Raw genomic sequence first — 55,881 nt, forward strand, 5'->3', positions numbered from 1 at the left:
TGCCTGTCTGAGTTGCTCTGCCGGTGAGTCCATGCCACGAAGATACCAAAACACGAACACAAATGTGAGCGTTTGTCACTACTTGTGGATAACTTATTCGAAGATTCATTCACGGGCCTCGACAGGCGCGACCAACAGCGGGTGATGACAAGAGGAGGGGCCCGCATCCGATGGATGCGGGCCCCTCCTGAAAAACCTCGGAGGACTAGTCCTCGACGGAGGTGGCTGCTGCGGGCTCGTCTTCGGCGACCCAGAGCTCGTCGTCTGCGCGGAACGTCTGCCAGACGGCGTAGGCGACTCCGAGAGCGGCTGCGAGGCCGACACCGATGGCGATGTAGCTGCCGGCGCTGAGGCCCTTCTTCTCGATGACGACGGGCTTCTGGAACCGCACCCGGTTGATCGCGGCGCGCACGCGCGCGTCACGCGCGACGTCGCCGACGCTCATCACGGTGCCGATCGCGGTGCCCAGGCCCGGGAGGACCTTTTCGACGACCTGATGGCGCACGCCCTCTGCCAGTTCCTGCGTGGCGTGCACGCTGGGGCGGAGGATGTTCTCGTAGCTCTCGCGCACCCGCGGAACAACTTCCTCGCGGGTGAGCACCCCGGCCTGGCGGCCGGCCTCGCGCGCAATCGCGTTTGCGCGCTCAAGCACTTCCTGCTGGTGGTTCCACAATTCGTCTGCGCTCTTGCGCAGCCGTGTCAGTTCCTTGCGGCGCTTGCGTGACAGGCTCATCTGGACCCTCCATCGATGTCATGTGGCTAACTCCCTCCATCTTGCCACGCAATCGACTGGGAGGGCTCTGGGTATCCCCTGTTGGGCAGTCAGATTGCGCCAATCCTGCTGTGCAAGAATTGTCTTCATGTCAAAGCACACTGCCGTCGCCACGCTCAATACCACCCTCGGGCCGATCAAGGTCAACCTCTTCGGCAATCACGCGCCGAAGACCGTCAAGAACTTCGTCGGTCTCGCGACCGGCGAGATCGAGTGGAAGCACCCCTCCACCGGTCAGGTTTCGAAGGCTCCCCTCTATGACGGGACCGTCTTCCACCGCATCATCAAGGACTTCATGATCCAGGCCGGCGACCCGCTCGGCCAGGGCACCGGCGGACCGGGCTACCAGTTCGACGATGAAATCAGCCCCGACCTCGACTTCACCCAGCCCTACGTGCTCGCCATGGCGAACGCGGGCATCCAGGGTGGTCGTGGTACCAATGGTTCGCAGTTCTTCATCACCGTCGTTCCGACCACCTGGCTCCAGGGCAAGCACACCATCTTCGGCGCAGTCGAAGACGAGGCCTCCCGCGCGATCGTCGAGAAGCTGGCCACGGTTCCCACCGACGGCCGTGACCGTCCCCTCACCGAGGTTGTCATCGAGAGCGTCACCGTCGAGCAGGTTTAGGCTCCATCACCCATGAGTGACCTGCCCGGTGCCGCCGCTAATTCCTGCTATCGGCATCCGGGCAGGCAGAGCTTCGTGCTCTGCCAACGCTGCGGCCGAACCATCTGCCCCGAATGTCAGACCCAGGCGGCGGTCGGCGTCATCTGCCCCGAATGCATGAAGGAGCAGCGAAAGAACGCCCCCCGCACCAAACCGGCCGTGCTGACCCGGCTCGGCGGAGCGGGCAGCCCCACCGTCACGTACGGCATCATCGGAGTCACGTTCGCCGTCTACGTGCTTCAGTTCCTGCTTGGTGACCGGGTCACGAGCTTCCTGCTCTACGCCGGCGCCTACTCCTACCCGGCCAATTTCGAGCCGTGGCGGATGCTCACCACCGCCCTTGTGCACGGCTCGATCCTGCACGTGGCCCTCAACATGTACACGCTGTGGATCTTCGGCCAGATCCTCGAGGGAATGCTCGGCCGTGGGCGCTACTTCGCTCTATACATCCTCAGCGGCCTGGCCGGCTCCCTGGGCGTGCTCTTCCTGGCCGACCCGGGCATACCGGTGGTTGGAGCCTCCGGGGCCATCTTCGGCCTGATGGGGGCGTTCCTCGTGATTCAGCGCCGACTGGGCGGCAATTCGACCCAGCTGCTGGTCCTGGTCGGCATCAACCTCGTAATCGGCTTCATCCCCGGGCTGGGCATCGCCTGGCAGGCGCATGTCGGCGGTTTGATCGGCGGAGCCGTCATCGGCTTGATCTACGTGCAGACCCGGCGGATCAGGGACCAGCGGCTGCAAACCACGCTGATCGTCGCCTTCGGAGCCCTGCTCGTGGCCCTCAGCTTCGCCAAATTCCTGGCCTAGGTGCCGATTCCGAAGTTATCCACAGGTGTTTCCACATGGGGATAATTACACCGGTGTAATTGCCACCCCTGAAGGGGGTGGTCAGCGCCAGCGGGTCGTCATCAGGAAGCCGACGAAGGCGACCCCGAAGCCGACCAGAATGTTCCACGAACCGAGCGAGGCGACCGGAAGGGTGCCCTGGCTCACGTAGAACACGATGATCCAGGCCAGCCCGATCAGCATGAAGCCGAACATGACCGGTTTGAACCATACGGCGTTGGGAGCTTCCTCGCCAGAGCGAACGACCTCGGTGCGGGCGGGCTTGGTGCGGGGATTCGTGCGTGCCATGCCTGCGATTCTAGCCTGTATGCCCGATTCCGCCTGCAGGCGGTCCGTCGGCGGCCTGCCGCGCGCCGATTAGAATCGAGACCATGCGCGACCGAGCCGATCTGCCCGCCACGGAGGAGACCCGCCGCGGGCGCCGGCGCCCCCGCCCGCGCGGCCGGACCGGCGTCGCCGGGGTCCTCGGGGAGTTGCTCATCACGGCGGGCGTCCTGGTGCTTCTGTTCCTCGGCTGGCAGCTGTGGTGGAACGACGCCGTCATGGCCGGGTCGCAATCAAGCGCCGCGGCGGAGATCAGCCGCACCTGGATCGAACAGGATCGCCTCGCCCGGGGCCACACGGCCGTGCCGACGCCGGAGCCGACCGGCTACGGCGTTCCGGTGGTGGCAGCGGCGCCGGGACCCGCTGATGCCTTCGCCGTGCTCTACGTCCCGCGTTTCGGCGCCGACTACCACCGTTCGATCGCCGAGGGGATCGGGCTGGACGTGCTCAACAGTCCGCAGCTCGGAATCGGGCACTACCCGGGCACCCAGATGCCCGGTGAGGTGGGCAACTTCGCCGTCGCCGCGCACCGGAGCGCCAACGGCGGCGGCATGCACCTGATCCATCAGTTGCAGCTCGGCGATCCCATCTATGTGCAGACCAGCGACGGTTTCTACACCTACCGATTCCGCGACCTCGAATACGTCTCCCCGGCCACCGTCGAGGTTCTCGACCCTGTGCCGCACCGCCCGGAGGCGCCCGCCGTGGACCGCATCATCACTCTGACGAGCTGCAACCCGTTCTACTCCACCGCCGAGCGCATCATCGCCTACGGCGTGTTCGAGTCCTGGCAGCCCACCTCGGCCGGCGCACCGGCCGAACTCGCCACCATCATCGCCGCCCAGGCACAGGGTTAGGAGACACCGTGTACGCAGCGCTCTGGCGGGTTCTCCCCGGTCCGGTCTGGCTTCGCATCCTGTTCGTGCTCGTCCTGCTGGCCGGCGTGCTCGTCATTCTTTCCACCTGGGTGTTCCCGTGGGTGGACTCGATCGTCAACAACCAGGAAGCCACGGTGGGAAGCCCATGACCCGCATACTCGTCATCGACAACTACGACAGTTTTGTCTACACCCTCAACGGGTACCTGCTGGAGTTGGGAGCCGAGACGGTGGTCCTGCGCAACGACGCGTTCGCGGGTGCGGACGCCGCCTCCCGGATCGCCGAATTCGACGGTGTGCTGCTGTCGCCAGGCCCGGGCAAGCCGGCGGACGCCGGAGTTTCGATCCCGATCGTGCGGGCGGCGCTGGAGTCCGGACTGCCCCTGTTCGGCGTCTGCCTCGGCCACCAGGCCATCGCGGAGGCCTTCGGTGCCACCGTGACCAACGCCGACGAGCTGATGCACGGTAAGACGAGCCTGATCACCCACGACGACAGCGCCTTCTACGAGGGCGTGCCCCAGCCGTTCACGGCCACCCGGTATCACTCTCTTGCCGTGGTCGACTCGACCGTACCGGACGACCTCGTCGTGTCGTCACGCACCCAGGGCGGCGTGATCATGGGACTCCGGCACGTCTCCGCGCCCATCCTCGGCGTACAGTTCCACCCGGAGTCGGTGCTGACCGAGGGTGGCTACCGGATGCTCGGCAACTGGCTGGCACTGGCCGGCCTGCCGGAGGCCAGGGAGACCGCGAAGGGTCTCACGCCCATGCTCAAGCTGAACTGACCGCTCAGCCGGTGGCCGGCCTGATGCGGAGGTCCGTTCAGCCGGAGCAGTAGGTCAGCGCAACCTCGGACTTCTGCGGAACGTCGCCGGGCGGCAAGGACTGCTTGGTCACGGGCGATCCAGGCTTCGAGGGGCAGCCGGGATCCGGGGTGGGCATCGGCACCAGCTGGACCTCCGCGCCGCCGAGCAGGTCGCTGGCTGCAACCAGGGACTGATCCACCAGGTCGGGCAGGGTGACGAGTCCGCTCGACACGATGAAGTTGACGGTGACGCCGGTCTTCTCCGCGCTCAGGGCCGGCGGGTCGGTGCTGAGAACCAGGTTCGCGCCGATGCTCGGGGAGTTCTCCTGGGTGACCGAACCTGGAACCAGGCCGAGGGCGGTGATGGCCGCCTGGGCATCCGCGATCGGCATGTTGGCGACATCCGGCACTTCGACCGGCTGGGCGCCCGTGGAGACGTAGACCTTGATCACGTCGGTCGGCTGGGCGATGGTGCCCGCCGGCGGGTCGGTGCGAGTGACCCGGTCCTTGGGGACCGTGGCGCTGGGCTCCTGGGCCATCGTCGCCGCGAGGTCGAGGTCGAGCAACTCGTTCTGGGCCTTGTCGTAGGTCTGCCCGGTGAGCGAGGGCACCTTGCGCGAGTTGTCGGGCAGGTCGCTGCTGGGAGTGAGGCTGAACGCCCAGATCATGACCGAGATGACGATGACGATGACGCTCAGGATGCCGGCCCACACCCAGATGACCGGGGGGCGGCGCTGGGTGCGCACCATGGTCTCGTCCTCGGAGAGCTGCTTGAGAGCGAGCTCGGAGCCGGACGCTGACGTCGGCGGCGCCCCGAACAGTCCGGCCCCGGACTCATCGAGGGTGCGGCGCACGGGAATCTGGCCGGAGCCGGCGGTCTCGACGTCGTTGCGGAATTCCACCGCGCTCTGGTACCGGGCGAACCGGTCCTTGGCCAGGGCGTGGAGCACGACCGTGTCGAGCGCCGGCGACACCTTGGCGTTGATCGAGCTGGGCTTGACCGGAGTTTCGCTCACGTGCTGGTACGCGACGGCGACGGGGCTGTCACCGCGGAACGGAGCGCGCCCGGCGAGCATCTCGAAGAGGACAACGCCGGTGGAGTACAGGTCGGTGCGGGCATCCACCGACTCTCCCTTGGCCTGCTCGGGAGAGAAATACGATGCGGTTCCGAGGATGGCGGTCGTCTGCGCGACCGTCGTCGACGAGTCGGAGATGGCGCGGGCGATGCCGAAGTCCATCACCTTGACCTGCCCGGTCTTGGTGATCATGATGTTGCCTGGCTTGATGTCGCGGTGCACGACGCCGGCCCGGTGGGAGTACTCGAGTGCGGTCAGGACACCGTCGATGATGCGAACGGCCTCCGCCGGGGCGAGCGGACCCTCGCGGATGATGTCCTTGAGCAGGCGGCCGTCGACGTATTCCATGACGATGAACGGGATCTGCGTTTCGCTGCCGCTCGAGTCGACGACCGTTTCTTCGCCGGCGTCGAAGACGCGCACGATGGTCGGGTGCGCCATCCGGGCGGCGGCCTGCGCCTCCTGGCGGAAACGGGTGCGGAACGCCGGGTCGGCGGCCAGCGACGATTTGAGCAGCTTGACGGCCACGGTGCGGCCGAGCCGGGAGTCGGTGCCGATGTGGACATCGGCCATGCCGCCACGCCCGATGAGTGCGCCCACGCGGTATCGACCAGCGAGCAGACGGCCTTCATCAGTCAAAGCATTACTCCCAGTTCGCGGACACAGATCCCAGCTACTTTACCGGAACACTCCCGGCACCGATGACGGCACCGATTACGGCACCGCGGTGACGGTGACGGCGGTCGACGACGGGGAGTACGGCGACGGGGTCCCTCCGCAGAGGTACCGGAACTTGACCGTGAACGTTCCGGATTCCGGACCGGTGGTCACTGTCGCCGTGGTCGCGTCCGGCCCGACGGCGGCGGGCGAGACGGCACCCTGGCCCTCCGCCAGCACTTCGTAGCCGGACAGGGCCTGCCCGCTCGGGCAGGACTGCGCGGTCCAGGTGACGGTCACGGGCTTGTTCTGAGCCGTGGCCGCTGGGGTTGCCGTGGGCGCCGTGGTGGGGGCGTCCGGGGTCACGGCGGGCGCATAGACCTTGACCGTGATCTTCTCGCCCTTGCGCACCGGCCCGGTGGGGTTCACCGAGTAGACGGTGTCTGCGACCTCTTCGGGCTTGGTGGAGGCGTTGCCCGTCTGCACATCCACGACGAAGCCCAGCCCGGCGAGCTTGTCGCGGGCCTCCGTGCTCGTCAGCCCGGCGTAGTCGGCCAGGGTCACCTCGACCGTGTTACTGGTCGGGGTGGGCGTTGGAGTGGGCGTGGGCGTGGCGGTTGCCTTGGGCGTCGCCTTCGGCGTCGAGGACGCCGAGGTGGTCGCCGCGGGGGTGGCGCCCTGCTGGGTGAAGAGGGCGATCAGGGTTCCGGTGAGCACGATGGCGAGCAGGGCGATCAATGCGATCAGCGGCCAGGTCCACGGGCTGCGCTTTTTCGTGGCTGCCGCGGCGGCGGCCGCTGTCGAGGCGCGCGTGGCCGGAGTCCCGGTGGGCAGCACCGTCGTCGCGGCCATGGCGCCGGCACCGGGCATGAGCATCGTCGCGGCGGTCGGTGTGACCCCGTTCATGATGGCGGGCACGGATGCCGCCGCTGCGGCGATGTCCCCGCGGCGCAGGGCTGCCGCGGCGCGGGAGAGGTGCGCGGCCGAGGCCGGGCGGTCGGCGGGGTTCTTGGCCAGGCAGGAGATGACCAGGTTGCGCACCGGTTCTGACACCGTCTCGGGCAGGTCAGGCGCGGTCTCGTTGATCTGGGCCATCGCGATGGCGACCTGGGACTCGCCCGTGAACGGACGGCGGCCGGCGAGGCTCTCGTACGCGACGATTCCGAGTGAGTAGATGTCGGTGGTGGGCGAGGCGGAGCGGCCGCTCGCCTGTTCGGGCGAGAGGTACTGCACGGTGCCCATGACCTGGCCGGTCGCGGTGAGCGGGACCTGGTCGGCGATGCGGGCGATTCCGAAGTCGGTGATCTTGACCCGGCCGTCGGGAGTGATCAGCAGGTTGCCCGGCTTGATGTCGCGGTGCACCAGTCCGGCGGCGTGCGCGGCGTGCAGCGCGGCTGCGGTCTGGGAAACGATGTCGAGCACCTTGTCGGTGGGCAGGACATGTTCGCGTTCGAGGATGGTCGACAGCGCCTCGCCCGGAACCAGCTCCATGACGAGGAACGCGCTGCCGTCTTCTTCTCCGTAGTCGAAGACGTTGGCGATGCCCTCGTGGTTGACGAGGGCGGCGTGGCGGGCCTCGGCGCGGAAACGCTCGAGGAAGCCCGGGTCACCCAGGTATTCGTCCTTGAGGATCTTGATGGCGACGGTGCGGCCGATCACGAGGTCGACGGACTGCCACACCTCTCCCATACCGCCGATGGCGATCCGGGATTGCAGTTCGTATCGTCCCCCGAAGGTGAGCCCTGCTGTGGGTCTCATTTATTCAGCACCGCCTCTAGTACCTGCTTTGCAATTGGTGCGGCAAGGAGATTGCCGTACCCCGTCTGGCCAAGTCCCCCGCCATCCTCGACGAGAACGGAGATTGCATATTTCGGATCCTCCGCGGGGGCGAATCCGGTAAACCACAAGGTGTAAGGATCATCGGCGGCATTCTCTGCCGTACCCGTTTTACCTGCCACGTTGACCCCATCTATTCTTGCATTGCTGGCGGCACCGTCCTGGACCCCATTCACCATCATCTGGGTGATCGTCGCGGCCGTTTCCGCGCTCATCACCCGTTTCAGGGTTCGGGGTTCGAAGGACTGAAGCGGGCTCAGGTTCGGCGCAAGAATCTGGTCGATCAGGTTCGGGGCCATTTCCACGCCACCGTTGGCGATTGTGGCCGAAACCATGGCCATCTGCAGCGGAGTGGCGCGCACGCTGGTCTGCCCGAACGCCGACAAGGCCAGTTGGGCGTCATCGAGTTCGAGCGGGTAGGCACTCTGGGACACATTCAACGGAATCGAATAATCCGTGTTGAATCCGAACTTCTCGGCCGTGTCGCGGATGGCCTTGTCGCCGAGCTGGAGTCCCAGTTCAGCCATGGGAATGTTGCAGGACAGGCGCAGCGCCGTGGCGATGGTGACGGTGTCTCCGCCGCCGCAGGTTCCGCCGCCCGAGTTGATCACAATCGAACTCGACCCAGGCAGCTGGAAGGTGCCCGGATTCGGGAAGGTGCTCTCGGGCGTGAACTTGCCGGATTCGAGGGCGGCGGTCACGACGACGAGCTTGAAGACGGAACCGGGCGGGTTGAGCGCGTTGATCGCCCGGTCGATCAGGGGGTTGGACGTGTCGCTGACCAGCGACTCGTAGCTGTCGGTGACCTTCTGGTTGTCGTGCACGGTGAGCAGGTTCGGGTCGTACCCGGGCTTGGAGACCATGGCGAGGATGCGGCCGGTCTTCGGCTCTGTCACGACCACCGACCCGGTGAGGTCGCCCAGGGCATCCCAGGCGGCCTGTTGCAGGGCGGGGTCGATGGTGACCTCCACCGAGGCGCCCTTGGCGTTCTGGCCGGTGATGAGCGAGTTGATCTTGTCGAAGAACTGCGCGTTGGACGTGCCGCTGAGCTCGCCGTTGAGTGCGTGCTCCAGCCCCGTCGGCGAACCGTTGATCGGAATGAAGCCGGTGATCGGCGCGTAGAGCGGCCCGTTGCTGTAGGTGCGCTGGAACTTGTAGTCGTCGGCGACGGGCATCGACTGGGCGATCGGGTTGCCGGCCACGAGGATGGCCCCCCGTTCGACGGAATAGCTGTCGTAGAGCGTGCGGGTGTTGCGGGCGTCCGCGGTGAGGCTGTCGGCCTGGAAGACCTGGATGATGGTGGTCGAGGTGAGGAGGGCGACGAACATGAGCATCACGACGATGCTCACGCGCTTGAGTTCGCGATTCACTTAAATCACCAGCCTGGGTTGGTTGCGCAGAGTGTCGGACAGGCGCAGCAGCAGGGCGGCGATGATCCAGTTCGCCACAAGCGACGAACCACCTGCGGCGAGGAATGGTGTGGTGAGGCCGGTGAGGGGGATCACCCGGGTGACGCCGCCGATCACGATGAAGCACTGGAGGGCGACGACGAAGGAAAGACCGACCCCGAGCAGTTTGCCGAAGTCGTCGTTGCCGGCGAAGCCGATCCGGAAACCACGGGCGACGAAGAGCAGGTACAAGGCCAGGATGGCGAACAGTCCGGCCAGGCCGAGTTCCTCGCCGAGGCTGGCGATGATGTAGTCGCTCTGCGGCACCGGCGTGATGTCCGGACGGCCCTGGCCGAGCCCGGTTCCGATCAGGCCGCCCTTGGCGAGGCCGAAGAGGCCCTGGACCAGCTGGTAGCTGCCGCCGTTGGCTCCGTAGACATCCGGGTTGAGCGCGTCCAGCCAGTTGGTGAACCGGCCGTTGACGTATTCGAGGGTCTGGCTGGCGATCACGGCGCCGCCGAGGAACAGCGTCATGCCGAGGAGCACCCAGCTGAGCCGGCCGGTCGCGAGGTACAGCATGACCAGGAACAGGCCGAAGTAGAGCAGCGCGGTACCGAGGTCGCGCTGGAAGATGATGACCGACATCGACAGCGCCCAGACCACCAGGATGGGGCCGAGGTCGCGCAGGCGCGGGAATCGCATGCCGAGGAATCGCTTGCCGACCATCGACAGGCTGTCGCGGTTACGCACGAGGTAGCCGGCGAAGAACACGGCGAGGGCGATCTTGGCGATCTCGCCCGGCTGGAAGGTGGCGAACGAGCCGATCCCGATCCAGACCCGGGCGCCGCTGACCTCCCGGCCCAGGCCCGGCACCAGTGGAAGGAGCAGGAGGACGACGGCGATGAAACCGGCGACGTAGGTGTAACGGAACAGCACCCGGTGGTTGCGGATGATGAGCAGGACGGCGATCGCACAGGCGATGGCGAGGGCGCTCCACACCGTCTGGCGCACGGCGGAGCTGTCCCAGCCGGCGTCGCCGTTGGCGATGTCGATGCGGTAGATCATGGCGATGCCGATGCCGTTGAGCAGGGAGGCGATCGGCAGGATGAACGGGTCGGCGTCGCGGGCGACGAGACGCAGCACCACGTGCATGCACAGCACGAGCACGGACAGGCCCGCACCGAGCAGCACGAGGGTGGTGTCGACGTGACCGAGGGCGCCGAGCTGCACGAGCACCACGGCGGCCGCGTTGATTCCGCAGGCGATGAGCAGCAGGAACAACTCGAGGTTGCGCAGCTTCTGCGGGAGATGGAGACGGCGCACACGGACCGGTTTGGCGCCCTGCGGGCGCTGGGCGGCATCCGTCGCCGTGCCGCGGCTATTTGAGGGTGGCATCATGGAGCCGTTCGACGATGAGTTTCGCGTCTTCCAGGGAGGTCGCGCTGATGGTTTGCTGCACCTGCTGGCGGTCGAACACCCGCAGCTCGGACACTTTCAGGCTGGTGTCCTCGTAGACCGACGACAGTGCGATCGGGCCGAGATCCTGCTGCACACCCTGGAAGATGGCGACGTTGCTGCCTTCCACCCCGACGAAGTAGCGAGTCTGGGTCCACTGGTAGCCGAGGAATGCGGCGCCGACGATGCCCATGACAAGCAGGATGATGCCCATCAGCCAGGTGATCTTGCGCCGGCGGGCGCGGCGCTCGTCTTCCTCGATCAGCTCGGAAAGGTAGTCCTGCGAGTCAGGTTCGAAGTGGGTCTCCCGCACCGGGTGCAGGCGCAGGCTGGACATCCGCAGGGCGCGGCTGCGGCTCGGCTCCTCCCCGAAGGCGAGGGGGGCGGCAGCGGAGCCGACCACGGTGGGAACGTCGACGCGCTCGTCGGGGGCGCCGATGTCGACGACGACGATGGTGACGTTGTCCGGCGCCCCGCCGTCAAGGCTCTCCTTGACCAGGCGGTCCGCCACGCCCTGGGCGTCGAGGTCGGTGGAGAGGGCCGCGGCGATGGCGGTGTTCGAGACCACCCCGCTCAGCCCGTCGGAGCAGATCAGCCAGCGGTCGCCGGGGAGGGTGGCCAGGATCGACGTGTCGATTTCCGGCGACGACTCCACGTCGCCGAGCACCCTCATGAGCACGGACCGGCGCGGATGCACCATGGCCTCCTGCTCGGTGATGCGGCCGCTGTCGACGAGACGCTGCACGAAGGTGTGGTCGACGGTGATCTGGGAGAGCTCGCCGTCGCGGAGCAGGTAGATGCGGGAGTCGCCGATGTGGGCGATCGCGACCTCTCCCTCGAGCACGACGAGGGCGCTGACAGTGGTGCCCATGCCGGTGAGCTCGGTGTGCTCGAACACGGTCTCGGCCAACTGAGAGTTCGCGGCGATGAGGGCGGCCTGCAGGGCGAACTCGGCGTCCTGCGGGGTTCGGTAGGGCTGGTCGGCCTCGATGATGCGCTTGGTGGCGATCGCCGAGGCGACGTCGCCGCCGGCGTGCCCGCCCATTCCGTCGGCGACCATGAACAGCTGGCGGCCGGAATACCCGGAGTCCTGGTTGTTGGACCGAATCTTTCCAACGTGGGACGCGGCCGCGCTGTGACTGACTGTCGCCATGCAGCTACCGCCGAAGCTCGAAGCTGGTAGCGCCGATCTTGACGGGCGTGTCGAGGGGAACCGGTGTCGGCACGGCGAGGCGCGAGCCGTTCAGGAAGGTGCCGTTGGTCGAATCCAGGTCCTGGATCATCCACTCTTCGTTCCAGAGCATCAGCCGGGCGTGGTGGGTGGACGTGTAGTCGTCTCGGATGACAAGGCTCGAGTCTCCCGACCGGCCGATCGTGACCGAGTCGGAGGTGAGCGGGAACTCCGTGCCCGACTTCGGACCGGACGTGATGACCAGGCGGGTCGCGTTCTTCGCGGTGGCCCGTTCCGGTCCGGAACGTGCCGGGGGAGCGGCCGGACGGGCGGTCAGCTGCTCGGTCAGGGCCGTGGCAGAGGCGGCGGCCGGCGGCAGGGTGGCGGCGGGAACCGGGGTCGGCACGGCGGCCGCGAAAGCGAGGGGCGGGGCGGATGCCGCGGCATCCTGCTGCTGTTTGCGCACCCGCTGGCCGAACAGGTCGCTGCGCAGCGCGTAGACGATGCCGAAGATGAACAGCCACAGCACCAGCAGGAAGCCGAGGCGCAGCACAAGCAGCGTTAACTCGCTGACGCTCATGCGGAGGGCCCCCAGAATCCGCCCATGTCGTGGCGTTCGGCGGGCGATTCGTGGCGGCGGTCGGCAATGGGCTCGCCGGCGGCGGCCTGGGCGATGACCCGGAAGACGATGCGGGTGCGACCGATGGTGACGACCGAGTCCGGTTCGAGGATGGCCTGTTTGACGGGGGACCCGTTGAGCTGGGAGCCGTTGGTGGAGCCGAGGTCGCGCACCTGGGCGCGCGAGCCGTCCCAGAGGATCTCGACGTGGCGGCGGGAGGTGCCGGTGTCGTCGACGGTGATGTCGGCGTCGCTGCCGCGGCCGATGACGGTGTGGGACTTGGTGAGCGGGTAGCGCTTGCCATTCACGTCGACCACCGGGGTCCAGGTGACGCTGCCCTTGATCGTGCTGGAGTCGATCTGCACCATGCCCTCGCTGAGGCCGCGGTCGTCGGACAGGGCGATCGACACGCCGCCGGCGAACTGGTAGCGCTGTTCGCGACCGTGCTGCTGGACCAGCTCGGTGAGCTCGTCGATGAGGGTCGGGCCGAGGTTGGTCATGCGCTGGTAATCCGCGTGGCTCGTCCGAACGACGAAGCGATTGGGCGCGAGGATGCGATCGCGGGACACGACCGCTGCTTTTGTGTCGAGCTCGCGGCGCAGTGCGGAGGTGATCTCCACGGGCTGCAGCCCCGACCTGAAGGTCTTGGCGAATGCACCGTTGACGGCGCGCTCCAAGCCTTTTTCAAAGTTATCCAGAATGCCCACAGGTCTCCCGATCCGATCCTTTCGGCTATCTGCATGTTACTTGCCTGAAGTGTTAACTCGCCCGCCAGGCAATTGGGGGCACGGTTTGTCATCCTACGGGAGGGTGCCCAGATCACCCGTTTCTCCGATCGAGTCGGGCGTTTGGCCTGCCGGGTCGCTGTGGTGGCACGGGCTCAAACCGGCCCACACCGCCTCGAATGGCGCATGGCCCCCAGAAAGTGCTAATCTTCCTAAGTTCGCGCGAGTGGCGGAATTGGCAGACGCGCTGGCTTCAGGTGCCAGTGTTCGAAAGGACGTGGGGGTTCAAGTCCCCCCTCGCGCACAGCGGGTGTTTCAGGAAATCCAGGAATGGTTTTCATGAAATCCAAGCGAACAGGCCGGCTGGGCAGAAATGCTCAGCCGGCCTTCTGTTTTTAATGATTCTGGACGCGTTCGGCAGCCGTATCGGCGCTGAATGGTCGGGCTTCCGGGCGTTAAACGCCCAAGGTACTTGAAAGACTCCGGTGGCATGTGCCCAAGGCCGCCGATTACGCGCGACCTGGTTTCGGGTGAAACGAGGGACGCAACTGCCGGTTGCTTTGTCTGTCGGGCGTTAGGGAATCGATCCAGGCGCGGCGGCCTGTTTGCTGACGGGGTCATTTTGGACGCGATCTAAACTGACGAGGTGTCGTGTGACACAGGGGGCGGCAGAGAAATGAACTTTCACGGGCGAGGCTGCGACGCGGACGTAACGGATAGTGGACTAGCCATTCGGGCCACAAGCGGTGCGGAGCGATTAACACTTGGTGTATCCGTCCTGGTGATCGGGTTCCAGGATCTCGTTGGATTGGCATTCGCAGAGCCAACGATTCTGACTGTCGGGTCCATCCAATTTCAAACCAGCCTGGGCCGCGTAAGTGTCAGATTCCGTAATGACCAGTTGCAGGATGCGCGGGTGTTCTTCGATGCCGTGAGGAGACGTGCCCCGCAAGATGTGCGCAACACAGTGCACGGGAAGTACCAGGGCCACCGTCGGGAGGACCAGCCCTCAATGGCGAGGCCCGAGGAGGTGGAAGCACATGGTGGAGAAGAGTTGGACCTCGGGGAGACGAGCCTCCTCGAGGATCTCCGAAACGCACGCGGTGTTAGCGAGAAGTCCACAGCGCCGGTTGAAGCAGCGCAGGAAAGCGATGCGGTGCACGAGTTGTCAGAGGGTCAGAGGCGGCGGCTCCTCACTCAATTTCTGCAAGAACTGCACTCGTTGCAGTTCGCCACGGCAGCCAAGGAGAAGGCCACTGCGACCGTGTCCCTCGGGATTCTTCCCGAGAAGCAGCATGCGCACGGTCAGTTCGTTACTCCAAGCCGGCCAATCGTGGCCATTCCCCTTCGCATCAAGGGTTTGTTCGGGAGCGCAGAACTCGATGCGAACGACCTGACGCTTCGTGCCGGGCGCGACTTGCGAGTACTGCCATTGACGGCATTGAGCGGGGCTGTGTTCGAGCCGGCAGCGGGAATGCGCTCGGGATATCTCCGCGTTGATCTTGTTGCGAGCTGGGTGGCCCCGGCAAAGCCTGCGAAAGACATCAACACGATTCAATTCTCTGGTAGTGCCTCGAACATCGAATGGCAGTCCTTTGCGTTCAGGGTCAAGGCTGCGATTGCAGGGGCCGTTCCGAAGAGATCACTTGCGATTTTCTCTCATCATGCTGGCAGCGGATGGGTTGACTCCGCAGGGCTGCGGAAGCCTGATCCCTCCATCGCGATTGAGGAGGTTGCGGGGCGAACTCCGGGAAATCGGCTGACTACTTGGGCCGAGAGACTTCCGTCGAGGTTTTGCGGTCTGGAAATCAGTGGAGACACCATTAGCTATCGCGGTCAGGTTCAGACAATTCGCGGGGCACACGCGTTTGTGGACGCGGTTGGCGGCCTCGAACGTAGGATCTCGCCCACGCGCGTCGCGGCGGCCGTGATGTTAGGAATGGATGTCAGAATCTTTGGCGACAAGTCGAAGAAGACCGTTGACACTCGGGGACTGTGCATGACCGTAAACGGCGAGTTGTATTCCTGGGCAGTGGTCGTAGGTGCAAATCGAGGCATGGAAGCTAGGACTTTTGCCGCCAAAATCAACACGGCATCGAAGCACTGACCACCAGCATCGGGGCACCGTGGTCGACCTGCGATCACTGCCGGCGCTTGTCTACTTGTGGTGTGAGCGAGCGAAGCAGAGATGTTTTTTCCCTATCTCGACTCGATATCGTCGGCTAAAGACTCTGAGTGCAGCTTCAGAGTTGCAGCGCCTTAGCGAGTTTGCGTTACCTTCAGGAGTCCGGCGGGTCGGTCGGGATCCAACCCGTGCAGGGCAGCGAGCTCAAGGGCCAACAGTTGCAGCGGGATAATTTCCAGGAGCGGGATAAGCGCAGTGTCGAGGCCGGGGTAGTTGAGTGCGGAATACTCGTCAGGGCCGATGAAGAGGGGACTCCCATCTAGTCCTTCAACATCGCCGACGAGTGATTCTACTGATTCTCGGCCGCCGGGGCTTGAGGTGAGAAATATGACGGGGGTGCCTGCCACGATCTGGCCCAAGGGTCCATGCTTTGCATCGGCTGCGCTCCAACCGGAAGCCGCAATGCGGTTTGTCTCCATTAGTTTGAGAGCTCCCTCTTTCGCTGTCGACATTGAGTAGCCGCGCCCAACGATGAGTACTCGATCATGGCCAAGGATCGATGTTGCCAACGAGGCTACGAGGGGAATGCTCTCGTCCATCAGCGTCTTGGCGGCCTCTGCCGCAGCTTCTATTCGCTGGCAGATCGTGAGCCAGGTGATCCCAGACGACAGCATGATCGTGGCATAGAGAGCGAGCAGTTCTGCTGTGTACGTTTTCGTGGCGGCCACTGAGAGTTCTGGGCCAGCCGACAGAGCGACGTGCACATCGCTCAGCTTCGCCAACGAACTCGATTTGTCGTTTGTGAGTCCGATCACGGGAACGCCTGCGTGTTGTGTCGCCTGCACGGTCTCGAGGAGGTCAGGAGATTCCCCTGATTGAGATACGGCGAGCATCACAGAATTCGGAAATCTGAGCTGGGTTCCGAATGCAGTCACTGTGCTCGGTGTGGCGAGGAGGGCAGGGATTCCCAGCATGTTGTGGGCGAGGTATTGGCCGAACATTGCCGCGTGGTCGCTGGAGCCTCGGGCAGCGAAGATGAGGAGATCGGGACTCGTGAGAACTATGAGCTGGGCCGCGGCCGCGATCTGTTCGCGTTGTCTGGCGATGAGGTCGAGCCACCGGTCAGGCTGTTCTGCAATTTCGGAACGCATGTGGCTCCCCGCGGTCGTGTTCAGGGAACCGCTCATGAGGCGAGTCCTGTGATCATCGCGACCAGTTCATTGTGTGTTGTGTCGGCGATGCGCTTGACTGCTACCTGGGTTCCCCGGCGCAGAACCGCGACCCGGTCAGCGAGCCTGAACACTTGGTCCATGTTGTGGCTGACGATGAGGACGGCGGCCCCGCGGTCACGGAGTTTGGAGATGAGGGCTTCGACTTTGGCGGTCTCGGCAACCCCCAGGGCCGCGGTCGGTTCATCCATGAGTACCAGCCCACCAGCCCAATGAGTGGCTCGACAGATCGCGACGGCCTGGCGTTGCCCGCCTGACAAGTCGCTGAGAGTGGCTTTTGCGGAGGGGATGCGCACGTCGAGCGCGTCCACGAGTTCCTGCGTCACTCTGGCCATCTTCTTGCGATCAAGCACCTTGAGGGGTGACGTGGTGAGCTCCCGGCCGAGGAACATGTTCATGTAGACGGGCTGATCTTCGACCAGCGCCAAGTCCTGATAGACCACTTCGACGCCTTTAGCTCGCGCGTCCGAAGCGTCACGGAAATTGACGCGTTCGCCGTTGAGCCAGATCTCACCGTCGCTGGGCTGGTAGAGACCGGAGATGATCTTCACCAGGGTAGATTTCCCGGCGCCGTTGTCGCCGACCAGGGCCACGATTTCTCCGGCTCGCACCTCAAGGTCAAAGCGTTTGACGGCGACAACGCCGCCGAAGTTCTTGTGAATACTTACCAGGCGGAGAGCTGGTGAGTCTGATTGTGTGTGGGAGGCTGGCGTCGAAATCAAGGTGTCCATGGGAGTGTCCTGTTTTCTTGGTTGGCTCTGGAGAGGGATGGGGAGAGGGGCGCGGACCCGTCAGAAGACCAGATACCTTCAACGTGGGGGTGCCCGGTAGAGATTCCGGAGATTGCGGCGGTGAGCGCGCGTGAGACGAATACTTGTGGGCGGAAGCCGAAGATCACAGTGTCTCCGACGCTAACGCCGTGATTGTGGCTCAGGGGGATGGAGGCGTAGTAGTCAATTGATCCGGGGGCAGGCATGTCGACGCGGAGTTTGATCGCGTCGCTGGTGCTGGTCGCCGTCGGGGGGACGATGAGCGCCTCTGTTCGACTGTCGCCGAGCACAGGGTCGACGTAGAGACCTCCACCGAAGACGTAGGCCGATCCATTCCAGAGATGCGACACTTCACTCACGTAGGCGATCGCGGGCTCTTCGATGAGATCCTGAACAGCGTGCAACGGAGTGGTGCCGGTGAGTCCGTGTCCGGGTTCGACCTGGGTCGCCCCATCTGCCGCCAGACTCTCCAGGATCGACACTGAGGTCGTCCCAGGTGCATTGATCTCGATGTCGACGCGCCCGGCGGCAAGGAGACGATTCCTCGCTTCGGTGAGTGTTCGGCGATTCGGCGTTGCCTTCGCTGTGGCACTGACCGGATCGAAGAGAGTGGCGGGAAACGTCGTAAGGCCGGCGAATCGCACGCCCGGGATGGTGTCGATTCGTTTCGCCGCCGCGACAATGTCGTCGAGGGCGAATCCTCCCTCGTGCCCCGTGTAGAACTGATCTCCGACGTCGACGACACGGAGGAGTACGTCCTGGATTCGCCCTTGGTTGAGCGCGGCGGCTCCCGCCTCACGCGCTTTGGTCTCGTTGAACACGGTCCAGTAGAGCGGTTCCAACGATGCGGCCACGGCGGCCTGGTGGCGGGGAATCTGGACGAGATGGCCCAGATGGCCCACTCGTAACCCGCCGGTGGTCGCCGCAATGGCGCATTCGAGGTCGACACCGACGGCGTGGGTCAGGCCGGACTGGACGAGCGCCTGGGAGACATCCGGGTTTCGTCCGATTTGTTTGGTCATGGCAAACGCTCTGAGCCCAAGCCGAGTCGCTTCGTTCACGAACGCAGACGCGTTTTTCTTGACGGCATCGAGGTCGATCGCGTAAGTGTTCGTGGGTAAGTCGCCGAGGGCGTGGAGCATCGCGGCGGCGTCCAGAAGTGCCGCGTTTCGCCGTTGAAGCAGGCTGAGGAACATGTTCAGTTCTCCTAGCTCTTCTTGCCGCGAAGTGAGAACGACACCGCGATGAGGATGATGACGCCGCGCACGATCATCTGCTGAGAAACGTTGAGTCCGGCGAGGATGAGCCCGTTGTTGATCATGCTCATCAGGAGGCTGCCGATCAGCGCACCGACTACGGTTCCTTTCCCACCAAACAGGCTTGTTCCCCCGACGATGACTGCGGCGATCACCGTCATGAGGTCTGTCTCACCGAGTGTGTAGCGGGCGCCCTGCAACCGTCCTGCGTAGAGCAAGCCGGCGAGTGCTGCCATCGTGGCGCTGCCCATGAAGACCATCAGGCGAACTCGATTGACCCGAATCCCACTTACCCGGGCGGCGGACGGGTTGTTGCCGACAGCCAGAACGTGTGCGCCGTATCGTCTCTGTCGCAGTAAGTGCCAGCCCACCAGGGCTACCGTGGCAGTCCACCACAGCATGATGGGCAGGCCAAGGAAAGTTCCGCCGCCGAAGAGCCAGACGAAGGCACTGTCCGTCACCGGCACAGATTGCAGCTCGGTGATTTGACGTGCGAGTCCTGCAACCAACCCCATTGTCGCGAGAGTGACGAGGAAAGACGGAAGTCGGACCCAGGTCACGAAGATCCCATTGATGAGACCCACCACTGCGCCGATGGCTAGGCCTGCCGGAGCTGCGAGCCACCATTGGCCCGTTGATTGCAGGACGACCGCCGACGTCAGCGCTGAGAGGGCGACGACCGAGCCGATCGAGAGGTCGATTTCTCCGGTGCTCAGTACGAAGACCATCCCGATCGCCATGATCGTGATCGGTGTCGCCTGAATGATGATGTTGAACAGATTGGTTGTGGTGAGGAAATACTGAGTTTGCGTGCTGGCGAAGAAGACGAAGACAAGAATGAAGCCAATGTAGACGACGTAGTTGCTCCAGTTCACCCTCCGGATCCGGGCGGCGGGGGCGAGCCTTTCCGGTGTTGTGGTGCTCATCGTGGTTGTCCTTCCAGTGAGGGGAGTGCTGCGTCTAGTGCCAGTCGAACCGCACCGGCAATGGGAGCGCGGTGTCCAAGTTCGCTTGACCTGATATCGAGAGAGTGCGCGCCAAGGCGGGTTAGCCACGATTGGATGGGCGGAAGAAGATCGGCTCTGCTGCCAATGCCCCCGCCGAGGACGAAGACTTCAGGGTCGAGGACGGCTCGCACTGCAACGATGGCGGTAGCAAGCCACTTCGCCTCGTGGTCCACGGCGGCTACCGCATGTGGTTCGCCGTGAGCTGCTCTTGCGAATATCTCCTGGGCGGAGAGGGAGTGACCCGTCGAAGCGTGGTAGGTCTTGGCCAGTGCATCTCCTGCGACGGCCTCTTCTAAGGGGCCTCGCACATGATTCGACAGAACTAGCTCGTCTGAGCCAAATGGGAGGAAGCCGATTTCGCCGGCGGAGCTTCGGGCCCCGCGCACGAGCTGGCCATTGGCCACGATTCCCATACCGATTCCGGTTCCCACCGAGATGAAGACGAAGTTGGAGGTGTTCAGACCTACTCCGTGGTGGAGTTCCCCGATAGCTGCGACATTGACATCGTTTTCCAGGATCACCGGGTGTCCCAGGCGCCGGATCAGGCCTTGGGCGAACGGTTTGTTGTCAAGTGCGGTGAGATTGGGTGCAAGATCGAAGCTGCTGCCCGCCTGGTTGGGTACACCGGCTCCGCCGATACCCGTGGCAGCGACCTGGTCGAGCCGTGCGCCGATGGTTTCACATAGATCTGCGACGAGGTCCACGATTTGATCGACAAGGTCAATTCCATTCGTGTTGGTAAGGATCTTCTTGTCGGCGACGATATCGCCCGAGAGGGTTGCGATGCCCCCTCGGATTTTTGTTCCACCGAGGTCTATGCCGATGACGAAGATGTCATCGGGACGAGCCGTGAAGTCGTTATCCGGCATGATTCATCAGTTCTTCCGTGTCCCGGACGAAACTCGTTCGTCTAGGAGCCGTTCGTGTTTGGTGTTCTGGACGCGGGCGTGGGTGTGAGCGGGTCATGCTTCGCTCCGGGTGAGAAGGCGAAGCGGATTGTCCCGAAGCATGGCGTCGAGATCGGTCGAGCTCACTCCCATTTCCTGAGCCATCGGTACGAAAACAGCTCCCAGGTAGGCGTAGCCCCAATCGCCGTGCGTTTTGTCGTTGAGGTAGACCTCGGCGCCCGTAAGGTCTTGGGAGAGCAGGATCTGGTCCACATACCCTCGATCCACCAGCTCGCTCAGGCGCGTGGCACGGCTGCTATCGGCGCGGTAGTAGGCGCGCTTGGTGAACTCTCCCTCAGGCCGTGTTTTGGGGGGCGGTTCGAGGACAAAATCCCAGAACTGCTTGCCGATCGTGTCGAACGCGATGTTTGCTCCGCTGTCGAGAACCTTGAGGATGTAGTCCAGATCGGGCTGAATATCCATGTGGCCAATGACTACGCGGCTCAAGTCGGCGCCTTCGGTCTGCAGAATTGTGACCTGTTCCATGGCCATGGTGCCGTGGGTGGTGTGAGTGACAAGTGCTACTCCGGTCGCGTTGTGAGCCCGGGCCGCCGCGCGCAGGCACTTTTCTTCATGCGGAGTTATTTCGTTAAGACCGGTCGCTTGCTCGCCTAGAATCCCTGCCCGGATTGACGTTTGGCCGATCCCGTCGGTGACGTCACGTGTGAAACGCTCCGTCATCTCGACCAGGGTGCTTTCCACCGCCCAACCGGGACTGTACGGCTCAAGGTAGACGGAGGAACCAGCGATGATGTGCAAGTCGGAGCGTCGAGACACGTCCTGCAGGATCGTAAGATTCTCCCCCCAGGCTGAACGACCGACAACGCTATATGGGCTCAAATCGACAACCGTGTTAAAGCCGAGGGCTTTGATGCCGCTGAGCGCTGTCACCGCCCATGCCGCCTGGTCGTCGTAGTCAGACTTGGCTGCGGCGGCTGATGTTGGGTCAGAGTTGCGGCCGCCCGACAGCCACTGTCCATTTATAAGGGACGTGAGGTGTTCATGGTGCAGGATCTTTTCGATGGAGGCTGGGTCCACCGGTCCGAGCACGGTCTGAACGAACTCTGCCATATGTGGTGCGCTCCTTGATATTGGGATTCTGAAGAGATTACGGTTCTGGCCGGGGAAGCACGGAGGTCAACGTTGTCGGCCCTGCTGCCGGGCGCGGTGTTTGGGCGCGAGGTGGCGATGCCTGCGTGCCGGCCGCCTCATCGGAGGAGGCGGCCGGCTTCAGTTCGGGCCTAGCCGGTTACGCTTGCCGGCGGTTTCGTTCCGTAATCTTCTTTCCAACCGGCGTCGAGTGTGGATTTGGTAATAGTGCTGGGAGTAACAGCGATGAGCGGGGGTGCCGTCTTGTTGAGGGCGCCGTAGGCGGCCGCCGTGGCCAGACCTTTTCCGAGCGCCACGGAGCCGTTGCCGACGAGACCGACAATGTTGCCGTCGCGCATCATGTCCGCGGCGAGGGTTGCATCGAGGTCATTGGTCACAACCTTGATATCGGTGCGTCCTGCGTCACGAAGTGCGGCGAGAACCCCCTGTGCGGCGGTTGCCCAGGCAACGTAGATGCCCTTGATGTTTGGGTTGCGGGCGATCATGGCTGCGGCGATCGCCTGAGTGGCGGCTTCGTCAGTGAAGCCTTCTTCGGCGACGATCTTCTCGTCCGGGTATTCAAAGGCCGTCCAGTCTTTGAATGCCTTGTCGCGCTGATTCGTGAACCAGAAGTCGGCGTCGTGATACATGTATCCGATTTCGCCCTTGCCACCTAGCGCTTTGCCAAGCAACTCAGCATTGAACTTGCCCGCCTGCGTGAGAGAAACGGTGACTATAGACACGAAGTCCTTGCCGGCCTTGTAGCCTTTCGGCGGCGTTGTCATGATGACGAGTTTCGTGCCTTTGTCGAGGGCCGGCTGGAATGCCGCTGCCGCGGATGTCGGGTCGACGGCCGTGGTAACAATGATGTCGGGGTGGAGAGCGAGCACGGTTTCCAAGTTGTTCGCTTGGGTTGCTGCGTCGAAGTTGGCTTGCGTGCTCGCAACGACCTTGATGCCGAGCCGTTCGAACTCGGCGCGAGCTCCCCGTTCAACGGCAGTCACGAATTCCGACGTTGTGTGCCACACAAACGCAGCCGTGAACTTGCCGGCTGCAACCTTTGACTTATCGGAGTCGCTCAGCGCGAGTTCGTCGAGCGTTCCGGGAACCTCTCCGTTTGGACCGGTGAACGAGAGCGAGGGTTCTGCGGACGCAGCCTGTGACGGTTTGGCCCCGGTCGTGGCCTGACCTGCGGCGCTGCAGCCGGAGAGAAACAGTGCCGCGCACAATGCACCAGCGACGATCAGTCGCTTTCTGTCGCGGGATCGAGAGAATGAAGTGTTCATGGGCGTCATTGCCTTTCAACGTGTGGTGGGGAGGTCAGTAGTGCGGCTGGTGAGGAAACTTCCAGCAGGAAGTAGGACACACTTTACTTTCACCTTGCAACCAAAAGCAATACCTTTCCCAATAATTTTTCAGTTTCGCCTGGACCGCGGCCAGTCAGCCTCCGGATCGGGTAGGTTTCATCTCACGGTGCAGATAATTGTGAGGCAGGGGCATGGTCCAAGACACTAAAGAGATCAACCGGGCAACGGTGATAACGGAGCTCCTTCGGTCACGGCCGACGAGTCGTGGTCAGATTGCCCAGGTCACGGGCATCTCCGCCGCGACCGTGTCGCGGGCAGTGGATCAGCTCATCTCGGAGGGTCTCGTCCGCGAAGTGTCGGCGTTGGTCTCGGAAAGCCGGGGCAGACGGCCCGTGCTGCTGGATTTGGAGGCAGATACCGCGCATGTTGTGGGCGTGGATCTGGGGGCTTCCAATACTCGCTTTGCCATCGTTGACCTGCTGGGCAGCACGGTCGTCGAACGCGAGATACGAACGCCCGCCGACTTCTCCCCAGCCAAACTGGGGGAGTGGGTCGTCGCTGAAGTTCGAGAAGCTGCTGGCGATATGTGGAATCGAATCCAGTTCTCCAGTGTTGGGCTCCCGGGCGCCGTGAGTCAGGACGATGGTTCGGTGTCCAATGCGTCTAACCTCGCCCAAGTGGAAGACCGGCGTTTTCTCGATGCACTGGAATCAAGCTTCGGCATACCCGTCGAAATCGATAATGACGTCAACTACGCCCTTCTTGGGGAGCAACATTTTGGGGTCGCAAGCCAATATCCAACCGCCGCGATGCTCACACTCGGCGCCGGCCTAGGAGCAGGCCTGGCGATTGAAGGAACGATCCTTCATGGGCGGCGTGGGCTCGTTGGAGAATTCGGTCACCTACCCATCGGACCGCTGGGTACGCGGCTGGAACACCTGGTCACGGGCCCGGGAATCTTACGCAAAGCAGCAGAGGCGGGAGTCACCCTGGCGGACCCTGCGGAACTGTTCGTGTCCGATCCATCGAACGCGATCACCACGCTCCGGGGCAACTTCGACCACGCTCTGCTCATCGTCCTGACCGCAATCACTGTCAGCTGCGAACCCGAGATTATCGTTTTGGGCGGAGGAATAGCCAAGTCACTTGCATCCAGCCTCACCCGGTACGAGGATGCCTTGCGACAGAATCTTCACTCAAGCCCAAAGCTGGTTCTCCCCGGCCTGGGTGATATGTCTGGCGCTGTTGGCGCCGCGGTCTCGGGGCTACACCGGGCATACCGTGAGCTTGGAGTGTCACCCGATGCGCTGACTTCGTTGCCCGTGGTTACGCCTTCCCTGGTGACTCGAGATCAACCTGCAGTTATGAGTGCCGGGCTGGAATCTGTTCCCAGCTGAAGACCCTCGACGACCACGCGTTGGCCGGGTGGCATCCGCTCGACGACCTCGGCCTGTCGATTAGCGGCTCTGGGGCTCGCAGGCTGACTCAGCCTGCAACCGTCTTTCGAGGCGGATTGTGGATGAACCCGACCGTGTGCCGTTATCGTCCTCGACGAATGAGGCGTTGTACCGGCCCGTAATCTGCGGGTATTCCTTCGGCTCGCGCACCGCTGACCCAGCCTGCGCCGAGCGATCGCATGCAGATTATCGACCATGAACTTCGCCGCTGAGGCTGAGGCCAGGCTCAGCCGGGTACGCGGCTGCGAACTCGCCATCGACTGAAAGGTGACTGACATCGTCCAGCAGAATCCAGGGGAGAGCGGGCTGATGGTGGATCACGGCGGAACGGTGATCAGGGGAGCCCTATTATTTATGCAAATTCTGCAATAGATGCATTACTACTGGCGGGTGCGCTCGAGCAACCCGCGAGAGCCGCTGTCCTAGCCGTTCCGATAATAATGAGCCCCGTGACGAATTTGGTCATAGTTCCCCCTAGAACGAGTCGTGCGGCGGCAGACGGCTTCGCATGCATGCACGGGGTGTTCGACTTGCCTTAATCTGACCCTAGCGTGCGGCTAAGACGCGTGATGCGGGGCCGCAGTCTGAATGATTGCTTGACTTTTTCTATGAACCCCCAATGAGAGGCACATCCCAGTCCGAAACGCCAACGGACGGCGAGTCTGGGACACTCACTCTGCTAGTTTTCGGGCATGGCGGAAGCGTTTCCCCGGGGGAGGGGGTCTCTTGATGCGCCCGCGAGGATGGCTAATTTCAACGTCTGATTGGAATCGCCGGACCCCCAAGTTGTCACATACATCATCACGTCGACTCCTTGTTGAGGCGGCTTTGAAAGGTAATCATGAGCATTGATCCGCACACGACCGAATCCGCTCCAGTTTCACCGGAGCCCTCCATGCAGGACACAACCCAGACGCCCCCAGCGCCGCCGGCAAAGGTCAAGAAGCCGTTGAACGTCATCGGACTCATCGCCCTCATCACAGCGGCGCTCGGGTTCATCTTCGCCTGCATCCCCGGTGCACTCATCATCGGCTGGATACTCCTGCCGATCGCATTCGTGCTGGCTCTCGTTTCTCTGTTCCTCAAGGACAGGGCCAAATGGATGAGCATCACCGCCCTGATCGTCTCGATCGTGGGAACGATTGTCGGGGTCAGCGTGTTTCTTGCCGTCGTCGCGACGTCGGTCGACGACGCCTTCGGCAGCGGCACCACTACGGTCGTCAAACCGTCTGACGGCGCAGGTGTCGATGATGGAGCAGCGAAGGAAGAGCCGGCCGCCGAAGCAGGAACCCGCAAGAACCCTTACCCGATCGGCTCGGTCATCGAGTCCAAAGACTGGCGGGTCGTGATCAACTCCGTCACCCTCGCCGCTACAGACGCCGTTCTCGCTGGCAACCAGTTCAATGAGTCACCGACCGAGGGGTCGGAGTACATCCTTGTGAACTACTCCGTTACCTACATCGGCGCCGATCCTGACGGGGACATGCCCGCCTTCGTGACGGTCGAATATGTCACGGCAGATGGCACGACCGTCAACGGGCTTGACAAATTCGTCACCGCACCGGCGCCCATCGACACCATGAGTACGCTCTACACAGATGGCACCGCCACAGGCGATGTCGCCATTGAGGTTCCGACTGCCACCGCTGGCCAGGGTGTCCTCGCCGTCGTTCCGGGCCTGCTCACGGACAAGGTGTTCGTCGCCGTTCAGTAGTTCAGACAGGAAAGCGCGATTCACACCATGGTCCGCCGTCAAAGCCATGGGCGAATCCTTGGATTGCGTACCCTGCTGGAATGGAATCGCTCATAGCTTGGAATGGCCCTTTTCCAGAGCCGCCAGCTTCCGCGCCATGATTGGGCTGCAGCAATAAGCTGAAACACCCACAGCGGGTTGCTAAATAGGTTGAATCTATTTGCGAAACCCAGTCGGACGAGAAAGGCCCCCGGGAAACCGGGGGCCTTTCGTCATTCCCGGGGGAATGTGAAGGTGGATCGTTTCGCGCGAGGCCATCGGTGGCTTCTCAGATGATTGGAACTGCGGTCCCGCTCACCACGATGCCTCCTGTGCGGGGGATCTCGACCGTGAGAACGCTGGGCCGGCCGACATGCTCCCCGTGGTGCACGGCCACCGTGCCCGGCACGGTTATCGAATCGGTGGCACGGAGGTACCCGCCCAGTGAGGCCGCCGCCGATCCGGTTGCCGGGTCCTCGGTCAGGGTGCCGACGGGAAACAGATTCCGAGCCGCGAAGTCGGTCGGCGTGGTCGCGTGCAAGACGGAAACCGTGCCGCGCCAGCCCTGGGCATCCATCAGAGTGCGCATTGATCCTGGGTCGAACGTGAAGCAGTCGAAGGCGGCACGCTCGCGCAGGACGAGAATCGGATGCCAGTTGCCGGCAAACGCCGCCAGGAGCGGATAGCGCGGGTCCAGGTCGCCGCGTTCGAGCCCGAGCAGGGAGAACAATTCGCCTTCCACCTCGGGCGCGAGGGGCGCCACCTCCGGCTCGACGCTCGTGAACGCCGCGACGATCCCGTCGCCATCGGCCGAGGTCTCGATCGTGACGGGGCCGACGAGGGTCTCGAAGACGAACGTCCCCGTGCCTGCCCGCTCGGCGAGAGCGACCGCGGTGGCAATGGTGGCGTGACCGCAGAACGGCACCTCGGCGCCGGGGGAGAAGAAGCGGAGGCGGAGATGCCGCGAATCGCCGGCAATGTCCCGTTCGGTGACGAACGCGGTTTCGGCGTAACCGACCTCGGCAGCGATGCGCTGCATCGCCGGCGCGGCAAGCTTGCCGGCCTGCAGAACGATTCCCGCCGGATTGCCTCCGCCCGGTGTGGCGGCGAACGCGGCATACCGCAGCACGGCCGGTGGTGTCCCTAGCTCAGGCATAGCGGATCCACTCTCTCAGGAACACGGCGCAGCCTCTCCTGAGACGTGGCCGATTTGCAGGAAATTCTACCGTGCGCCCTTCCCTCAGTGACTCTGCCGACCACGATGGACCTCGAGAGTCCGCGCCGATAGGCTCCCTTGTGCCGGCCCCGATGGCGCGGACCATTCCTTCTGAAGGAGAACACCATGGGAATCATTACGCCGGGCTTCTTCGGCCGTGGACGCAAGGCTGCGGCCGGTCTGCCGCCGGGGCAGCACCTGACCGAGGATTTTCCTGTTCTGTCCGCGGGCCCCACCCCCAGAATCCGGGAGGACGACTGGGAATTCACCATCGCGACGGAGCACGGCGTGACACATCGGTGGAGTTGGGCCGAGTTCATGGCGCTGCCGCAAGAGGAGCCGACCGTCGACATCCACTGTGTCACCAGCTGGTCGAAGCTCGGCACGGGCTGGCGCGGTGTGTCTCTGGACACGTTCCTCGACCAGGTCGAGTCGTCGGCCGAGTACAGCATGGCTCACAGCTATGGCGGCTACACCACGAACGTGCCGGTGGCGGACCTGCGCGATGGCAAGGCCTGGGTCGTGCACGAATTCGACGGCAAGCCCCTCGCGCCCGAACACGGCGGCCCGGCCCGGCTCCTGGTGCCCCACCTCTACTTCTGGAAGAGCGCGAAATGGCTGCGCAGCCTCGAGCTGATCCGCCAGGACGCGCCGGGATTCTGGGAAAGCAACGGCTACCACCTGCGCGGCGATCCCTGGCGCGAGGAGCGCTACTGGTGAGAAGCGGCTGGAACGTGGCAGAGGTGGTCGAGGTGCGCGCCGAGACCGCGAGCGCGCGCACGATCCGGCTGCGGGTGCCGGGACTCTCCGGCCACGTCGCCGGACAACACGTCGACGTGCGCCTCACCGCGGCGGACGGCTACAGCGCGGTGCGCTCCTACTCGGTGGCGTCCGCACTGCCGGGCGACGAACTGGAGATCACCGTCGAGGAACTGCCCGACGGCGAGGTCTCGCCGTATCTCGTGCGCCAGCTCTCCACGGGCGATCAGATCGAGGTGCGCGGCCCGATCGGCGGCTGGTTCGTCTGGCACCCGGGCGACAGCTCTCCCGTGCAGTTGATCGCGGGCGGATCCGGCGTCGTGCCCCTGATGGCGATGATCCGCGCGCACGAGGCATCCGGTAACCGGTCCGAGTTCCGGCTCCTGTACTCGCTGCGCGACCCGGAATCCGCGTTCTATCGCGGCGAACTCGACTCGCTGTCCCGAACGTCGCGCCGGTTCGCGGTCACCTGGGTCTACACGCGGCGTGCTCCTCAGGGGTGGCCGACCCCTGCCGGGCGACTGGATGCGGCGACCCTCGCCTCAGCCGTGCTTGCGCCGGAGTCCACCCCGGCCGTCTTCGTGTGCGGCGCAACCGGGTTCGTGGAGGCTGTGGCGGACTGGCTCGTTCAAGCCGGGCATTCCCCGGACCGGATCAAGGCCGAACGCTACGGCGGGATGGGCGACACCTCGTGATCGAGACACATGACAGGGGACCGATGGACGGCGACGCATCGGCCAGGCTCGGTGGGAAGGACAGCTATCTCGACGGGAACGCCGCGGCCGGGGCCCTCTCCGAGATCTTCACCTTCGACGTGACGATGGCACGCGGGCGGTGCGAACAGTGCGGGGCCGTCGCGGCGCTGGCGACCGCACGGTGGTACCCCGACTCGCACGGCCTGGTGCTTCGCTGCTCGCTCTGCGAGGGAGTGCTCTTGCGCCTGGTCGATCACGACGACCTCAGATGGGTCGACCTCCGCGGCCTCAGTTTCCTTGAATTCACGCCCCAGGAACGGCGGGAGTCTGAAATTGACGCAGTTTGAGGCCGATGCCGATGCCGAGGCCGAGGCCGATGCCGATGCCGATGCCGCAGCCGACGGCGCCGAGGTTGAGCGCCGCTGGTCAGTCGCTGAGCCCGCTGGTCAGTCGTTGACCTCGAAGTCGAACACGTGCGCGATCGTGGGGATCGACGACGTGATGACGGTGCCGTCCGCGCGGCGGCCGCCCTCGATCGCCGCGGGCGAGGGGGCACCGGCGTCACGCAGCCCCTGGTGGGACAGCGGGACGGTCACCGGGTGGCCGGCCACGAGGTCGAAGGCAACCCCGCGCACGGCGAGCCTGGCCGCGTCGCCCTCTTCGATCGTGAGCACGATCTCCTTCTGGCGAAGATCGAAGCGCACCCGGGTGCCTCTGAGGGTGATCCGGAAGGTGAGTTCCTCCCAGTCGACCGGCAGGCGCGGGTCGAGGGTGATCCGCCCGTTGTGGTCGCGCAGGCCGCCGAAGCCGTAGACGAGCGCGCTCCAGACGCCGCCGGCCGAGGCCACGTGCACGCCGTCCGCCGCGTTGTGGTGCAGGTCGGCGAGGTCCACGAAGAGCCCGGAGGTGAAGTGCTTGAGGGCGAGTTCGTGGTAGCCCACCTCGGCCGCGATGATCGACTGCACCACGTCGGAGAGGGTCGAGTCTCCGGTCGTGATCGGGTCGTAGTAGTCGAAGTCGGCGCGCTTCTGCTCGGCCGTGAACTGGTCGCCCTGCAGGAGGAGGGCGAGCACGACATCCGCCTGCTTGAGCACCTGGAAGCGGTAGATCACGAGGGGGTGGTAGTGCAGCAGCAGCGGCCGGTTGGCCGCCGGCGTCGCTGACAGGTCCCAGCGTTCCTTCTCGAGGAACTGGGCATCCTGCGGGTGGATGCCCAGGGTCTCATCGAACGGGATGTGCATCGCCTCGGCGGCGAAGGCCCATTCCACGACCTCGGTCTGGTCCAGGCCGAGCCGGGCGACCATGGCGTTGTAGGAGTCGATGTCGATGTAGCGCAGCCGCCGCACCGCGGTGACGGCGGAGCGGAGGTTGGCCCTGGCCATGATGTTCGTGTACAGGTTGTCGTTGACGACGGTGGTGTACTCGTCCGGCCCGGTGACGCCGTGGATGTGGAAGACGTCGTTGCCGTTGCCGCGCCAGAAGCCGAGGTCCGCCCACATCCGGGCGGTCTCGACGAGGATGTCGATCGCCTCGCGGGAGAGGAAGTCCTCATCGCCGGTCGCCGCCACGTACTGGCCGAGCGCATAGGCGACGTCGGCGTCGATGTGGTACTGCGCGGTTCCAGCGGCGTAGTACGCCGAAGACTCGAGGCCGTTGATGGTGCGCCACGGAAAGAGGGCGCCGAGCTGGTTCAGCTCGCGGGCGCGCATCCTGGCGTGGTCGAGCATCGCGTGCCGGAAGCGCAGGGCGTTCCGCGCCGCGTTCGGGGACGTGTAGGTGAGGAACGGCAGCACGTAGACCTCGGTGTCCCAGAAGTAGTGGCCGCCGTAGCCGGAGCCGGAGACCCCCTTCGCGGACACACCCTGGCCGTCGGCGCGCATCGACGCCTGGGCGAGCTGGAACAGGTTCCAGCGGGTGGCCTGCTGGAGCGAGGGCTGGCCGGCGAGCTGGACATCCGTTCGCGCCCAGAAGGCGTCGAGCCAGTCGCGCTGCGCCGTGAGGATGGCCTCGAGGCCTTCCTTGCGCGCCCGGTCGAGGGTGCGGTCGCAGCGGTCGGCGAGCTCCTGGGTGGGCACGCCGGTCGAGGTGTGGTAGCTCAGCGTCTTGGTGATGCGGATGACGTTGCCCTGCGTCGCCTTGATCTTGTAGACATGCTTGGCCATGTCGTCGCCGATCTGCGACGACTCCTCGAACTCGTTGGCGGTGTCGATCGCGTGGTCGGCGCCACAGGCGATCGTCATGCCCGAGTTGGTGCAGCGGAAACCGAGGATGTAGCGGCCGTCGGAGGCGCGCTTGAACCGCGGCTGCAGCACCCGGTCGGTGAACGACTCCGCCTTGCGCGGGTCGAAGTCCTTGCCGCCCCCGGCCCTCGGGGCGTCGTACTCGCCCATGCCGTCCTGCCGGTTGAGGATCTGGCTGGAGATGACCACGGAGGCGTCGGCGTCGAGCATGGTCACCTCGTACTGCAGCACCGCCAGGTGGCGTTCGGTGAAGGAGACCACCCGGCGGGACCGGATCAGTACCCGCTTGCCCGACGGCGTGCGCCAGACCAGGGAGCGGGACAGCACGCCGTCGGCGAAGTCCAGGCGACGCTCGTAGCTGAGCAGGTCGGCCAGGGTCAGCACGAGGGGCTCGTCGTCGACATAGATGCGGATGACCTTGGCATCCGGCGCGTTGACGATGGTCTGGCCGACGCGGGCGAAGCCGAAGGCCTCTTCAGCGTGCCGGATCGGCCACGTCTCGTGGAAGCCGTTGATGAAGGTGCCCTGCACGTGGCCGTCGCGACCCTCGTCGACGTTGCCGCGCAGGCCGAGGTAGCCGTTGCCGACCGCGAACAGGGTCTCGGTGCGGCCCATGTCCTCGCCCGAGAAGGCGTTCTCGACGAGTGCCCACTCGTCGACGGGGAACCGGTTGCGATCGAGGGGATCCGAGGGGTTCAGGTTCATGCGTTCGCCTCCGTGGTGGCTGAGGTGGTGTTCGGGGTGATGGTGACGGATGCCGGCACGAGCTCGTCGAGGTCGGAGACCACGATGTCGGCGCCCGCGTCGAGCAGGGTCTGCCTGCCCACGCCGCGGTCGACGCCGAGCACGAGGCCGAAGTTGCCCGCGCGGCCGGCCTGGATGCCCGACTGGGCGTCCTCCACGACGACGCACTCAGCGGGGGTGAGGCCGAGCAGCTCCGCGCCCAGCTCGTAGGTGTCAGCGGCCGGCTTGCCGGCGAGTCCGCGCGAGGCGGAGAGGAGGCCGTCGACGACGACCTCGAACCGGTCCCGGATGCCCGCGGCGGCGAGGGTCAGCTCGCCGTTGCGCGAACTGGTGACGACGGCAACGAGCAGTCCGGCGCTGGTGACGAAGTCGAGGAACTCGATCGAGCCGGGGTACGGCGTCACGCCCTCTTCGGCCAGGGTCTCGTTGAAGGCCTCGTTCTTGCGGTTGCCGAGGCCGCACACGGTCTCTTGGTCGGGGGCATCCGTCGGCAGCCCGTCGGGGAGCGTGATCCCGCGGGAGGCCAGCAGGCTGCGCACACCGTCGTAGCGGGGCTTGCCGTCGATGTACTCGAAGTAGTCGGCGTCGCTGTACGCGGGGGAGACGCCCTGCTCCTCCAGGTACGGGGTGAACAGGCGAGACCATGCGTGCATGTGCACGTCAGCGGTCGGCGTGAGCACCCCGTCGAGGTCGAACAGCACGCCGCGCAGGCTGTGCAGGCGGTCGAGCGTTTCGGCGTGAGAAAGGGGGTTCTGCGGAGAAGTCATATGTCGTGCCCTGCTCGGTATCGGCCTGGAATGGGGTTCTGCTTGTCAGAATGACGGTTGATCAGGATGCGGGCCGAGGTGGAGGTTCTGCCACTGAGTTGTCGCGGGGGAATGTCATCGCTTGAGTAAGAGCCCTTCCAGCCACCGGTGCTCGGCTGCAGGCGGAGCACCACGGGAGTGGCTTGATTGGATTGATCGAGAGGCGGCCGGGCGGTGAAGGTATCTCAGCCAACGGCGGCAAAGATCGCGATTGACGACACGCGAACCACGTCCGGGGAAGGCATGCGTCGTTATTACAGCAATAATTCTATGCCCCGGGCGGGGTTTTTCCACCTGTGGGTTTCGGACTCCGGCCGACGGCGTCGACGGCGGCCGCGAAAAGCCCCGGCTGCACCACGCCTGGGGGAGGTGAGGTTGCGGCCGGGGCCGATCGTGTGGAGTGGGGGACTCCGTCAACCACGGTACGGGGGATGGGCTGGGTGCCGGCTGGGCAGGCCCGGGATCGGATGAGCAAGCTGACAGGTTCAGGGCCGCGGTGCGGCGTGATCCCGCCAGCTGTGCACCGGGGCGTAGCCGAGCATCCGCCTGGCCTTGTCGATGCAGAGCAGCGTCTCGTTGGCGCCGACCTGCTTGCGGAACTCGACGCCGGGGAACACCTCGGCGGCGAGGTCGGCGTTGGGCCGGCTCATCACCGTGTCGGCGGCGGCGATGATGAAGGCCTCGAAGCCGGGCCGGGCGTTCTCCAGCGCGCGCAGCACGGCCTGTGCGCCGTCGCGGCCGTCGATATAGCCCCAGAGGTTCCACTTGCGCCGGGTGGCGTCGCTGTCGAAGGCGGGGAACGCGGCGTAGTCCTCGGGGTCCATCACGTTGGAGAACCGGAGGGCGGTGATGCTCAGCGTGGGGTCCCAGCGGGTGAGCTGGATCGCCATCTGCTCTTCCAGGTGCTTGACCAGCGAGTAGGTGCTCTCCGGCCGGGCCGGGTACTCCTCGTCCACGGGGAGATAGGGCGGGTCGGTCTCGAACGGCAGCCCGAGCACCGTCTCGCTCGACGCGTAGACCAGGCGGCGGATGCCTGCCCGCCGGGCCGCCTGGAACACGTTGTAGGTGGAGAGGATGTTGTTGTGGAACGTGGCGACGTCGGGAACGAGACCCGGGGCGGGGATGGCCCCCAGGTGCACGATCGCGTCGAACCCGGTGTGCCGGTCGTCGACGCCGAGGACCGCGTCGAGGACCTGGCCGTAGTCGGTGAGGTCGATCAGCACGAGGCCGTGGCTCTTCTCCCCGGCCCGGTCGAGGTTGAGCACCTGGTGCCCCTCCTCGGTGAGCCTTCGCACGACGGTCCTGCCGAGTTTGCCGCTTCCGCCGGTGACCACAATTCTCATCTTCTGCTCCCTGGGTTCCTCCGCCATGCTACGAGGCTTTCGTGCCTCGCCGGGACGTCCTGGGCTACCGGCTTCCCCCGCTGCCCGGGCTCGGCTGGGTCTCGCCGCTGCTCGGTTCGGTGATCTTCGCCTGGCGCGGCCGGCCCTTCCTCGCCGGCGCCGTGGACGAGGTCAAGGCCCGGAAGCCCGGCATGATGCTGCTGATCTCCCTCGCGATCTCGGTGGCCTTCCTGGCCTCCTGGAGCCGCGCTCGTCCAGGAGCCGGCGGCCGACTTCAGCGCCGCAGGGCCGCGCCGATGAGGATATCCGCGGCGTCGCGGGCCGAGCGGGCGGCATCCGCGCTGCCCGAGATCGCCGCGGTGGTCTGAGCGCCCTCGGCCAGGATGGCCAGCTGCGGGGCCAGGCTCGCCGGCGCCCCCGCCTGCTCGACGAGGTCGGCGACGTAGCGCTGGAACGACTCCTTCTGCTCCCGCGCGGCGAGGGCGACGGCGGGAACCGTGGCGCCGAGCTCACCGAAGGCGTTGATGAAACCGCAACCTCGGTAGTTGCCGTCGGTGAACCAGTCGTGGAGGAAATCGTAGATGGACAGCAGCCTGTCCGTCGGGGTGGACACCGCGTCGGCGGCGCGGGCGATCCCCGAGGTCCACAACTCGTGGCGCCGGTCGAGCACAGCGAGCAGGATCGCCTCCTTCGAGTCGAACAGCGAGTAGAGCTTCTTCAGGGAGATCCCGGTCTCCGAGCGCAGTTCATCCATCGTGACCGCCTGGATGCCGCGGGCATAGAACAGCCGGTCCGCCGCGTCGATCGCAGCTTTCTGGGCGTCATTTCGTTCGTCCATTGAATTCACACAGCCTCACTTGCGCAGAGAACGCAGGTTCTCTACACTATCAAACAGATCAGAGAACGATCGTTCTCTGCCGATGAAAGGAATCGAAAGATGTCGTTTATCACTGTCGGAACCGAGAACAGCACGAATATCGACCTCTACTACGAGGACCACGGCAGCGGGACGCCCGTCGTGCTGATCCACGGGTATCCGCTCGACGGCAGGTCCTGGGAGAAGCAGACCGCAGCCCTCCTCGACGCCGGCTACCGGGTCATCACCTACGACCGTCGCGGATTCGGCCAGTCCAGCCAGCCGGCCGCAGGCTACGACTACGACACCTTCGCCGCGGACCTCAACACCGTACTCGAGACCCTCGACCTGAAGGGTGTGGTGCTGGCCGGCTTCTCGATGGGGACCGGCGAGGTCGCCCGGTACCTCAGCACCTATGGCTCGGCCCGGGTGGCGAAGGCCGCCTTCCTCGCCTCGCTGGAACCCTTCCTCCTCCAGACCGAGGACAACCCGGACGGTGCGGCGCCGAAGGAGTTCTTCGACGGAATCGTCGCCAGCGTGAAGGCGGACCGCTACGCCTACTTCACCGACTTCTACACGGGCTTCTACAACACCGAGGAGAACCTCGGCACCCGGCTGAGCGAGGAGGCCCTCCGGCACAGCTGGGACGTCGCCGCCGGGTCCGGGTTCTACGCCGCGGCCGCGGCCCCGCTGAGCTGGATCACCGACTTCCGCCAGGACATCCCCAGGATAGACGTGCCCACCCTGATCGTGCACGGCACGAGCGACAACATCCTGCCGATCGACGCGGCCGGCCGGCCGTTCTCCCGGCTCCTCCCCGACGCCGAGTACGTGGAGATCAAGGGCGCGCCGCACGGCCTGCTCTGGACCCACGCCGCCGAGGTGAACGCCGTCCTGCTCGCCTTCCTCGCGCGCTGACGCCCCGCCGGGAGCCGGCGCAACCCCGGCTCCCGGCGGCCCCGGCAGTGCATATACCCGAATCGGAATGGATGTCGGCAGGTGCCGGACGGTGCGGGTGCCGGGCGCAGGTCGAGAGCCGTTTCCCGTGCTGGGCCCCGCTCGGCCCCGTGCTCGCCCGTGTCGTGCACAGACGTGCAAACCGACGACTTCGGTTGTGCCGCCGCCCGTCTGCCGCGAATTCCGTGGCATTGACCGCCGTAGGATCGGAGATGACAAGGATTGCCACAGGGCGTCGGCTGCGCTGGTTCCCCGGCAATTGGAGGAATATACAGTGCACTCGCGACCACGGATTGTCATCATCGGCGGCGGAATCAGCGGATTGACGAGTGCACACTATCTGCACCGCCGGCTCGGGGACGGGGTGCAGGTCACCCTAGTCGAGGGTGGTCCGCGGCTCGGCGGGAAGATCGCCACGGTGCCGTTCGGCGGCCAGGCCGTCGACGTCGGACCAGACGCCCTGATGGTGCGTTCCCCCGTCGTCGCCACCCTGATCGACGACCTCGGGCTCGGCGACCTCGTCGTCGAACCCAACGCGGGCGGCGCCCGGATCTGGTCCCGCGGCAAGCTCCGCCGGCTCCCGGCCGGCACCTTGTTCGGCATCCCCGACCGGCTGCTGCCCCTGCTCTGGAGCGGACTGCTCTCCCCGTCCGGGGTGGCCAGGGCGGCCCTCGACATCGTGCTGCCCCGCCGCCCTGGCCCGAAGCCGGCCGATCCGACGATCGCCGAGCTGGTCCGCCCGCGGATGGGAGCGGAGGTGTTCGACCGGCTGGTGGACCCGCTGCTCGGTGGTGTGCACGCCGGCCGGGCCGACGAACTCAGCGCGCACAGCACGGCTCCCGACATCGAGGGCCTCGCCCGCACCAACCGCAGCCTCTACCTCGCCCTCGGCAGGCGCCGCCGCGCCGCCCCGCCGAAGACCGGCGGCGCCGCCCTGGTCACCCTCCGCGGCGGACTGGCCACCCTGATCGACGCCCTCGCGGCCCGGCTGGCGGGCGACGACATCCGCCTCGGCAGCCCGGCCTCACTGATCACCCGCACCGGCGACGGCTACACGGTCGGCCTCGCCGACGGCAGGAACATCGAAGCGGATGCCGTCGTGCTCGCCGCCTCGGCCGGTGTGGCCGCCGAGCTCCTCGGCGGCGAGTCGCCCGAGCTGGCCGCCGCTCTGGCCGACGTGCCCTACGTGGACGTCGCCACCGTCTGCCTCGCCTACCCGCGCTCCGCGGCCCCCGCCGAACTGCACGGCACCGGATTCCTCGTTCCGCCGATCGAGGACAAGCTTGTGGTCGGCTGCACCTGGTCGAGTGCGAAATGGCCGCACCTCGCCAACGACGAGCTCGTCCTGATCCGCTGCATGGTCGGCCGGCGCGGCGACAACCGCTGGCTCGACCTCGACGACGACACCCTCGTCGACCTCATCCACGGCGAACTGGTCGAGGCGATGGGGCTGACCCAACGCCCGGTCGAACGGCATATCGAGCGGTGGCCCCAAGGGATGCCGCAATACGTGGTCGGCCACCAGGCCCGCCTCGACGCCGCGACGACGGCCCTGCTGGCCCTTCCCGGCATCCGGTTGACCGGGTCGTCTTACCGTGGCGTCGGACTGGCCAGCTGCATCGTGGACGCCGAACGCACGGCCGACTCGCTCGCCGCCCTCCTCTCCGGTGACCGGCCCCTCACCGAGGTGGCGTCATGAGCGGCGCGGACCTGCCCGGCGCGGTCCTGCCCGGCGCGGTCCTGCCCGGCGGGGTCCTGCCGGTCGCGGTCATGAACACCGTCGACCAGGCCGGAGTGCTCCCCAGCGTGCCGACCCGGAAGCGTGGTCCCGGTCCGGACTACGCCCTGCGGCCGATGCTCGTCTTCTGGGAGACCACCCGCGCCTGCGCGCTCGCCTGCAAGCACTGCCGCGCCAGCGCGACCATGCAGGCCCTGCCCGGCGAACTCACCACCGAGCAGGGCAAGAACCTGATCGACCAGGTCGCGGGCTTCGGCCGCCCCTACCCGATCCTCGTACTCACCGGCGGCGACTGCCTGATGCGGCCCGACCTCTTCGAACTCGTCGACTACGCGACGGGACTCGGCCTGCCGACCGCGCTCTCCCCGTCGGTGACGCCCACCCTGACCGCCGAGATGATCGAGAAGATCGTCGCCAGCGGGGTCAAGGCCGTCTCGATCAGCCTCGACGGCGCGATCGCCGCGACCCACGAGGGCGTGCGCGGCATTCCCGGCCACTTCGACGACACCGTGCGGGCCATCCGGGCGCTCTCCGCGGCCGGGCTGACCGTGCAGGTGAACACGACGGTGATGCGCGCCAACGTCGACGAACTGGCGGATGTCGCGGCCCTCATCGCCGACGCGGGCGCGTCGATCTGGGAGGTCTTCTTCCTCGTCCAGGTGGGGCGAGGGGTATCCACCGAGGCCGTCTCCGCCCTCGAACACGAGGAGATCTGCCACTTCCTCTTCGACGCGTCCCAGCACGGCTTCATCGTGCGCACGGTCGAGGCGCCGTTCTTCCGCCGGGTGGTCGCCCGCCGCCGGGCCGGCGACCCCGCACCCGCCACCTCGCGTTACCTCGCGCTGACCGAGCGGCTCGAAACCCTGATGGGGCCTCCGATCGGGTTGCCCCGGGCGCAGACGGCCTCGACCAGGGACGGCAAGGGCATCGTGTTCGTCGCCTACGACGGGGAGGTCTACCCGGCCGGGTTCCTGCCGCTGGGCCTCGGCAATGTGCTCACCACGCCGCTCGCGGAGATCTACCGGGACAACACCCTGCTCAAGCAGATTCGGGCCACCGAGTTCACCGGGCGCTGCGGCAGCTGCGACTACGCCGACCTGTGCGGCGGATCCCGGGCCAGGGCCTACGCCGACAGTGGCGACCCGCTCGGCGAGGACCCGGCCTGCCCGTACCAGCCGGCCGCGGCGGCGCTCGACGCCGGCGCCTGACGTGGGAAGCGCCACGCCGGCCTACGACGCCGTGCTGCTGCTCGGGTTCGGCGGGCCGGAGGGCCAGGACGACGTGATCCCGTTCCTCCGCAATGTGACCCGCGGGCGCGGCATCCCGGAGTCCCGGCTCGAGGCCGTGGCGACGCACTACCGGGCCCGCGGCGGGATCAGTCCCGTCAACGAGCAGAACCGGGCGCTGAAGTCGGCGCTGGAGAGCGAACTCGCCGGCCGCGGCATCGACCTGCCGGTCTACTGGGGCAACCGCAACTGGGTGCCCTACCTCGGTGACGCCGTCGCCGAGGCTGCGGCGGCCGGGCACACCCGGCTGCTCGCGCTCACCACCAGCGCGTACAGCTCCTACTCGAGCTGCCGGCAGTACCGCGAAGACCTGGCCCAGGCGGCGGCGCACACCGCACTCGCCGGCCGGGTGACCCTCGACGCGGTGCGACCGTACTTCGACCACCCCGGCTTCGTCACTCCCTTCATCGACGGACTCCGGACGGCCCTCGCCGCCCTGGCCGGGCGGAACGTCGCGACCGGCGACACGCACATCCTCTTCACAACCCACTCGATCCCGTCCGCGGATGCCGCCGCGAGCGGCCCGCGGGACGTCGGCTGGGGGCCGGGCGGCGCCTACGTGGCCCAGCACCGTGCCGTGGCCGAGGTGATCATGGCCGCGCTGCCGGAGACCGGCCGCCCGGACTGGTCGCTGGCCTACCAGTCCCGCTCCGGCCCGGCCGGCATGCCCTGGCTCGAGCCCGACGTCAACGACGCGATCACCGGCCTCGCCGCCGCCGGCGGCACGGCCGTGGTGGTCGTCCCGCTCGGCTTCATCTCCGACCACATGGAGGTCATCTGGGACCTCGACACCGAGGCCGCCGCCACGGCCGCCGCTCGCGGCCTGGCCTTCCTGCGGGTTCCCACGCCCGGTCTCCACCCGGCGTTCGTCGCCGGCCTCGTCGACCTCCTGCTCGAGCGCATTCCGACCGGAGCGACCCCGGTGCGGGCGGCCCTGACCTCCCTCGGGCCGTGGCGCGATGTCTGTTCCCCCGGCTGCTGCGAGAAGGCCGCGGCGCATCGCCCGGTCTGACCTGGTCGCCCAAGCGCGGATGGCGTGCCCGCGCGCCGCCGACCGCGCCTGCTGCGCCGCTGCGCTACAGGCGCACCAGGAGCGAAGCGGCGCAGGTGGCGCGCTCGGCGCCGGCTTGCGCAGCGCGCTGGCTCGGCGGGCACGGCGGGCACCGCGCGCTGAGAGTTCGCCGAGTGCGGGGGCATCCGGCACCCGGGAGGGGTGTGGTCCGGCGAGGCCGGACGTAGGATCGCAGTATGAATTGCGTCAGTCGAAGGAGGCTGTCATGAACCGCCGTTTGCGCACCTGGCTCCCCGTGGCGGTCGTCCCCGCCGTCGTCATCGTCGGCGTGCTGACCGTGCCGCTCCAGGCCGGCGCGGCCGTGGACCTGCCCGACAAGACCCCGGCCCAGGTGCTCGCCATGATCGGCGACAGCAACGTGACGGCGCTCTCCGGCACGATCGAACAGACCTCTGAGCTCGGCCTCCCCTCCCTCCCCAGCACCGGGTCCGGTGCGGATGCCTCCGCCTCCTCCGCGCTCGAGCTGCTCACCGGGTCGCACACGGCCCGGATCTACCTCAACGGGCCGGAAAACGTGCGCGTGCAGATCATGGACCGGCTCGCCGAACGCGACCTGGTGCGCAACGCCTCCGACGTCTGGATGTACAACTCCAAGGACAACACCGCCCTCCACGTCACCCTTCCGGACACGACCGGAATGCCGCGCCCGGAGGCCGACGGCGCCCAACAGACGCCGGCGCAACTGGCCGAACGGATGCTCGCGGCGATCGACCCGAGCACCGCCGTCACCGTCGGCAAGGACACCCGGGTGGCCGGCCGCACCGCCTACGAACTGCGGCTCACTCCGCGCACCGACGCGACCCTGGTCGGCGAGGTGTCGATCGCGGTAGACTCCGAAACCGGGATGCCGCTCCGGGTCGAGGTGCAGGCCCGAGGCCAGTCCGCCCCGGCCTTCTCCCTCGCCTTCACCAGGCTCTCCCTCGACGCGCCGAATGCGGACCTGTTCGACTTCACCCCGCCCGCCGGCGCGAAGGTCGAAGAGAAGACACTGCCGGACCCGTCGGCGATTCATGACAGCGCGATGCGCGACAAGGCCATGACCGGCACGAAGATGCCCGCCACCGCGGAGGAGGCGAAGAAGTTCCTCGAGGAGCTGAAGGCCGAGCAGCCGAAGAACGGCGGCGGTATGCTCCCCGGCGTGACCGTTGACGGCACCGGTTGGGCATCCGTCGTCGAACTGCCCGCCGGCACTGTCACGGCCGACCTCCTCGCCAACCCGCTGCTCGCGCAGGTGACCGAGAGCGTCGACGGCGGCCGGCTGCTGTCGACCGCGCTGGTCACTGTGCTGGTCACCGACGACGGCCGGGTGTTCGCCGGATCGGTTCCGGCGGAGCGGCTGCAGGCCGCGGCCGTCGGGGGGTGACCTCCGCTACCCCGTCCGTCGAACTGGCGATCGAGACCCGGGGGCTGACCAAGCGGTTCGGCCACCAGACGGCCGTCGCCGGCATCGACCTGTCGGTGCCGCGCGGTGCCGTGTTCGGCTTCCTCGGCCCCAACGGGTCAGGCAAGACCACGTCGATCAGGATGCTGCTCGGGCTCGCCGCCGCCACCAGCGGCGACATCGCGGTGCTCGGCCAGGTGATGCCCGGCCGGCTGCGCGACGTGCTGCCGCGGGTCGGGGCCCTGGTCGAGGGGCCGGCCTTCTACCCGTTCCTCTCCGGAGCCGCCAACCTGCGCCGGCTCGACACCGCCGACCCGGGCGCCTCGTCGGCCACGCGTTCCGCCCGCGTGCACCTGGCCCTCGAGCGGGTCGGCCTCACCCACGCGGCCGGCAAGAAGGTGCGCGCCTACTCGCTCGGCATGAAGCAGCGGCTCGGCATCGCGAACGCGCTGCTGGTTCCGCGGGAGCTGCTCGTGCTCGACGAGCCGACGAACGGTCTCGACCCCCAGGGCACCCGGGAGGTGCGCAGCCTGGTGCGGTCGTTGGCCGCCGAAGGCACCACGGTCTTCGTCTCCAGCCACCTGCTGGCCGAGGTTGAGCAGATGTGCACGCACGCGGCCGTGATGAGCGCCGGCAGCCTGGTGGCGCAGGGCACGCTCGACGAACTGCGCCGGGTGGGCGAGGCCCATCTGCGGGTGCGCACCCCGGATGTCGCCGACGCGCGCCGGGTGCTCGCCGGGTTCGGAATCGCGGCGGGCGACCGGGTCACCGACGACCTGCTCAGCGCGCCCCTGCCCGAGGGTGCGGCGGCCCCCGAGACGATCGTCGCCGCTCTCGTCGCTGCCGGAGTGCGCGTGCGCGGGTTCGCGGTGGTGGGCGCCAGCCTCGAGGAGCGGTTCGTGGCGCTGACGGGAGAGGGGTTCGACGTTGTCCAGTGACACCCGGCCCGCGGATGCCTCGGCATCCGTCACACCATCGACCGGCCTCCCGGGGCCGGGCACGCCACTGTCCGACCGGCCGCGGCCCTCCTCCGGCTGGGCGCTGATGGTGTCGGAGCTCACCGTGCTGTTCCGGCGTCGCCGCACCTGGGCGATGCTGCTCGCGCTGGCCGCCGTGCCGGTGCTGATCGCCGTCGCCGTGCGGCTGTCCAGTTCGCCCGTGGCGCCGGGGCGTGGCCCGCCCTTCCTCGACCGGGTCACCCAGAACGGCCTCTTCGTGGCGATCACCGCGATGGTGGTCTGCATTCCGCTGTTCCTGCCGCTGACGATCGGCGTGGTCACCGGCGACACCATCGCCGGTGAGGCCGGCCTCGGCACGCTCCGCTACCTGCTGGTGGCCCCCGCCGGGCGGGTGCGCCTGCTCATCGTCAAGTACGCGGGCGCCGCGGTATTCTGCCTGGCCGCCACTCTCACCGTCGCCGTCTCCGGCGCGGCCATCGGTGCCGCCCTGTTCCCGATCGGCCCGGTGACGCTGCTCTCCGGCGACACGATCGGGGTGGGGGAGTCCGTGCTGCGTTCGCTGCTGATCGCCGGCTATGTCACCATTTCTATGCTCGGCCTCTCGGCGATCGGCCTGTTCATTTCCACCCTGACCGAGGTGCCGGTCGGCGCCATGGCGGCCACGATCGTGGTGTCGGTCGTGGCGCAGGTGCTCGACGCGCTCCCGCAGCTGGACTGGCTGCATCCGTGGCTGTTCAGCCACTACTGGCTCGACTTCGCCGACCTGTTGCGCCAGCCGCTCGAGTGGACGTCGTTCGGCAACAACGCGCTGCTGCAGGGCGGCTACCTGCTGGTCTTCGGGGCGCTGGCCTATGGTCGGTTCGTCACCAAGGACATCCTGTCCTGACGCCGGTGACTGAGCCCGTCACCTGACTCGACGGGCGTAGGAGAACCAGGTGAGGCTGCCGAAGATCCAGACGGCGCCGAGTGTCAGCATCAGCAGCAGGATGTGCAGCCACGGCGGCGGGGCGAGCCAACCGAGGAGGAGAGCAACGGCCGCCGCCGTCACCAGCGCCGCCGCGACCGGGCGGTAGACCGGAGCCTTGCTCTGCCAATTCGCGAGCGAGGTCGCGACGAGGACGAGAGCGAGGGCGCCGACGGCCACCGAAACCGACAGCAGCATGGCCGCGGGAGCCGCGGTCGGACTCCTCGGCACGTGTTCAACCATACTGACCATGATCCCGCCGGTCGCGGCGATCGTCATTGTCACCGCGAGATGGCCGACGAGCCACCTCGCCACTGCACCTCGATCAGACCTCACCCGGCTGGCCGCCACGAAGTCGAAGTAGCTCCACCAGTAGGCGAATCCGATTCCGAGCCCCAGGATCCCGGTGACGATGGCGCTCGGCGTGCGACCGGCATCCGCGATGCCATTGACGACCCCGACCACCACCTCGCCCAGCACGATGATGGTGAACAGGTCGAACCGTTCGATCAACGACGCGCTCACGTTGACGCTGGTGTCGCGGGTGGCCCCGTTCCGCCAGTCCAGGATGGCGATGCTGCCCAGCCAGCCAGCCGACGACGACGACCGCCCACACCGCGAGGCGCGCCGTATCCGGGAGCAGCGCGCTGGCCCCGACGAGAGCAGCCGAGACGACGACGCCGACGATGTACGGGGTCGCCCTGGAACGCAACTCTGGGTCGTCCTGGCGCCGCACGGTGTACCAGAGCCAGGCGAGCAGGAAGAGGTAGACGCTGTAGACAGCGGCGAAGGCCGGGCCGTCGCCTGCCGTCGCCTCACCGGTGAACACGGCGAGGAGCCCGAACACGGCCATTTGCAGAAAGACGTACGACCGGGTGCGCCCATCGGAGCGGCCGTGCAGGTCGTGATAGGTGGCCCCGTTGACCCAGGCCAGCCAGATCAGTCCGAACACGATGGCGAACCGGCCCACGCCCGCCCACGTCACGTCCCCCGAGAGATGGTGGGCGGCCTGGGAGATGACGACGACGTAGACGAGGTCATAGAAGAGTTCGAGGAAACTGACCTCGCGCCCCTGGATGACGTCGCCGTGGGCCCGGGGCGGCTGCCAGAAGTGGCGCCGGAAGGCAGCGGCGGATGCCCAGGAGAGCGGTGCGCCACCCGGTTGGTTCGACATGCGCGCTCCTCGCCTCCGCTGCCGTTCTGTTCAGACTCTGAGAGTAGCTCAATGGGGCAGGACGCCCAGGGCAGAGCACGGGTCATGCGCGCGGTCGCGGCGCGGGCTCACTGGTGGTCGATCCGGTCGAGACCGTCAGGGGCGGTTGCTGACGAGGCGGGTGCTGGTGGTGCGGGTGCGGTTTTGGTTGGCGGGGTGCCAGGTTTGGGTGGGGTCATACCAGGGTGGCGCTTTGACTTGGGGGGTTCCGTTGACCATTCGGATGATCCAACCGGAGGTGTCGATGGTGTGGTGATGGAACCAGCAGAGCATCACACCGTTGTCGATGTCGGTGGGTCCGCCGGCGGCCCAGGGGATGACGTGGTGGAGTTCGGCCCAGTGCGGTGGGCAGGTGCAGCCGGGGATGATGCAGCCGCCGTCGCGGGCGGCGATGGCGCGGCGTTGGGCGGGGGTGAAGAGGCGTTGTTTGAGGTCCAGGCGGAGCACTTCCTGGTTCGGTCCGAAGAGGATCTTTTGATAGCCGCCGGTGCAGATGAGTTGCTTCACGGTGGTGAGCGAGACGGGGGCGTCGACGCCGTCGACCCAGCCGACACCGGTGCCGGTGAGGAGATCGGTCGCGTTGACGTGGACGAGGACGGTGGGGGCGGCGCCGCCCAAGGCGGGGGTGGCCGGGTCTCGGGCGGCCCGGTCGAAGAGGGCCCGGACGATGTCGGCGCGTTTCTCGCCGCCGGTGCGGTCGTCCCCGATCCCGGCCGGCAGATCATCCGGGGCGCTGTCGGCGCCGCAGTCCTCTTGCTGGTCGGAACCGGCCGGCTCGGCCGGTTCGGTGCTGGTGGACCTGGTGTCCGTCGTCGTCGGGTCGGGGTTGGGCAGGCCCTGTTCGGCGTGGGTAGGGAAGGCGGTTGAACGTGCGGAGAGGTAGGTGTCGAAGAGGACGGTCATGATGCCGCGTAGTTCGGGGGTGACGCCGCCGCGGAGGGGGTAGAGGCCGTCGGTGAGAGTGCCGAAGCTGATCGTGCTGCGGGGTTGCCGGATGGGTTCGGTGGGGGCGGTGCCGTCGGGGTCGAGCCGGGCTTGCCATTGGAGCACGATGCCGCGGATCAGGTCGGTGGCAAACGCGAGGCCTTCGCCGGGGAGCCCTTTGGTTTCTTCGGTGATCGCTCCGGTTGCGCAGGCGACGAGGGCGCGTTCGGCGGTGTGCAGGTCGTCGGGGGCGACCCGGGTGCTGATGCGTTCCAGCCCGGTCACGATCACGTCCGCTGTCTCCACGCCGAGCTTCCCGGCGGTGAGGGCGGCGGCGACGGCCGGGTAGAACGGCGGCATGATGAGGCCGGCGCCGGTGCGGGGCGTGACGAAGCTGCCGAGTCGAGTGCGGCGTTTGGTTTCTTTGACCGAGATGCGGGCGGCGCGGGTGATCACGTCCACCCCGTCCCGGCACCCCAGGCTGGCCGGCAAAGCGGGTTGGGACTGGCCCGGTAGGATCCGGACCGACCGGACATCAACCTCGGACGCGGTCGCGATCCGGGCCGCATCGACACTCCGGCCCAGGTCCTCGACCGCGGCGAGCACCGCGACCGCGTCCAGATCGCTCAGCCTGGCCAACGGCACCGCCGCCAGCTCGGCCGTCAGGGCCAGCTGCAACGCGGCCAGCCGCTGCACCGGGGAGAGCTCCACGACGGCATCCGTGCCCGGGATGGCTGGGGCGGGATCCGCAGCCATCCCCACCTCAACAGTTGGACCGGAGGCGGTGGTTGCTCGGGGATCAGGGGTTCCTGCCATAAACTGAGAATACCACAACTCGAACATAATTGCGAGGATTATTCGAGTTCTTGTGTCGAATAGTCGTATTGAATGTTGCCAGGTCCTCCCGGCAACGAGCTACGCTCGAATGCAGGCCAGCCAGGGAGAACACCGTGACGCACTCGTATCCGCTCTATGTGGCCATCCGCGCCCAGTGCTTTTGCTGCCGGTCGCTGCAATCCTTCAACTTCACCTCGGCAAGCGACCAGGTGGTCTGTTCGTTCTGCCTGCACCACCTGGGCGACGAGAAGGCCGAACGCCGGGACGCCGACCACGTGATGCTCTGGGTCGGCGAGTACGCCGACCTTCAGAACGTGCACCGGAAGTCCGTCGAGAAGTCAGAGTCCGATCTGGCCGAGCGGGACGCGACGATCGCGGAACTGACCGGGCAGGTCGACGAACTTCGTGCCCTGGTGGCCGGTGAGTTCGACCGCACGGTGAGCGGAGGCATCCGCGCCGTGCTCGAAAGCGATCTGGTCAGGCGAGCCGAACGTCGGAACGACCTCGGCGGGCGTCAGCTCGACTGGACGATGGCGGTGATCTGGCGGGTCGGGATGCTGCACTCGGGCGACCCGGCGAAACCGGGCTTCTGCACGTGCGGGCGCAGCATCCCTGCCTGCGCCGACGGCCGGGCAATCGACCCACAGCGGCAGGCCGTGAGCGACTGGGAGAAGAAGAACCTCGCCCTGCTCGCGGCCGGCAAGCGCCACGGACTCCCCGACGACCACCCGGCCGTGGCTGCCCAGCGCAGCGTGGGCGACCGGGGCCGGTAGCGTAAAGCAATACGCTGAAGCCATGGATACTCTGTTCAACACCCTGCACATCGTCGCCGCCGTCTTCATCGTCGGCCCGATGGCCATCCTGCCGATGACCGCCATGCGTTCGATCCGGGCGGGGGAGGCCGGTCAGGTGGCCTCGCTGGCGAAGTCGGTGAACCTGTTCACCCTGTTGTCGATCGTCGTGGCCCTCTTCGGCTTCGGCGCCCTCGGGGTTGCCGACCCTGAGGAGGGATTCTCGTTCGGCTCGACCTGGGTGCTGCTGTCGATCCTCGCCTACGCGATCGCCCTGGCGATCAACCTGTTCGTCGTCGTGCCGGCCATGCGCCAGGCTGCGGAGGCGCTCACGGCAGGTGCCGCGGTCGTCGGGGCCTCGGCAACCGCCACCTCGGCAACCGCCACCTCGGCAGTCGGGACATCCGACGCCAAGCCCGCCGGTTACTCCCGGGTGGCGATGGGATCCGGGATCTCGTCGCTCCTGCTGGTCATCGTGGTCGTGCTCATGGTCTGGAAGCCGTAGCCTCAGCCAGGGATTCGGCCAGCGCCTGGAGCAGCGTCGCGAGGGCGGCGCGCTGCGCGTCGGTGAGGCCCGCGAGCATTCGCTCCTGGTTGGCGACGTGATCGGGCAGCGCCCGGTCGATCAGCGCGCGACCCTCCGGAGTGAGGCTGACAACGGTGCCTCGCCCGTCGGCCGCATTCGGACTGCGGAGCACGAGGCCGTCCAGCTCGAGCCGGTTCAGCCGTTGCGCGATGGCACTCGAGGTGACCATGGCGCTCTGCTGGATCTCGGTGGGGGTGAGCCGGAACGGTTCCCCGTTCCGCCGCAGCGTCGCGAGCACGTCGAAGGACGCAGCGTCGAGGCCATGGGCCGCGAACGTGACGCCGAGGCGGGCGTCGGCGAGCCGGGCCGCGCGGGCGAGTCGACCGAGCACGGCCATCGCCGCCACGTCCAGATCAGGGCGCGCGGCCGCCCATTGCGCGAGGATGCGGTCGACGTGGTCGGTCATGCGACAAGTCTAGCTTTTTCCTAAGCGCTTAGCTATTATGGCTTAGTGCTTAGCAATCGATGGTGGATGGTGACGACGACCATGGTGGCCCCGATCTTCTGGGGAACCACCTATCTGGTGACGACCCAGTTCCTCCCGCCCGACCGCCCTCTGCTGGCCGCCACCCTGCGCGCGCTGCCGGCCGGCCTCCTGATCGTGCTGATCACGCGCAGGCTGCCGCGGGGCGCCTGGTGGTGGAAGTCGCTGGTGCTCGGCACCTTGAACATCGGCGTGTTCTTCGCCCTGCTCTTCCTCGCCGCCTACCGGCTTCCCGGCGGTGTCGCCGCGACGATGGGGGCCGTGCAGCCGCTGCTCGTGACGGTGCTCGCGGCAAGGATCCTGGGTGACCGGGTCACCGGTTTGAGGGTCGCGGCGGGGATTGCCGGGGTCTTCGGGGTCGCCCTGCTCGTGTTGCAGGCCACGGCGCGGCTCGACCTGCTCGGGGTGCTCGCGGCGCTCGGCGGCGCGGCCGTGATGGCCGTGGGCACGGTGCTCGCCAAACGGTGGGGACAGCCGGCGCATCCACTGGTCAGCACGTCCTGGCAACTCCTGGCCGGAGGGCTCGTCCTGGTCCCGGTCCTGCTCGTGGTCGAGGGGCTCCCGACGGAGCCCCTCACCCCGGGCAACGTGGCCGGCTACGCCTACCTCGCGGTCCTCGGCACGGCGCTCAGCTACACGCTGTGGTTCCGGGGCATCCAGAACCTGCCGGTGGCCTCCGTCGCCTTCCTCGGGCTGCTCAGCCCGGTCGTCGCCGTCGCCTGCGGCTGGGCGCTGCTGCAGCAGCCGCTCAGCTTCGGCCAGGTGGTCGGCGCGACGATCGTGCTGGCGGCGGTCGCGGCCACGAACGCGGTCAGTCCAGGTCGCCCACCGAGACCAGCCCGTCGTGCCGGCGTCCGTCGAAGATGATGGTCGGGATCTTCACGGTGTGGATGCGTTCCTTGACCGTCTGCTTGTTGGCGGCGATGATCCCGGCCACCTTGTCAGAGCCGGCGACGGATGCGACGGTGTCGACCTGCGCCTGGCTCAGCCCGAATTCCGCAGCCCAGTCCTGCAGCAGCGCGGTTGCCTCAACGGCATCCGCGGAGTTGATCACGCTCTGCCACGACACGCCGGCGGCATCCTTCTCGGTGTAGATCCGCTTGAGGATCTCCCAGTCGACCGGAGTCTTCGCGTCGGCGAGCGGGTTCAAGCGCAGGGCCTCGAGGTACTGGGTGACCAGCAGGGAGTTCGGGAACTTGTAGCCAGTCGGCGCGGGGATTGGGAAGGCGATGTAGCTGAGATTCTGCTTGTTCGCGAAACCGGCCTCCTCGAGGTTCTCGAACAGCTGCAGACAGTAGGTGCAGCCGGGGTCGATGACCTCGAGCGCCGTCGGCTTCTGGGCGTCGAATTCGTTCAGGTAGGTCGCGTTCGCCGGCAGATACTCCTTGGCGTCCCAGTTCTGCATCCGGGAGGGGATCGCGGAGAAGGTCTCGCCGAGCCGCACGAAGTCGTTGCCGAAGGCACCGACGATGTCCCAGGCGGCGATGGAATCGCCGAAGGTCGGAGTCTGGTCGGGGATGGAGCAGGCCTCCGCGCCCAGGCTGCAGGAGGCGGAGTCCTGTTTGTTGCAGGTGCCGTAGACGTAGAGGTTCGCCGCGCTCTCGACGACGACGTAGCCGCTCCAGATCGTGGTGAGCACGACCAGGAACGCCACCACCTCGAGGGCGACGCTGGCGGGCCCGACGAGCCCGGGGCGGCGGGCCGCGAGCGGCGCCAGCATGTTGTCCTTGAGGTCCTGCTTGAAGGTCGTGTCGCAGGGGCGGAAGGTCACCCGGCGGAACGTGCAGCTCGCCGCCTTCGCGAGGTAGCGCCGGTAGCGCGCCGAGACGGCGGCCATGAACAGGAGAACGATGAAGGCGGCGATGCAGAACACTTAGGAGAGGCCTTTCATGAGGCGCGCGAGGGCGTCGTGCGCCCGGTCGACGTCCGCCGTGGTCGAGTGAAGTCCGAGCGAGAAACGCAGCAGCGGCGGCAGGCCGAGCCGTTCCTTGAGGTAGTGGTGGGCGCAGAAGTAGCCGCTGCGCGCGGCGATGCCCGACTGGGACAGGAAGACGGCCAGGCGGTGCGAATCCTGTTTCGGGGCGTAGACGCTGATCACCGGGCTGGCCGCGGCGTTGACCATGGTCAGGCCCGGGATGTCGGAGAGCGAGTCGAAGAGCCGCTCCGACAGGGCCGAGACGTGTTCGGCCGGGGGCCGCCCGCCGGGGCGCACGGTGCCGAGCCAGTCGGTCGCGTGGCGGAGGGCGATGATCTCGGCCCAGGCCTGCAGCCCGGGTTCGAGGAGGGCGCCCGGGTCGTTGGGCAGCAGGTCGTAGGAGTCCTCACGGACATCCGCGACCATGCCGCCGCCGATGAAGGAGAGCTCGAGCGAGGAGAGCAACTCGCGCCGGGCGACGATCACGCCCAGGCTCGCGCTGTACATCTTGTGCGCGGAGAAGCAGATCGCATCCGCGTCGGTCTTCTGCAGCAGGGCGCGCTCGTGCGCCATCGACTGAGCGGCGTCGAGGATGACGATGCCGCCCCTGGCGTGGGCATCGCGCACAAGCTCGGCCAGGTTGGTCAGGAGCCGGCCGTCGATGTTCGAGGCGGCGTTGACGACCACTATCGCGCGCTCGAGTTGGGCGGGTTCGTAGAGAAGGGCGCCGTCGGCGGCCCGGTCGAGCACGAGCCGGGGGACGCCGAGCCGTTTCGCCGCCGTCATCGTGGGCAGGAAGACCGAGTTGTGTTCGACGTGGCTGGTGACGACCCGGGCGTACCGGCCCTGCGGCAGCTGCTGCAGCAGCAGGTTGAGGCCGAAGGTCGTGTTCAGGGTGAAGGAGACCGCGTAGTGCCGCCCCGACAGGCCGAGCAGGCCGAGCACGCCCTGGCGTGCCGCGGCGACCTCGTCATCGACGCGCCTGCCCCAGGCGTACTTCACCCGGCCGCCGCACGCGTTGTAGCTGGTGTAATACTCGGTCAGCGCATCGAGCACCGGCTGCGGGCGCAGGCTCTGGCAGGCGGAGTCGAGGTAGACGACGCCGGGGTCGAGGTAGGAGAAGTCGGCGAGACGGTCCGTCTCGATCGGCTCCGGCGTGGCCCGCCGGAAAAGCCCGTTGTGTTTCATGGTCCTGATTCTCTCGGCTCAGTCTAGGTGAGCGGTTGGCCGGCCGGGCGAACGTCGATGACGCCCATCATGCCGTTGTCTTCGTGGTCGAGAATGTGGCAGTGGTACACGGTCTTGCCGGCGAACCCGGTGAAGGCGATCCGTACCCGCATGGCGCTGCGGGCCGGCACGTTGACGACGTCCTGCCAGAGCACGGAGTCCACGGCTCGGCCGCCGCGCTCCACCACCTGCATCGGCCAGACATGCAGGTGCAGCGGGTGGTCCATTTGGCTGGTGTTGGTCAGCGTCCATTCCTCGACGGTGTCGCCCTGCACGGTCGTGTCGACGCGTCCGCCGTCGAATTCGCGGCCGTTGATGGTGAACCCCATGCCCCCTCCGCCCATCATGCCGGCCATGCCCATCTCGAAGACGAATTCGCGGCGGGCCGTGACGGTGGCGCCGCGGAGGTCCCTCGGGGTGGCCTGGCGGGGGAGTGCGGGCAGTGCGTCGGCCTTGCTGCCGCCGCCGGCATCCGCGACGGTGACCGTGGCGAGCGTGACCTCCGCGCCGGCCGATCCGCGGCCGCCGCCCATCATGCCGCCCATCATGCCGTCGTCGCCGCGGTCGTAGGGAACGGCGCGCAGGGTGGTGGTGCCCTCACTCGCGGTGACGAGCAGATCGGCTCGATTGCCCGGCGCCAGCAGCACCTCCTCCACCTTCTCCGGCTTCTCGAACCGGCCGGAGTCCAGCCCGAGAAGTTGCAGCTTCTGCCCGTCAAGGCGCAGCCGCAGGTAGCGCGAGGCACAGGCGTTCACTATCCGCCACCGTTCGCGTTCACCCGAACGGATGTCCACCGCCGGGTTCAGCTGACCGTTCACCAGCACCAGCTCCCCCTCGCGGCCGTGCATCCGTTCGGCCACGGTGGCCCGGGCCAGGCTGCCGGCGGCGTCGAGGGTGAGGTCGGAGATCACTAGCACGCGTTCGCGGCTCACCGGTATCGGCTGCGGATCTTCGACGATGATCGCACCGTAGAGCCCACCGAAGACCTGCGCGGCCGCAAGGGTGTGATGGTGCGGGTGGTACCAGTAGAGGCCAGGCGGATGGTCGGCGGGCAGCCGGTACTCGTAGTCGAACGAGTCGCCCGGCTCGACCACGACGAACGGGTTGTCGCTGTTGCCCTCCGGCGAGACGTGCAGGCCGTGGGTGTGCAGGTTCGTGGGGTCGTCGAGACCGTTGCGCAGAGTCACCGCGAGGCGGTCCCCGGCCAGCACCCGCAGGGTCGGGCCGGGGAGGCCGCCGTTGTAGCCGAGAGTCGTGGCGTTCCGGCCGCCGATCCGAATCCGGCCTGGTGCGGCATCCAATGTCACCTCGAGCACGCCGTCACGGCTACTCTGCTCGGTCGGTTGGCGCAGCGGCTCGCCGGTTTTCGCCCTGAAGGACGATCGGGCGACCGGCTCGCCGAACGGTGTGAAGCCGGGCTGAGCGGTCCAGAGCAGGCCGGCGCCGCCGATGACGGTGCCGGCCAGCCCCAGGCCGCCGAGGGTGACGGCGGTCCGGCGGCTGATCGGCTTCACTACGCGTCCTCGCCGAGAACCTGGACCTGTTCGCGGTACTGCTCGGCGGTGAGCTCGCCCTGTGCGAAGCGCTCGTCGAGAATCTGCCGGGCGCGGCTGCGCCCCTGCGACAGCGGCGGCTGGGCTGCGGGCGGCTGCAGTCCCGGTGTGTCCCGTCGGTCGATCCCGCTGCGGTCGATGCCGCCGCTGAACAGCCGAACCAGGAGCACCACCAGCAAGGCGATGCCGACCAGTGCCAGCAGGCCGAACACCCAGCCCCAGCCCATTCCTCCTCCATAGCCCCACATCATGATTGGTCTCCTTTCGTAGCCAACGGTGTGCCCGTCAGTGTCAGTATGCCCCCGGGGGTAATTTCGGGGGCCGTGGTCAGCGCCTGGTTCATGGCTCAGGCCCCTGCCGGGACGAGAACGGTCCAGCTCGCCCCGAAGTCGTCGCTGGCGACGACGCCGCGCGTGTCCGCGGCGAGGATCCACGGCGCGCTACCGCCGACGTAGCTGAGGGCGACGGGGGCGCCCTCGGTACGGCCGCCCCTGATCCAGGGTCCGGCCGCGGAATCCTGATGCCAGACCACGCCTTCCGGGTCGATGCCGACGAGTCCTCCGCCGGTGCGTGCGTCGCCGACGTCGATCAGGAACAGGGTCGGGGCGTCGGCGACCAGGCTGAAGCTGCGGCCTGCGTCGCCGCTGCCGACGAGCCCGTCGGCAGTGGTCGCGAAGACCTGGTCCGGGTTCGCCGGGTCTGAGGCGAGGTCTCGCATCGGAACGGTTTCGCCCGTTGACCAGGTCGCGCCCGAGTCGTCGCTGATGGCCAGGGTGCCGTTGCCTGAGTCATAGCCGTACACCCGTAGCGCACTGCCTGACAGGGGCACCGCGTCGAGATCGTGGAAGTCCGTCTTGCCTGCGAGCGAGAGCGGGGTCCAGGTTTCTGCGGCATCCGCGCTCGAGATCAGGCCCAGATTGGGGGCGGCGAGATCCGACGGAGCTTCGGGATCAGGATGCCCGGAGGCCAGCAGCAGGCCGGGTGCGGCGACCGTGAAGCCCATGACGTCGAGCACGCGCCCGGCGACCTGCATCGGCTCCGAGATGTCGGCGGCCGAGGACCTGGCCGGATAACTGGCCGGGAGAGCGTCCGTCGGGATCAGCCAGACCCCCTGGTGGGTGGCCACGAAGGTCTTGCCGGCTGCGGCGTCCGCGCCGAGTCCGTGGATGTGCTCGAAGCCCTCGGCTGCGGCCGACCGGGCCGCCGGAGCGGCATCCGGGCTCGGGGCGCATCCGGCCAGGAGGATCGCGAGGCCGGTCGTCACAGCGGCGGCACAGCCCAGCTTCCTGGTCCTGCGACAGGATTTCATCGTGTCCTCGGCTCTAGAGCGTCGCGAGGAGGCTCGTCATGACGGCGATCTCCTCGGTCTGGGAGGAGACGATGGCGCTGGCGAGCTCCCTGGCGTCGGCATTCGTGCCCTTGTCGAGTTCGGTGCGCGCCATCGCGATGGCACCCTCGTGGTGCATGACCATCTGCTCGAGGAAGATCCGGTCGGCGTCCGCTCCGTCGGCGTTGTCGAGGGTCATCATGTCGGCGTCGCTCATCATGCCGTCGTTGCTGTGGTCCATCCCGGACATGCTGTCGGCAGTGGCGTTCCAGTCCGTCAGCCAGGATTTCAGCCGGACGATCTCGGGGGCCTGGGCGGCCTTGATCGTGGTGGCCAGCTTGGTCACCCGGGGATCGACGCCGTGCTTGGCCAGCATCCCCTCGCTCATTTCCACCGCCTGCTCGTGGTGCGGGATCATCATCTGGGCGAACTCGATGTCGGCCGTGGAGAAGGTCGCCGCCGAGGCGTCGGCCGTGCTGCTCTGGCCGGATGTCGGGCCGGAACCGGAGGTCGCCCCCGAGCAGGCGGTCAGGGTGAGGGCGGTCGCGATCGCGGCCAGGGTGAGGAGGGAGATGCGCGAGGTGCGCGGGAAGAGCTGCATGTTCGTGGTCCATTCGTCAGGGAAGAGTGCGAAACCGGTGGCCGTTGACACGGCGAATCCGCGCTGCCGGGGTGGCGCGCGGGCGGGTTCGGTCTAAACGCGACTGATCGACAGGAGGGTGAGGCTGGGGCGGTTCAGGTGCGCGGGAATGGCCCGGAAGGTGTCGTTGACGAAGCCGACGGAGGCAAAGACCAGGCCGGAATCGGACGGCTCCTGTGCGAGTACGGCGTTGGAGCCGACCACGAGCAGGTCGGAGCAGGACCTCAACGCCGTGCCGCTGCCGCCCAGGGAATTGTGCTCGGAGCAGAGCGCGGGCGGGGTTGCGAGCGCGGCGAGGGTCATCGTCGGGCCGGTGCGCGTCGGATGCGTCGCGGACGTGACCGGGAGCGCGGACGTGACCGGGAGCGCATCCGTCACCGGGTGTGCCGTCGGCAGGTGGTTCGCGGTCGCCGGGGGCTGCGCGGCCATGCTGGTCGCTGTGGTGCCGGCCATGGTGTGCCCGGCGCCGTCGGAGTGGACAGCGACGAGGCAGAGAAGCGTGGCGACCAGGATCAGCGTGGCGAGGATCACGGCGCGAAGGCGGGAATGGTGCGTGAGTGACGCGGAGACGGCTGGCACCGCGGAGGAGGCGACCTGATTCATCTCACCTCCGCTCGTCCGGCACTGATGTGCGGTACGACCACCGGTCGGATACACCGACGGGCACCACACCAGATTAGCCGAACTGTGCTCGCAAACCCTGTGAGCCGCCGCCACGCACGAAGGGCCCCGCGAAAACGGGGCCGTTCGTCGGTTGATTGCGAGGTGCTCAGGCTCCCTGGACCGGGACGCCGCGGCCGACCGAGGATTTCCCCGGCTCCGGGGCACCCAGGCTCGATGAACCCGGTCGCGGTGTGAGCCCGAGACGCCGCACGATCTCGGCGGCCTCCTCGGCCGGCGCGCGCCCGGCGTCGATCGTGATCGCCCGCTCGTCGGCGTCGGGCGCCTCGAGGGTCGCCACCTGCGAGTCGAGCAGCGAAGTCGGCATGTAGTGGTCGTGCCGGGCGGCGAGCCGACGGCCGATCAGGTCCTTCGACCCGGCCAGGTGCACGAAGATCACGTTGTGCTCCCGCAGCACGTCGCGGTAGCGGCGCTTGAGCGCGGAGCAGGTGATGATCCCGGGCACGCCCGCCATGGTGTGCTCGATGATCCACGACGAGATGGTGTCGAGCCACGGGGCGCGGTCCTCGTCGTTCAGGGCGTGGCCGGCCGACATCTTGTCGATGTTCTC

53 protein-coding genes, 1 tRNA gene and 2 pseudogenes (1 of these 56 only partly in view) are annotated in these 55,881 nt (G+C 66.8%); 23 read left to right on the forward strand and 33 right to left on the reverse strand.

Features of this window, described 5'->3' with window-relative positions:
- Positions 1-205 precede the first annotated feature (205 nt).
- The gene (locus tag E3O32_RS05845; RefSeq protein WP_134507594.1) at positions 206-733 is read right to left on the reverse strand and encodes a hypothetical protein; all 528 of its coding nucleotides are present in this window, start codon (positions 731-733) and stop codon (positions 206-208) included.
- Between the two features lie 127 nt (positions 734-860).
- Here E3O32_RS05845 and E3O32_RS05850 point away from each other — a divergent pair, with 127 nt between their 5' ends.
- Together E3O32_RS05850 and E3O32_RS05855 are read left to right on the forward strand one after the other, a co-directional pair.
- Positions 861-1,400 (forward strand): peptidylprolyl isomerase, encoded by a 540-nt coding sequence (locus E3O32_RS05850; RefSeq protein WP_134507595.1) that lies wholly within the window; start codon positions 861-863, stop codon positions 1,398-1,400.
- A gap of 156 nt (positions 1,401-1,556) precedes the next feature.
- Complete coding sequence (locus E3O32_RS05855; protein WP_241974622.1) at positions 1,557-2,246, forward strand: rhomboid family intramembrane serine protease; 690 nt, start codon at positions 1,557-1,559, stop codon at positions 2,244-2,246.
- A gap of 81 nt (positions 2,247-2,327) precedes the next feature.
- On the opposite strand, the gene E3O32_RS05860 is transcribed toward E3O32_RS05855, so the two are convergent.
- Positions 2,328-2,573 (reverse strand): cell division protein CrgA, encoded by a 246-nt coding sequence (locus E3O32_RS05860; protein WP_134507597.1) that lies wholly within the window; start codon positions 2,571-2,573, stop codon positions 2,328-2,330.
- Between the two features lie 83 nt (positions 2,574-2,656).
- On the opposite strand from E3O32_RS05860, the gene E3O32_RS05865 reads away from it, so the two are divergent.
- The 3 genes from E3O32_RS05865 to E3O32_RS05870 are packed head-to-tail and all read left to right on the forward strand — an operon-like array spanning position 2,657 to position 4,271.
- Entirely contained in the window at positions 2,657-3,466 is an 810-nt protein-coding gene (locus tag E3O32_RS05865) for a class E sortase (protein WP_134507598.1), read from the forward strand.
- An 8-nt stretch (positions 3,467-3,474) separates the two neighbouring features.
- A complete protein-coding gene (locus tag E3O32_RS17205; protein ID WP_166788730.1) occupies positions 3,475-3,636 on the forward strand; it encodes a hypothetical protein in 162 nt (53 codons plus the stop codon).
- Positions 3,633-4,271: an anthranilate synthase component II gene (locus tag E3O32_RS05870; protein ID WP_134507599.1), complete on the forward strand. Its 639-nt coding sequence runs from the start codon at positions 3,633-3,635 to the stop codon at positions 4,269-4,271. The genes E3O32_RS17205 and E3O32_RS05870 overlap by 4 nt, the downstream gene beginning before the upstream one ends.
- 37 nt (positions 4,272-4,308) lie before the next feature.
- Here E3O32_RS05870 and pknB read toward each other — a convergent pair whose 3' ends face one another.
- From pknB to E3O32_RS05905, 7 genes are all read right to left on the reverse strand, one after another.
- Positions 4,309-6,006, reverse strand: coding sequence for a Stk1 family PASTA domain-containing Ser/Thr kinase (gene pknB, locus E3O32_RS05875; protein ID WP_134507600.1), 1,698 nt, complete (start codon positions 6,004-6,006; stop codon positions 4,309-4,311).
- Between the two features lie 75 nt (positions 6,007-6,081).
- Positions 6,082-7,782 carry a protein kinase domain-containing protein gene (locus E3O32_RS05880; RefSeq protein WP_134507601.1) on the reverse strand — a complete coding sequence of 567 codons (1,701 nt, stop codon included), beginning with the start codon at positions 7,780-7,782 and terminating at the stop codon, positions 6,082-6,084.
- Positions 7,779-9,230 carry a peptidoglycan D,D-transpeptidase FtsI family protein gene (locus E3O32_RS05885; protein WP_134507602.1) on the reverse strand — a complete coding sequence of 484 codons (1,452 nt, stop codon included), beginning with the start codon at positions 9,228-9,230 and terminating at the stop codon, positions 7,779-7,781. The genes E3O32_RS05880 and E3O32_RS05885 overlap by 4 nt, the downstream gene beginning before the upstream one ends.
- The gene (locus E3O32_RS05890) at positions 9,231-10,643 is read right to left on the reverse strand and encodes an FtsW/RodA/SpoVE family cell cycle protein (protein ID WP_134507924.1); all 1,413 of its coding nucleotides are present in this window, start codon (positions 10,641-10,643) and stop codon (positions 9,231-9,233) included.
- A complete protein-coding gene (locus tag E3O32_RS05895) occupies positions 10,627-11,856 on the reverse strand; it encodes a PP2C family protein-serine/threonine phosphatase (protein ID WP_134507603.1) in 1,230 nt (409 codons plus the stop codon). Before E3O32_RS05895 ends, E3O32_RS05890 begins: the two co-directional genes overlap by 17 nt.
- Before the next feature lie 4 nt (positions 11,857-11,860).
- Positions 11,861-12,454 carry an FHA domain-containing protein FhaB/FipA gene (locus tag E3O32_RS05900; protein ID WP_134507604.1) on the reverse strand — a complete coding sequence of 198 codons (594 nt, stop codon included), beginning with the start codon at positions 12,452-12,454 and terminating at the stop codon, positions 11,861-11,863.
- A complete protein-coding gene (locus E3O32_RS05905; RefSeq protein ID WP_134507605.1) occupies positions 12,451-13,200 on the reverse strand; it encodes an FhaA domain-containing protein in 750 nt (249 codons plus the stop codon). The genes E3O32_RS05900 and E3O32_RS05905 overlap by 4 nt, the downstream gene beginning before the upstream one ends.
- Before the next feature lie 238 nt (positions 13,201-13,438).
- On the opposite strand from E3O32_RS05905, the gene E3O32_RS05910 reads away from it, so the two are divergent.
- Positions 13,439-13,522 (forward strand) — tRNA-Leu (locus tag E3O32_RS05910).
- A 504-nt stretch (positions 13,523-14,026) separates the two neighbouring features.
- Positions 14,027-15,325: a hypothetical protein gene (locus E3O32_RS05915; RefSeq protein ID WP_134507606.1), complete on the forward strand. Its 1,299-nt coding sequence runs from the start codon at positions 14,027-14,029 to the stop codon at positions 15,323-15,325.
- Between the two features lie 152 nt (positions 15,326-15,477).
- Here the strand turns inward: E3O32_RS05915 and E3O32_RS05920 are convergent, their stop codons facing one another.
- From E3O32_RS05920 to E3O32_RS05950, 7 genes are all read right to left on the reverse strand, one after another.
- Complete coding sequence (locus tag E3O32_RS05920) at positions 15,478-16,530, reverse strand: SIS domain-containing protein (RefSeq protein ID WP_134507607.1); 1,053 nt, start codon at positions 16,528-16,530, stop codon at positions 15,478-15,480.
- Positions 16,527-17,303 (reverse strand): ATP-binding cassette domain-containing protein, encoded by a 777-nt coding sequence (locus E3O32_RS05925; RefSeq protein ID WP_134507608.1) that lies wholly within the window; start codon positions 17,301-17,303, stop codon positions 16,527-16,529. The genes E3O32_RS05920 and E3O32_RS05925 overlap by 4 nt, the downstream gene beginning before the upstream one ends.
- On the reverse strand, positions 17,291-18,538 hold the full coding sequence (locus E3O32_RS05930) for an alanine racemase (RefSeq protein ID WP_134507609.1): 1,248 nt from the start codon (positions 18,536-18,538) through the stop codon (positions 17,291-17,293). The genes E3O32_RS05925 and E3O32_RS05930 overlap by 13 nt, the downstream gene beginning before the upstream one ends.
- Positions 18,539-18,549: 11 nt before the next feature.
- On the reverse strand, positions 18,550-19,524 hold the full coding sequence (locus tag E3O32_RS05935; protein ID WP_134507610.1) for an ABC transporter permease: 975 nt from the start codon (positions 19,522-19,524) through the stop codon (positions 18,550-18,552).
- Positions 19,521-20,474, reverse strand: coding sequence for an ROK family protein (locus E3O32_RS05940; protein WP_134507611.1), 954 nt, complete (start codon positions 20,472-20,474; stop codon positions 19,521-19,523). The genes E3O32_RS05935 and E3O32_RS05940 overlap by 4 nt, the downstream gene beginning before the upstream one ends.
- 93 nt (positions 20,475-20,567) lie before the next feature.
- Complete coding sequence (locus tag E3O32_RS05945) at positions 20,568-21,623, reverse strand: phosphotriesterase family protein (protein WP_134507612.1); 1,056 nt, start codon at positions 21,621-21,623, stop codon at positions 20,568-20,570.
- Between the two features lie 170 nt (positions 21,624-21,793).
- The gene (locus E3O32_RS05950; protein ID WP_134507613.1) at positions 21,794-22,927 is read right to left on the reverse strand and encodes a substrate-binding domain-containing protein; all 1,134 of its coding nucleotides are present in this window, start codon (positions 22,925-22,927) and stop codon (positions 21,794-21,796) included.
- A 212-nt stretch (positions 22,928-23,139) separates the two neighbouring features.
- Between E3O32_RS05950 and E3O32_RS05955 the strand changes: the two genes are divergently transcribed.
- Together E3O32_RS05955 and E3O32_RS05960 are read left to right on the forward strand one after the other, a co-directional pair.
- The gene (locus E3O32_RS05955; RefSeq protein WP_134507614.1) at positions 23,140-24,345 is read left to right on the forward strand and encodes an ROK family transcriptional regulator; all 1,206 of its coding nucleotides are present in this window, start codon (positions 23,140-23,142) and stop codon (positions 24,343-24,345) included.
- A gap of 955 nt (positions 24,346-25,300) precedes the next feature.
- Complete coding sequence (locus tag E3O32_RS05960; protein WP_241974628.1) at positions 25,301-26,119, forward strand: hypothetical protein; 819 nt, start codon at positions 25,301-25,303, stop codon at positions 26,117-26,119.
- A 307-nt stretch (positions 26,120-26,426) separates the two neighbouring features.
- Here E3O32_RS05960 and E3O32_RS05965 read toward each other — a convergent pair whose 3' ends face one another.
- Positions 26,427-27,293 carry a PhzF family phenazine biosynthesis protein gene (locus E3O32_RS05965; RefSeq protein ID WP_134507616.1) on the reverse strand — a complete coding sequence of 289 codons (867 nt, stop codon included), beginning with the start codon at positions 27,291-27,293 and terminating at the stop codon, positions 26,427-26,429.
- Between the two features lie 186 nt (positions 27,294-27,479).
- Here E3O32_RS05965 and E3O32_RS05970 point away from each other — a divergent pair, with 186 nt between their 5' ends.
- Genes E3O32_RS05970 through E3O32_RS05980 form a run of 3 tightly spaced genes read left to right on the forward strand, consistent with a single transcriptional unit; the run spans position 27,480 to position 29,154 of the window.
- On the forward strand, positions 27,480-28,073 hold the full coding sequence (locus E3O32_RS05970) for a sulfite oxidase-like oxidoreductase (protein ID WP_134507618.1): 594 nt from the start codon (positions 27,480-27,482) through the stop codon (positions 28,071-28,073).
- On the forward strand, positions 28,070-28,807 hold the full coding sequence (locus E3O32_RS05975; protein ID WP_338145183.1) for a ferredoxin reductase: 738 nt from the start codon (positions 28,070-28,072) through the stop codon (positions 28,805-28,807). The genes E3O32_RS05970 and E3O32_RS05975 overlap by 4 nt, the downstream gene beginning before the upstream one ends.
- A 23-nt stretch (positions 28,808-28,830) precedes the next feature.
- Positions 28,831-29,154, forward strand: coding sequence for a DUF6510 family protein (locus tag E3O32_RS05980; RefSeq protein WP_134507620.1), 324 nt, complete (start codon positions 28,831-28,833; stop codon positions 29,152-29,154).
- 99 nt (positions 29,155-29,253) lie between these two features.
- On the opposite strand, the gene E3O32_RS05985 is transcribed toward E3O32_RS05980, so the two are convergent.
- From E3O32_RS05985 to E3O32_RS05995, 3 genes are all read right to left on the reverse strand, one after another.
- Positions 29,254-31,752, reverse strand: a complete 2,499-nt coding sequence (locus tag E3O32_RS05985; protein WP_134507621.1) for a glycoside hydrolase family 65 protein — start codon at positions 31,750-31,752, stop codon at positions 29,254-29,256.
- A complete protein-coding gene (locus E3O32_RS05990) occupies positions 31,749-32,558 on the reverse strand; it encodes an HAD family hydrolase (RefSeq protein WP_134507623.1) in 810 nt (269 codons plus the stop codon). Before E3O32_RS05990 ends, E3O32_RS05985 begins: the two co-directional genes overlap by 4 nt.
- Before the next feature lie 524 nt (positions 32,559-33,082).
- Positions 33,083-33,940 carry an NAD-dependent epimerase/dehydratase family protein gene (locus E3O32_RS05995; RefSeq protein WP_134507624.1) on the reverse strand — a complete coding sequence of 286 codons (858 nt, stop codon included), beginning with the start codon at positions 33,938-33,940 and terminating at the stop codon, positions 33,083-33,085.
- A gap of 41 nt (positions 33,941-33,981) precedes the next feature.
- On the opposite strand from E3O32_RS05995, the pseudogene E3O32_RS17875 reads away from it, so the two are divergent.
- Positions 33,982-34,182, forward strand: a pseudogene (locus E3O32_RS17875) (hypothetical protein); the annotation flags it as partial.
- Between the two features lie 32 nt (positions 34,183-34,214).
- Here E3O32_RS17875 and E3O32_RS06005 read toward each other — a convergent pair.
- Positions 34,215-34,778 (reverse strand): TetR/AcrR family transcriptional regulator, encoded by a 564-nt coding sequence (locus E3O32_RS06005; protein WP_134507626.1) that lies wholly within the window; start codon positions 34,776-34,778, stop codon positions 34,215-34,217.
- A 99-nt stretch (positions 34,779-34,877) separates the two neighbouring features.
- Here E3O32_RS06005 and E3O32_RS06010 point away from each other — a divergent pair, with 99 nt between their 5' ends.
- The 7 genes from E3O32_RS06010 to E3O32_RS06040 all read left to right on the forward strand — a co-directional run bounded on the left by E3O32_RS06010 (position 34,878) and on the right by E3O32_RS06040 (position 43,075).
- Positions 34,878-35,714 carry an alpha/beta fold hydrolase gene (locus tag E3O32_RS06010; protein WP_134507628.1) on the forward strand — a complete coding sequence of 279 codons (837 nt, stop codon included), beginning with the start codon at positions 34,878-34,880 and terminating at the stop codon, positions 35,712-35,714.
- Positions 35,715-36,027: 313 nt separating this feature from the next.
- The gene (gene hemG / locus E3O32_RS06015; RefSeq protein ID WP_166790788.1) at positions 36,028-37,452 is read left to right on the forward strand and encodes a protoporphyrinogen oxidase; all 1,425 of its coding nucleotides are present in this window, start codon (positions 36,028-36,030) and stop codon (positions 37,450-37,452) included.
- Positions 37,449-38,699, forward strand: a complete 1,251-nt coding sequence (locus tag E3O32_RS06020) for a TIGR04053 family radical SAM/SPASM domain-containing protein (protein ID WP_241974629.1) — start codon at positions 37,449-37,451, stop codon at positions 38,697-38,699. The genes hemG and E3O32_RS06020 overlap by 4 nt, the downstream gene beginning before the upstream one ends.
- Before the next feature lies 1 nt (position 38,700).
- Positions 38,701-39,789, forward strand: coding sequence for a ferrochelatase (locus E3O32_RS06025; RefSeq protein ID WP_241974637.1), 1,089 nt, complete (start codon positions 38,701-38,703; stop codon positions 39,787-39,789).
- Positions 39,790-40,054: 265 nt separating this feature from the next.
- The gene (locus tag E3O32_RS06030) at positions 40,055-41,212 is read left to right on the forward strand and encodes a LolA family protein (protein ID WP_134507634.1); all 1,158 of its coding nucleotides are present in this window, start codon (positions 40,055-40,057) and stop codon (positions 41,210-41,212) included.
- Entirely contained in the window at positions 41,209-42,168 is a 960-nt protein-coding gene (locus E3O32_RS06035) for an ABC transporter ATP-binding protein (protein ID WP_134507636.1), read from the forward strand. Before E3O32_RS06030 ends, E3O32_RS06035 begins: the two co-directional genes overlap by 4 nt.
- A gap of 106 nt (positions 42,169-42,274) precedes the next feature.
- The gene (locus E3O32_RS06040; RefSeq protein ID WP_134507931.1) at positions 42,275-43,075 is read left to right on the forward strand and encodes an ABC transporter permease; all 801 of its coding nucleotides are present in this window, start codon (positions 42,275-42,277) and stop codon (positions 43,073-43,075) included.
- A gap of 18 nt (positions 43,076-43,093) precedes the next feature.
- Here E3O32_RS06040 and E3O32_RS06045 read toward each other — a convergent pair whose 3' ends face one another.
- From E3O32_RS06045 to E3O32_RS06055, 3 genes and pseudogenes are all read right to left on the reverse strand, one after another.
- Entirely contained in the window at positions 43,094-43,678 is a 585-nt protein-coding gene (locus tag E3O32_RS06045; protein ID WP_166790789.1) for a low temperature requirement protein A, read from the reverse strand.
- Positions 43,679-43,697: 19 nt separating this feature from the next.
- Positions 43,698-44,327: pseudogene (locus tag E3O32_RS17570) on the reverse strand (low temperature requirement protein A); the annotation flags it as partial.
- Between the two features lie 135 nt (positions 44,328-44,462).
- A complete protein-coding gene (locus E3O32_RS06055) occupies positions 44,463-46,046 on the reverse strand; it encodes an HNH endonuclease signature motif containing protein (protein ID WP_166790790.1) in 1,584 nt (527 codons plus the stop codon).
- 194 nt (positions 46,047-46,240) lie between these two features.
- Between E3O32_RS06055 and E3O32_RS06060 the strand changes: the two genes are divergently transcribed.
- Together E3O32_RS06060 and E3O32_RS06065 are read left to right on the forward strand one after the other, a co-directional pair.
- A complete protein-coding gene (locus tag E3O32_RS06060; protein WP_134507642.1) occupies positions 46,241-46,900 on the forward strand; it encodes a hypothetical protein in 660 nt (219 codons plus the stop codon).
- 22 nt (positions 46,901-46,922) lie between these two features.
- Positions 46,923-47,423 carry a DUF2269 family protein gene (locus E3O32_RS06065; RefSeq protein WP_134507644.1) on the forward strand — a complete coding sequence of 167 codons (501 nt, stop codon included), beginning with the start codon at positions 46,923-46,925 and terminating at the stop codon, positions 47,421-47,423.
- Here E3O32_RS06065 and E3O32_RS06070 read toward each other — a convergent pair.
- On the reverse strand, positions 47,404-47,910 hold the full coding sequence (locus E3O32_RS06070; protein ID WP_134507646.1) for a MarR family transcriptional regulator: 507 nt from the start codon (positions 47,908-47,910) through the stop codon (positions 47,404-47,406). The genes E3O32_RS06065 and E3O32_RS06070 overlap by 20 nt on opposite strands.
- 45 nt (positions 47,911-47,955) lie before the next feature.
- On the opposite strand from E3O32_RS06070, the gene E3O32_RS06075 reads away from it, so the two are divergent.
- A complete protein-coding gene (locus E3O32_RS06075; protein WP_198417532.1) occupies positions 47,956-48,855 on the forward strand; it encodes an EamA family transporter in 900 nt (299 codons plus the stop codon).
- Here E3O32_RS06075 and E3O32_RS06080 read toward each other — a convergent pair.
- The 8 genes from E3O32_RS06080 to E3O32_RS06115 form a co-directional block, all read right to left on the reverse strand.
- Positions 48,800-49,861: a DsbA family protein gene (locus tag E3O32_RS06080; RefSeq protein WP_134507648.1), complete on the reverse strand. Its 1,062-nt coding sequence runs from the start codon at positions 49,859-49,861 to the stop codon at positions 48,800-48,802. The genes E3O32_RS06075 and E3O32_RS06080 overlap by 56 nt on opposite strands.
- On the reverse strand, positions 49,862-51,091 hold the full coding sequence (locus E3O32_RS06085; RefSeq protein WP_134507650.1) for an aminotransferase class V-fold PLP-dependent enzyme: 1,230 nt from the start codon (positions 51,089-51,091) through the stop codon (positions 49,862-49,864).
- A 23-nt stretch (positions 51,092-51,114) separates the two neighbouring features.
- Positions 51,115-52,644, reverse strand: coding sequence for a multicopper oxidase family protein (locus tag E3O32_RS06090; protein ID WP_134507652.1), 1,530 nt, complete (start codon positions 52,642-52,644; stop codon positions 51,115-51,117).
- A complete protein-coding gene (locus E3O32_RS06095) occupies positions 52,644-52,934 on the reverse strand; it encodes an SHOCT domain-containing protein (RefSeq protein ID WP_134507654.1) in 291 nt (96 codons plus the stop codon). Before E3O32_RS06095 ends, E3O32_RS06090 begins: the two co-directional genes overlap by 1 nt.
- 95 nt (positions 52,935-53,029) lie before the next feature.
- Positions 53,030-53,947 (reverse strand): F510_1955 family glycosylhydrolase, encoded by a 918-nt coding sequence (locus E3O32_RS06100; RefSeq protein WP_134507655.1) that lies wholly within the window; start codon positions 53,945-53,947, stop codon positions 53,030-53,032.
- Between the two features lie 58 nt (positions 53,948-54,005).
- Positions 54,006-54,662, reverse strand: coding sequence for a DUF305 domain-containing protein (locus E3O32_RS06105; RefSeq protein WP_241974639.1), 657 nt, complete (start codon positions 54,660-54,662; stop codon positions 54,006-54,008).
- A gap of 42 nt (positions 54,663-54,704) precedes the next feature.
- Positions 54,705-55,253, reverse strand: coding sequence for a hypothetical protein (locus E3O32_RS06110; RefSeq protein ID WP_134507657.1), 549 nt, complete (start codon positions 55,251-55,253; stop codon positions 54,705-54,707).
- A 166-nt stretch (positions 55,254-55,419) separates the two neighbouring features.
- Positions 55,420-55,881 carry the 3' portion of a gluconokinase gene (locus tag E3O32_RS06115; protein ID WP_134507939.1) on the reverse strand. It continues 96 nt past the right edge of the window, so 462 of the gene's 558 nt are visible here — the last part of the coding sequence; the start codon falls outside the window, past its right edge; its stop codon occupies positions 55,420-55,422.

The sequence above is a fragment of the Cryobacterium mannosilyticum genome, from assembly GCF_004402705.1.
In the GTDB taxonomy this organism is placed as follows: Bacteria; Actinomycetota; Actinomycetes; order Actinomycetales; family Microbacteriaceae; genus Cryobacterium; species Cryobacterium mannosilyticum.

Coding starts and splice junctions, on each gene's coding strand:
- E3O32_RS05965 (WP_134507616.1), bottom strand. CDS start 27,293: ATGCCTGAGCTAGGGACACCACCGGCCGTGCTGCGGTATGCCGCGTTC.
- E3O32_RS05850 (WP_134507595.1), top strand. CDS start 861: ATGTCAAAGCACACTGCCGTCGCCACGCTCAATACCACCCTCGGGCCG.
- E3O32_RS06095 (WP_134507654.1), bottom strand. CDS start 52,934: ATGATGTGGGGCTATGGAGGAGGAATGGGCTGGGGCTGGGTGTTCGGC.
- E3O32_RS05985 (WP_134507621.1), bottom strand. CDS start 31,752: ATGAACCTGAACCCCTCGGATCCCCTCGATCGCAACCGGTTCCCCGTC.
- E3O32_RS05945 (WP_134507612.1), bottom strand. CDS start 21,623: ATGGCAGAGTTCGTTCAGACCGTGCTCGGACCGGTGGACCCAGCCTCC.
- E3O32_RS05900 (WP_134507604.1), bottom strand. CDS start 12,454: ATGAGCGTCAGCGAGTTAACGCTGCTTGTGCTGCGCCTCGGCTTCCTG.
- E3O32_RS06055 (WP_166790790.1), bottom strand. CDS start 46,046: ATGGCTGCGGATCCCGCCCCAGCCATCCCGGGCACGGATGCCGTCGTG.
- E3O32_RS05845 (WP_134507594.1), bottom strand. CDS start 733: ATGAGCCTGTCACGCAAGCGCCGCAAGGAACTGACACGGCTGCGCAAG.
- E3O32_RS05895 (WP_134507603.1), bottom strand. CDS start 11,856: ATGGCGACAGTCAGTCACAGCGCGGCCGCGTCCCACGTTGGAAAGATT.
- E3O32_RS06030 (WP_134507634.1), top strand. CDS start 40,055: ATGAACCGCCGTTTGCGCACCTGGCTCCCCGTGGCGGTCGTCCCCGCC.
- E3O32_RS06110 (WP_134507657.1), bottom strand. CDS start 55,253: ATGAATCAGGTCGCCTCCTCCGCGGTGCCAGCCGTCTCCGCGTCACTC.
- E3O32_RS05855 (WP_241974622.1), top strand. CDS start 1,557: ATGAAGGAGCAGCGAAAGAACGCCCCCCGCACCAAACCGGCCGTGCTG.
- E3O32_RS05935 (WP_134507610.1), bottom strand. CDS start 19,524: ATGAGCACCACAACACCGGAAAGGCTCGCCCCCGCCGCCCGGATCCGG.
- E3O32_RS05880 (WP_134507601.1), bottom strand. CDS start 7,782: ATGAGACCCACAGCAGGGCTCACCTTCGGGGGACGATACGAACTGCAA.
- E3O32_RS05990 (WP_134507623.1), bottom strand. CDS start 32,558: ATGACTTCTCCGCAGAACCCCCTTTCTCACGCCGAAACGCTCGACCGC.
- E3O32_RS05865 (WP_134507598.1), top strand. CDS start 2,657: ATGCGCGACCGAGCCGATCTGCCCGCCACGGAGGAGACCCGCCGCGGG.
- E3O32_RS05870 (WP_134507599.1), top strand. CDS start 3,633: ATGACCCGCATACTCGTCATCGACAACTACGACAGTTTTGTCTACACC.
- E3O32_RS05950 (WP_134507613.1), bottom strand. CDS start 22,927: ATGAACACTTCATTCTCTCGATCCCGCGACAGAAAGCGACTGATCGTC.
- E3O32_RS05980 (WP_134507620.1), top strand. CDS start 28,831: ATGGACGGCGACGCATCGGCCAGGCTCGGTGGGAAGGACAGCTATCTC.
- E3O32_RS06070 (WP_134507646.1), bottom strand. CDS start 47,910: ATGACCGACCACGTCGACCGCATCCTCGCGCAATGGGCGGCCGCGCGC.
- E3O32_RS05920 (WP_134507607.1), bottom strand. CDS start 16,530: ATGAGCGGTTCCCTGAACACGACCGCGGGGAGCCACATGCGTTCCGAA.
- E3O32_RS05890 (WP_134507924.1), bottom strand. CDS start 10,643: ATGCCACCCTCAAATAGCCGCGGCACGGCGACGGATGCCGCCCAGCGC.
- E3O32_RS05970 (WP_134507618.1), top strand. CDS start 27,480: ATGGGAATCATTACGCCGGGCTTCTTCGGCCGTGGACGCAAGGCTGCG.
- E3O32_RS06020 (WP_241974629.1), top strand. CDS start 37,449: ATGAGCGGCGCGGACCTGCCCGGCGCGGTCCTGCCCGGCGCGGTCCTG.
- E3O32_RS06040 (WP_134507931.1), top strand. CDS start 42,275: ATGGTGTCGGAGCTCACCGTGCTGTTCCGGCGTCGCCGCACCTGGGCG.
- E3O32_RS05860 (WP_134507597.1), bottom strand. CDS start 2,573: ATGGCACGCACGAATCCCCGCACCAAGCCCGCCCGCACCGAGGTCGTT.
- E3O32_RS05940 (WP_134507611.1), bottom strand. CDS start 20,474: ATGCCGGATAACGACTTCACGGCTCGTCCCGATGACATCTTCGTCATC.
- E3O32_RS06010 (WP_134507628.1), top strand. CDS start 34,878: ATGTCGTTTATCACTGTCGGAACCGAGAACAGCACGAATATCGACCTC.
- E3O32_RS06085 (WP_134507650.1), bottom strand. CDS start 51,091: ATGAAACACAACGGGCTTTTCCGGCGGGCCACGCCGGAGCCGATCGAG.
- E3O32_RS05955 (WP_134507614.1), top strand. CDS start 23,140: ATGGTCCAAGACACTAAAGAGATCAACCGGGCAACGGTGATAACGGAG.
- E3O32_RS06065 (WP_134507644.1), top strand. CDS start 46,923: ATGGATACTCTGTTCAACACCCTGCACATCGTCGCCGCCGTCTTCATC.
- E3O32_RS05930 (WP_134507609.1), bottom strand. CDS start 18,538: ATGTTCCTCAGCCTGCTTCAACGGCGAAACGCGGCACTTCTGGACGCC.
- E3O32_RS06005 (WP_134507626.1), bottom strand. CDS start 34,778: ATGGACGAACGAAATGACGCCCAGAAAGCTGCGATCGACGCGGCGGAC.
- E3O32_RS05960 (WP_241974628.1), top strand. CDS start 25,301: ATGCAGGACACAACCCAGACGCCCCCAGCGCCGCCGGCAAAGGTCAAG.
- E3O32_RS05995 (WP_134507624.1), bottom strand. CDS start 33,940: ATGAGAATTGTGGTCACCGGCGGAAGCGGCAAACTCGGCAGGACCGTC.
- E3O32_RS05925 (WP_134507608.1), bottom strand. CDS start 17,303: ATGGACACCTTGATTTCGACGCCAGCCTCCCACACACAATCAGACTCA.